The sequence below is a fragment of the Pseudomonas sp. ZL2 genome (assembly GCF_054788455.1).
The window spans coordinates 1-57,073 of record NZ_JBGOGX010000050.1; the positions used below are offsets into that span (position 1 = coordinate 1).

The following is a 57,073-nucleotide window of genomic DNA, read 5'->3' on the forward strand; positions in this document are numbered from 1 at the left end:
ACTCGGCTACGAACCGAGCGGTCGGAGGTTCGAATCCTCCTGAGTGCACCATACATCAAAGCAGTTTTCAGTTTGAAAGTTGCTTTAGCTGTAACCAGAGGTGATCTGGTCCATCAAGCGCCAACTTGCACTCATAGCTCAGCTGGATAGAGTACTCGGCTACGAACCGAGCGGTCGGAGGTTCGAATCCTCCTGAGTGCACCATACAACAGAAAGCCCGCCTACCAAGGCGGGCTTTTTGCTTTCCGGCATTCATCTTCCGGTAAGGCGTGATGACTACACTGTCATCGTTGCCGTGCCTGCCCCGCGCTATTTTTTGCCGACCCCGATGTGTTTTTTTTCGCGCTGCCGCCGTCGCACTGTTGCCTGCATACGTTGTCACAAGTATGTCTCGCAAACGATTGTTATAGCCGCGATTTTTTCAGCACCCAGACAGCTCAAGCGGTGTATGATTGCGCCCGTCAGCCCCGCCGGGGCTTGTGGAATACCACCATGGACTTACCCAGTAGTTACTCAATAGCAAGTTTTGCCAATCAAGAATTGACTGATTGATCCTCCCGGCGTGCTCCGCTGCTGGGAGTGGAGTTCGCCTATGACTGAAATCGAAGTAAAAAAGACGCAAGAGAGCCTGCAGGATCGCCTGGCCCAGGTGGTCGAACTGTTGCAGCGTCAACGCGTGGTCGAAGACCTGACCCACCGTCAGGAAGGTCATCACCATGACCTGGTAGAAAACCTCGTTCACCGCCAGAACCTGGTCGAGCTGCAACGCAAGCTCGACGACCTGCACTCCGCTGACGTTGCCTACATCCTCGAAGCCCTGCCGCTGGACGATCGTCTGACCGTCTGGCAACTGGTCAAGGCCGAGCGCGACGGTGACATCCTCCTGGAAGTGTCCGACTCGGTCCGTGAGACCCTGATCGCCGACATGGACGATCACGAGCTGCTCGCCGCCGCCAAGGAAATGGACGCCGACGAACTGGCCGACCTGGCGCCAGAGCTGCCCCGTGACGTTGTCCACGAGCTGATGGAAAGCCTCGATGCCCAGCAGCGCGAACGTGTCCGTTCGGCCCTGAGCTACGACGAGGATCAGGTCGGTGCGCTGATGGACTTCGAGATGGTCACCATCCGCGAAGACGTCAGCCTCGAAGTGGTCTTGCGCTACCTGCGCCGGCTCAAGGAGCTGCCAGGCCACACCGACAAACTCTTCGTGGTCGATTACGACGGCATCCTCAAGGGCGTGCTGCCGATCAAGCGTTTACTGGTCAACGACCCGGAGAAGAAAGTCGCCGAGGTCATGGCCAGCGACCCGGTGAGCTTCCATCCGGACGAAGACGCCTACGATGCCGCTCAGGCCTTCGAGCGTTACGACCTGATTTCCGCCCCGGTGGTGGACAAGAGCGATCGTCTGATCGGCCGTCTGACCATCGACGAGATGGTCGACCTGATCCGTGAAGAGAGCGAAAGCGAAGTGCTGAGCATGGCCGGTCTGCGCGAAGAAGAAGACATCTTCGCCTCGGTCTGGCGCTCGCTGCGTAACCGCTGGGCGTGGCTGGCGATCAACCTGATCACCGCCTTCGTCGCCTCGCGAGTGATCGGCCTGTTCGAAGGCTCGATTGAAAAGCTGGTGGCACTGGCGGCGCTGATGCCGATCGTTGCCGGTATCGGCGGCAACTCCGGTAACCAGACCATCACCATGATCGTGCGCGCCATGGCCCTGGACCAGGTCAGCCCCGGCAACACCTCGCGGTTGATGCGCAAGGAGCTGGCGGTGTCGTTGATCAACGGCCTGATCTGGGGTGGGGTGATCGGTGTGGTTGCCTTCCTGCTGTATGACAGCTGGTCGCTCGGCGTGGTGATGACCGGCGCCATGACCCTCAACCTGTTGCTGGCGGCGCTGATGGGGGTCTTGATCCCCATGACCCTGGTACGCCTGGGCCGCGATCCGGCGATGGGCTCCAGCGTGATGATCACGGCCGTGACCGACAGTGGGGGCTTTTTCATCTTCCTGGGCCTTGCCACTATCTTCCTACTCTGAGCGGCCATCGGACAAAAAAACACCCCTCGCGAGGGGTGTTTTTTTTTGCCTGGCGTTTATTGCTCTGTGAGGTGTTCGATAAAGGTCGAGCCGCTATAGCCCTCGCGGAACAACCCGGCCTGCACCAGGCGCGGCATCACCTGCTCAAGAAACAGATGCACCGACTCCACCGAGCCACCGGGCGCTGCGATAAAGCCATCGATTGCCCCGGCCGCAGCCCACTCGACGATACTCTCGAGCGCATCGTCCACCGTACCGATCACTTGCCAGTGCGCAGCGGAGATCACCTCCGGACGCAGCAACAACTCACTGACCCGCAGCGATTCACGTTCGACCAGGCGCCGCAGCAGATTGGTGTGGGTGCGGCTGTTGGGATTGCTTGCGGGTGGCGGCAGGTCATCGCGGGTGATCGGCCGGTCCTCTGGCCATTCACTGAGGTCGATCCCGATCATCTCCTTGATCGAGGCAAACTTGCGCGGCTTGTCGATGCGCGCGTGGGTTTGCATGAACAGCTCGCGGGCCTGCTCGCGGGTGTCGGCCAGGTACAGGCTCAGGCCGGGCAGCAGACGAATGTCGGCGGGGCAGCGGCCGTGTTTTTCCGCGCGACGGGACAGATCGCGGCGCAGCTCGAGCGCGGCTTCGATATCCGGTGTCGGTGCAAACACCAGGTCGGCAACCGCAGCGGCAAAGTCACGACCCGAGTCCGAGGCGCCGGCTTGCACCAACGGGATTCGCGTGTTGGCGTACATCGGCAGGTTGAGCGGACCCTTGACCTTCAGGTGAGTGCCGGCGTGGTCGATGGGGCGAACCTGTGAGGCGTCGGCATAGCGGCCAGTGCTGCGATCCAGTTTCAGCGCATTGCTGGGGAAGCTTTCCCACAGTTGGTGCACTACCCGGGTGAACTCCGCAGCCCGCTCATAACGTTCATCGGCACTGGGCATCGCCGTCAGGCCGAAGTTCTCATGGCCTTGCAGCGCGGTGACGATGTTCCAGCCAACCCGGCCCTTGCTGATCCAGTTCAATGACTGCAACTGACGGGCGACCACATAAGGCGGCAAAAAGGTGGTCGATACGGTCGAGACCAGGCCGATCCTGGATGTGTGCTGGGCAACCGCGGCCAACAGAATGCTTGGGTCCAGGCTGGCGAACCCGGAGCCGCTTTCCAGCATCTCCGGCACCAGGGCATGTACATCGGGGCGAAAGACAAAGTCCAGGTGCGCAGCTTCGGCGCGCTTGGCCAGATCGATCGCAAACTCGGCGGTGAAGATGCCTTCGATGTTGCTGTTGTCACGACGCCAGCCATCGCCGCTCAGCCAGGTAGGCGCCAGTGACAGGCCAATGTGCAGGCGCTTGGGGGTACTCATCCTTGCGGTTCTCCTCGTTATCTATAGACCGGCTCAGAACGCGCCCTTGACGCCGACGCCAACCATGCGTGGCAGGGTCATGCTCGCCTCGGTGCCGCCAATGCCACGGTTCTGCTGCATGTAGGTGGGGGAGCGGTCGTCGAATACGTTCTTGACGTAGCCGTACAGCTGCACCTGCTTGTTGAACTGATAACTCATCCGCGCATCGGTGAGGGTGTAGGGCTTGACCGAGTAGGACGAGGTGTTGGCGGTGTCGGAGTAATAGCCATCCAGGTGACGGACCTGGACGTTGAAGTTGAGCTTGTCGGTGATGTCCCAGCTTGGGCCGAAGCTCAAGGTGTAACCGGGCGACCGGGCAAACTCGTTGGCCTGGTAGTCGGCGTTGCTGGAGATCTTGTCGATGCGTGTACGCAAGGTACCGGCACTGGCCTTGAGGGTCAGGTTATCGAGGACGCGGTAGTCGGCGCTCAGCTCCAGGCCATAGGCATGGGCCTTTTCCGCGTTGATGGTGTAGGACTGGGCGACGCCCGGGGAGATCACCACCGGGATGTTGTACTGGGCGTCCTTGAAGTCCATGTAGAACAGGTTGCTACTGAGGATCAGGCGGTCGTCGAGCAGGTTGGCGCGGCTGAACAGCTCATAGTTCCAGATCGACTCTTCCTTGAAGTATGCCCACTGCCGGGTGGTCAGGTTGAGTGACACACCGCCGGGGTTGTAACCGCGGCTGACCAGGGCGCCGACGGTCCAGTCCGGCGTCGCGGCGAAGGCCAGCGAGACCTTGGGCAGCAGGGCGGAGAAGGTTTTCCCGTAGTCCAGTGCCGTGGGCGCAAGCACTGAATTGCCCTGGCGCTCGATGTGATCCTGCTGATAGCGCAGGCCGGTGCTCAGGGTCCAGCGGTCACTCAGGCGGTAGTTCAGCTCGCCGAAGATACCGAGGTTTTCCTTGGTGTCATCGAAGGCCGACAGTCCGCGCAGGTTCAGGGTTTCGTCGGTCTTGGTGTGGGCATAGTAGATGCCGCCCATGCCGCTGACGGTATCAAGCGCGTCGCCAAAGGTAATACGCGATTCGTTGGAGGCGTTCTTCTGCTTGATATCGGCATCGCCTTCACCGGCAACGCCGGTTACCCGCTGCACGTTGGACAGCGAATACTGCGCCTGGTTGAACAGCTTGATGCCGTTGTCGAAGTCATAGCTGACATCCAGCACGCTGGTGTTGGTGTCTTGCTCCCAGCTGGGCATGGTGGTGGTGTCGTGGTCGAGCTTGTGAAAGGGCGCCGAGGCCGCTTCCTGGGTCGGGCGATTGCTATCGTTGTGCGAGAAGGTGTATTTGGCCTCAAGCCCCGGCAGTGACTCAGGCACCCACAGCAGCTTGGCCCGGGCATTGACGGCACGGAAATTCTGGTCAGTCTTGCCGGGTTGGAATTTCGGATTGTCGTAGTCGATGAAAGTGTCGTGCGCCGAGTAGTCCACCGCCAGGCGTCCGGCCAGTTCATTGCCCATCAGAGGGCCGGAAATGGCAACCGAGCTGCGCTTGGCATCGTAGCTGCCGATCTCGGTCTGGTAGGCCGCCTGCGGAGTGAAGGTCGGATCCTTGGTGTTGACGATGATCGCACCGGCAATGGCGTTGGCCCCTTGCGAGGTGGTCTGTGGACCACGGAACACTTCGATGCTGTCCACGTCCCAGACCGAGGTGGCACCGAAGAACATCTCGTTGTAGTTCAGGTAATGGCCGTCGAGGTTGATCGTCGCCCGCGGCACGGTGCCACCCCAGAACACGTTCTGGCCATTGTTCGGGCCCTGGGTGTCCTGGCCGCGAATGATCGGCGCTCCCACCGAGTCGGTGTAGATCACATTGGGTACATCATTGAGCACTTCCGACACCGACGCGCTGCCGCTCTTTTCCTTGTCGATCTCCTTGGCGGTCTTGATCGATACGGAAGAGGCCGTGTCTTTCAGGTCGCGTTCGAGCTTTTCGCCGGTGACGATGATCGGCTCGAAAACAACGCTCTGCTTGTGGGTAGTGACGACGGATTGTCCAAAGGCGTAAGGCGATGCCAGCAATGTCGAGAGTGTCAACACACTAAAGCCTTGGCGCAGTGTGCGGTGTGGATGTGCCTTCAAGATGCCCCCAAATGAGAATGATCCTCTTTCCCGTTCGAGGGTAGCATGGTGCCATTGCGTTCCTCAATAAAGAATTCATTCCGCAAAATGGGAATAGGTACAGGTTCATGGAATCGGTATCATGGCCGCCAACAAGCGCGACCGTGCGCGCCGGCGAGGAGAGCGAACAATTGAACAATGAGATGACCGCCCTGGACGAAGAAGCGCAAGCAGCCCCGGAAAAGCGCTCCGGCACTATTCAGTCGGTGTCGATCGCGGTGCGTTTTCTCCAGGTCCTGGCCAATGCCGAGAGTGAGTTGGCGCTGGGGGAGGTCGCTCGGCGCACCGCTACCGGCGGCTCGACCGCCCACCGCTATCTGCAGAGCCTGGTCAAGGAAGGCCTGGCCAAGCAGGACCCGGCCAGCGGCCTGTACGACCTGGGGCCGGCCGCCTTGAACATTGGCATCAGCGCCTTGAAGCGTGTCGACGCGGTAGACATCGCCGCCCAGCACATGAAGTCCCTGGCCCAGCAGCATGCCGCCAGCGGCGGGGTGGCGATCTGGACCGACCGCGGGCCGACACTGGTGCGTTGGTACCGCAGTGCCTATTTCTCGATCAACCCGCTGGCATTGGGCGATATCCTGCCGATTGACAATACCGCCTGCGGCCTGGTGTTCCAGGCCTTCCTGCCCAAGGCGGTGATCGATGCCGCGCGCAAGCAGCAGCCGGCGCATTTTCGCGGCACGCCGCCGAGCAAGGCGCTGCTCGATGAGGTGCGTAGCGGCCGCTGGGCCGAGCTGACCAGCCATTTGCTGTCGAATGTTACCGGCCAGGCGGCGCCGGTGTTCGACGCCCAGCAGGAAATTGTCTGCGTGATGACCACGGTCACTGACCTTGGCCAGCTCAAATCAGCAGACGATCGCGACGCCTTGCACCGTGAAGCCGGCCTGGTCAACCAGGCCACGGGTGGGCGGATTTTCGATCAGCGCGGTTGAATCTGCATCTGGCGTCCCTTGGGTACCACCAGCGGGGTGCCGGTGACCGGGTCGGCAATGATCACCGAGGCCAGGCCGAATACCTCCTCTACCAGCGCTTCGGTGAATATTGCGCCAGGCTCGCCCTGGGCCAGCACCGCGCCGCCGCGCATGGCAATCAGGTGTGAAGCGTAGCGGCAGGCCTGGTTGAGGTCGTGCAGTACCGCAACGATGGTCCGACCCTGGCGGTTGAGATCGCTGAGCAGTTCGAGCAGTTCGATCTGGTGGGCGATGTCGAGGAAGGTGGTGGGCTCATCGAGCAGCAGGATCGGTGTGTCCTGCGCCAGCACCATGGCAATCCATACCCGCTGACGCTGGCCGCCAGAGAGTTCATCCAGCACCCGCTCCGCCAGCTCGCTGACCTGGGTTGCGGCCATGGCAGAGTTGACCGCCTGTTCATCGGCCGCGGACCATTGGCGCAAGAATGATTGGTGAGGGAATCGCCCGCGTGCCACCAGGTCGGCAACCGTGATGCCTTCCGGTGCCGTGGCGCTTTGCGGCAGCAGGCCGAGGCGTCGGGCGACCTCCTTGGCGGGAAGCTCGGTGATGGTTTTGCCGTCAAGCACCACTCGGCCTTGGGCAGGAACAAGCAGCCGCGACAAGGCGCGCAGCAGGGTGGATTTACCACAGGCATTGGGCCCGACAATCACGCTGAAGGAGCCATCGGGGATGGCGATGGACAGGTCGCTGGAGATGGTGCGCTGGTCGTAACACAGCGTCACGGTGTCAGCATGCAGGCGATGCGTCATGGGTGGCCTTTCCTGGCTGGCAGCTCGGCGGCGAGTATTGCATGTGCAGAATTAATTCTGCAATATGGAATGAGATTGCATCGCATCCACGTTTAGGCGGGCAAGCACCCGCTGTCGAACCCTTCCTGCCTCACTTGTAGCCGAAGAAAGATCGCCGATGAAAAAGCTCACATTTGCGCCAACGCTTGCTGTTGCGGCGCTGATCCTGCTTGCCTGTACCGCCGTTGGGCTGCGTCCGGCAACCGCTGTCGCGGCCGGGCAGTCCAAGCCGCTGCGGATTGCCTCGACCTCGCCGAGTGTCACCGGCATCCTGCTGGCCATGAAGGCACCGCTGGTGGCCACTGCTGCCACCACCCCGAGCCGGATGACCGACAGCAAGGGCTTTTTCAGCCAGTGGGCGAGCGTCGCCGATGCGCGCCAGGTCGAGGTGCTGTACCCCAACCTGGTGTTCGATATCGAGGCGGTGCTCGGCGTCAATCCGGACCTGCTGGTGCTCGCCGCCACCGGTGCCGACAGCGTGGTCCAGCACCAGGCCGAGCTGGAGGCCCAGGGCATACCGACCCTGGTGGTCAATTACTCGAACCAGAGCTGGCAAGAGATTGCCACCACTCTGGGAAAGGCCGCAGGCCTGGAGGCGCAAGCACTGGCAGCGATCAAGGACTTTGACGATTACGCCGCACTCACTGCGGCCTCGATCAATCCGCCCAAAGGCGGTGTAAGCATCGTCGGTTACAACATCGGTGGCAGCTATTCCGTCGGCCGCGCTTCCAGCCCGCAGGCCCGGTTGTTCACTGCGCTGGGGGTCAAGGTCGCGAGCCTGCCACCGGCCCTGAGTGGCGAGGTCACCCGCGCCGTGGACTTCGAGTTCATCTCCCGCGAAAACCTTTCGGCGGCGATCACCGGTGAAAGCGTGTTTCTGCTCGGCGCCACCGACGCTGATGTACAGGCGTTTCTTGCCGACCCGTTGCTGGCCAACCTGCCCGCGGTGACGCAGAACAAAGTCTACGCCCTGGGGCCGACCTCGTTCCGTGTCGACTACTACTCTGGCCGGCAGATGATCGATACCGTCGCCCGGCATCTGCGCTGAGCCATGGCGATTGCAGCGTTGCGCACCGTGGCTTTCAACCGGCACCGGCGCATGCGCTCCTCGGGGCTGCTGACTGGCCTGGGCGTGCTTGGGCTGGTTGCCGTCTGCAGCCTGCTGATCGGTTCACGCGCCATCGGTCTTGGCGAAATCGCCGATGCCTTCTGGTCGTATGACCCACAGAACAATCAGCATCTGGTGATTCGAGAACTGCGTGTTCCCCGCACCCTGGTAGCCATTCTGGCGGGCCTGGCCCTGGGCGTGGCCGGGGCGCTGATGCAGGCGGTGACACGTAATCCGCTGGCCGAACCCGGGCTGCTTGGCATCAACGCAGGTGCTGCGCTGGCGGTCATCATCGGCGTGACCCTGTTCAAGCTGGTGAGCATTGTCGAGTATGTCGGCTTCGCCTTTGCGGGTGCCGGGCTGGCCGCGCTTGCCGTGTTCATTCTTGGCCAGGCTCACGAAACCGGTACCAACCCGGTGCGCCTGGTGCTGGCCGGGGCGGGGTTGTCGGTGATGCTGGCGTCGATCACCGGCATCCTCCTGCTCAACGCCCCGCTTGAGGTGTTCGACAGCTTTCGCAGATGGTCGGCCGGCTCGGTTGAAGGCAGCAGCTTCCAGACCCTTGGCGTGCTCGCGTTGGTCGCCGCTGTCGGGCTGGCGCTGGCCATCGCTATCGTCGGCAACCTCAATGCCATGGCCCTGGGCACGGATCTTGGCCAGGCCCTGGGCGTCAATCTTCGCGCTACCTGGTTGCTGGCTTGCCTGGCAGTGATGCTGCTGGCCGGGGCGGCAACCGCGGCTGCCGGGCCGATCGGCTTCGTCGGCCTGGTCGCACCGCATCTAGCCCGGCGGGTGGTGGGGCCGGACTACCGCTGGATAGTGCCCTATGCCGGGCTGATTGCCGCGATCCTGCTGCTGGGCGCCGATGTAATCGGCCGTGTTGTCGCTGCGCCAGCGGAGGTCGCCGCCGGGATCATTGCCTTGTTGATCGGTGGGCCGTTCTTCATTGTCATCGTGCGCAAGTTCCGGATGAGCCGGTCATGACGGGGGCGGTGCTGCGCCTGGGTAACTATTCACTGCGCTGGCGGCCACGGGTTGCCGTGGTCTGTGCAGTGCTGGCGCTGATAGCCGTGGGCCTGGCGATCCTCTTGCTGGGCGTGGGATCGTTGCCGTTGACATCTGGCCAGGTGTTCGAGAGTTTGCTCGGGGGAGGCGACAATCCGACCGCCGACCGGGTGATTCAGCGGGTTCGCTTGCCGCGGGTGCTGACTGCGCTGCTGGTGGGCGGCGCGCTGGGCATGGCCGGTTCGATCTTCCAGTCGATCTCGCGCAACGCCCTCGGTTCTCCGGATGTCATCGGCTTTACCACCGGGGCTGCCAGCGGCGCCATTGTGCAGATCATCCTGTTCGATGCTGGCCCCCTGGGAACCTCGCTGGCGGCGGTGCTCGCAGGAGTGGGCACGGCCTTGCTGGTGTTCGTGCTGTCGATGCGCGGGCGTAGCACCGGTGGCTATCGGCTGGTGCTGGTGGGGATTGGTGTCGGCGCCATGCTCTCGGGCCTGAATACAGTGCTGCTGGTCATGGGCGACCTCGACCGGGCCATGTCGGCGCAAATCTGGCTGGCCGGTTCGCTCAATACCCGCACCTGGTCCCACGTACTGCCGGCAGCGTCAGGTTTCATTGCCATTGTGCCGGTGGTTATTGGTCATGCGCGACACATCGACCTGCTGGAAATGGGCGATGACACGGCCAGTCAGCTCGGTATCGCGCCGGAGCGCACAAGGCTGATCATGGTGTTGGCTGCCGTGGCGTTGACCGCGATTGCCACTGCAGCTGCCGGGCCTATCGCCTTTATCGCCCTGGCTGCTCCACAGCTGGCCAGGCGTTTGACCGGTGCGCCTGAAGTGCCGTTGGTGCCGGCAGCGTTGATGGGCGCGGTGCTGTTGCTGGTGGCCGACCTGCTCAGCCAGCGCCTGGCGTTGAATCTCAATCTGCCCATCGGCCTGAGTACGGGTTTGCTCGGCGGTTTCTATCTGCTCTGGCTACTGTCGCGCAGCAAACGGGTTTGATCGAGGTAATAAAAAAGGCCAATGCGTGAGCATTGGCCTTGAGTGATTGTGCCACGAAATCAGGAAGCGTCAGCTGCCATCTCGGCGTCATGGGCAATCAACGACACCAGCGCATTCTGCTGGCGATGGGAAAGCTGGCGGAAACGTTGCAACAGTTCGCGTTCGTGCAGGGACAGTTCCGGGCTGTCCAGACGCATGCTCAGTTCTTCACCCAGTGCACCTTCCTGAATAAGGCTCTGCTCCAGGCGAGCGATGATTTCCGAGTTCATGCTGCGGTGGTGGTTGCGCGCTACCTCGGCAATGCGCTCACGCATTCCGTCGGGGAGGCGGACGACGAATTTGTCAGCGGTGCGGCTTGAGTAAATAGCCTGTTTCATTGGGCGCATATAATTGACCGGTTTTTGGTTCAGGGGGAAGCGGTTCTCGAAATTGGCCGCACGATGTCACTACGACCATCCCGGCGTCAAAATGTTCAACCTGAATTGTGAATGAGGCGTGAATCATGCCTCATTATCGCCGGTTCCTTGGCGTCAATTCTGTGACAAATATTGAACCGGATAAAGGCGTTTTGCCAGTACCAATTATCAGAAATGAGCACTGGTTTGAAAAGTTTTCATTTTCTCTTTTTCCGCTGCTGCAGACCTTCGTCGGCAACGGCATGCAACAGGCAGAAAAGGCCTTGGAAAGCGTCTAGAATGCGCGTGCTTTCTTACCATTGAGCATAGTGGCTATGCAGCATGACGCAAGCGCGACGCGGCGTACAGTGAACCCGGGTCGTCTGGTGTACCTGATGGGACCCTCAGGTGCCGGAAAAGATTCCCTCATCGATGCGGCGCGCCCTGAACTGCAGCGCCTGAACGTGCACATCGCCCGGCGCGTGATCACCCGTTCGGCTGAGGCCAAGGGCGAAGATGCCATCGGTGTATCCCCTGAACAGTTCGAACGCCTGTGCGCCGAGGGCGCCTTTGCCCTGCAGTGGCAGGCCAATGGCCTGGCCTATGGCATACCGGTGCAAATCGATGCCTGGCTGGCTGAAGGGCAGGCGGTGCTGGTCAATGGCTCGCGCGCGCATTTGCAGCAGGCACGTGAACGCTACCCGGATCTGTTACCGGTGCTGCTGCGGGTTGATCATCAGGTATTGCGCCAGCGCTTGCTGGATCGTAACCGGGAAACCGCTCAAGACATCGAGCAGCGTCTGGCGCGGGCACAGCAGGTGAGGGTAGAGGAGGGTGGCAAGTGCTGGACAACTCCACGTCCTTGACCGATGCGGTCCAGCGCTTGCTTGGGCTGCTGCGCGAGCAAGGCCTGCTTGGCGCGAGCTGAAGCCTAGAACACCAGCCGTTCGTTGCTGACTTGGGGTGCGCTTTGTACTTGCGCGGCCTGGGTGCCAAACACCGCCAGTTGCGCCTTCATCGCCGGCACGGCATGGGCCTGCGCAGGCACGGCAATGCCGTCGGGTTGCACGACCAGGCCAACCAGAACGGCCAGAGCCAGGGCGTTGAGCAGAAGCAGGGTGCTGTTCATGGGCATACTCCGCAAAGGTGAGGGCTGAGCCCTAGCCACTTTTCATGAAATAGATAAAGCACACTGCATGCCAGGCTTTTTATCGGTTTTTACCCTTTAAAATCAGTCGCTTACGTTGGTTTTTCGCGTGATTTTCCGTGCAATCTGCAATGATGGCTGACTGCCTCATTGCAGATTGCACGATCCGCTAAAAAGCCCACAGGCAAAAAGCCCCACGGATGACATGACAAATGCCGGCCTGCTGGTTAACATGCACGCCGTCCCTGCCGCGCGACGCTCGTTGCCGGCTCTGCGTCTCAGTAGCTCAATTGGATAGAGCATCCCCCTCCTAAGGGGAAGGTTGGCAGTTCGAACCTGCCCTGGGACACCAATGAATTCGGCCTTTCTGGCCATCTGTCTGACTGCGTTTCTCTGTGACGGCAGCGTGGCAGCGGAAGGAATAAATAAAGCCCCTTTCAGAATCATCTGGAGGGGTTTTTTTCATTAAGGCTGCATGAGAAATGAAAAAATTATTCATTGCTTCCCTAGGGGCTTTATCGCTAATTCAACCATCACTGTCCTTTGCGGATAACGGGAAAAATCTCTATTTACAGAGGTGCGTCATGTGTCACGGCGCAGATCTCAAGGGTACAGGGCCGTTGGCTAACAAAAGCAACCCTCCTACCCCGGACCTTACAACCGCCGCTTTCAAAAAACGATTGGCTGATTATCCGGGCGTTATTGTCTCATCGGTAATACTTCGCCCCAATGGCGACCTGATTCCGAGAACATTGCGAGAGAATGGCGTAAAGCTATCGCCGTACGCCTGGAGGGTTCAGGATTTTCGCGATTTGAATCAATACATGAGTGCAGTGATTTCAAGAAGTCGATGATTTGTGGTGCCAGGCCGCTGCTGCGTGAACAGCGGCCTGGGGCCTACCAGTCTTGCCGCAACGGCAACGGCCCTTCATGGGACGCAAACAGCGGTAGCACTTCTTCTGCCAGCTCCTGAATCACTTCGTCTGCCGGCCGCTGGCAAAACTGTATGCCCAGCGCCGCATGATTGACCCCGGCATCCTGCCATTCCCCCAGCAGATCAATCAGCCCCTTGCGCCCGGTCCTCAGCACGTAGCCGCCTTGCATGGCCGTGCGTGGAAAGTCGGGGTTGGCGTCCAGGTCGATCCACTCGTTGGTCACGTGCGGACGAAAGCCGCCACCGGGAATGTGGTCGCGCCAGGCGCGGATTTTTTCGGCCAGGCGCCGAGGGCCGAGAATGTTCTCGGTCGCCTCAGGAAAGGTCAGCCAGCCATCGGCCTGCTCGCCCAGCCACTGCAGGGACTGGCGCGAGCTGCCGGTCACCAGCAGGGGGATGGCTCCGCTGACGGGCTTGGGCAGCAGTTGCGCGCCATTAAGGTGGCCCAGTGCTGATTGAGTCGGATGGTCGCCAACCTGCAGCAGTTGGCGAAAATAACGCACTGCCTCGGCAAAGCGCTCGCCACGCTCGCTGTGTTCCAGGCCATAGGCGGGAAACTCAATCGGGCGGTCCCCGGAGGCGATACCCATGACCAGGCGCCCGCCTGACAACTGGTCGATGGTAGTGGCGGCCTTGGCCAGGTCGATCGGATGACGCAAGGCGAAGATCGCGCTGCCCGTGGCCAGGGCGATGCGTCGGGTGTGCGCGGCCAGGTAGCTGAGGTAGGCGAAAGGATCGAACAGCTGGCCGGCATCGCCAAAGTGCGGATCGTACAACGGCACATCACGCACCCAGACGGCGGCAAAGCCCAGGCGGTCGATCTCGCTGACCAGCGCGGCCTGACCATTGAGCTCCGCCATGTCGCCGCGGTAGAAGCGCAGCGGCAGGAAGATACCCAGAGTCAGGTGGTCGGCGGCGAACATGCGTCGATAGCCGGGGTGATGGGCGAAGGCATGGGCGCTGGCGCCCGTTAATGTCGGGTTCATCGGCAAATTCCTTGTTGCGCTTCAGGGGCCAGTGGCAGGTGCTGGCAGGCGGATGCCGCGCTGGACGGCAGGGCGCTGACTGACGCGCTCATGCCAGGCGCTCAGATGCCGGTACTGGCTGAAATCGAAGTCGATAACCCGGGCGATATGGGTCCAGCCGAAGGTGGCGATGTCAGCGATCGAATAGCTGCTGCCCGCCAGCCAGGGCCGGTCGGCCAGGCGTTGGTCGAGGGTGCTGAACAGTTCTTCGCTCAGGCGCCGGTAGCGGGCGATGGCCTCGGGGCAGGGCTGCTGGGCGAACAGTTCGAAATGCACGCGCTGACCCAGAATCGGCCCCATGCTCGCTGCGTGAAACTGCAACCAGGTAATGGCCGCCCAGCGTTCGCTGGGGGTATCCGGCAGCAGGCGTGCGCTCTTTTCGGCCAGGTACAGCAGGATCGCCGCAGACTCGAAGAGGGTGATATCGGACTCGGGATCGACCAGTACCGGGATGCGTCCATGGGGGTTGAGCTTGAGAAAGTCAGCCTGGCGATGCTCGCCACGGTCGATCTGCACGTGCTTGAGGGTGTAGGGCAGCCCTAGTTCTTCCAGGGCGATGGTGATCTTGAAGCCATTAGGTGAGCTATCGCTATAAAGAATCAACGGCATGGGCCTTCTCTTCAGGAGTGTTCAGAGAAGGGCTATGCTAGGCAGGCCTTGGCTGATTGAAAAACGATCAATTCTGCGTTTAGGCGATAGATTTTCTAAACCATGGAGAGGGTAGAAATGGGCGCGGTTCTACCGTTGTTGGCATTGCGGGCCTTCACTGAAGCGGCACGTCTGGGCAGCCTCAAGGCGGCCGCCGAGCGCATGGGGGTAACGCCGGGGGCGGTCAGCCAGCAGGTGCGCCTGCTCGAGGCGCGCATGGGCGTGGTGTTGTTCGTGCGTGGCCGCCATGGCGTGCACCTGAGCGAAGCCGGCGCGCGGGTGTATCCGGGGCTGCTCAAGGGCTTCGATCAGATCGAGGCATCGCTGGCATTGCTGGAGCAACTGGCGCCGGGCAAGACCCTGACCATCAGCACCGTGCCGTCTTTCGCAGCCTCCTGGCTGGTACCGCGCCTGGGCCGTTTCAATGCCTTGCACCCGCAGATCGAAGTGCGCGTCGAGGCCTCGGCCAAGCTGGTGGATTTTCAACGTGAGCGTATCGACGTCGCCCTGCGCCATGGGCTCGGCCAGTACCCGGGGCTGGCGTCGATTCGTTTACTGGCACCGGTCCTGTTGCCGGTGGCCAGCCCGCAGTTGCTGGCGCAAGGGCCGGCCTTGAAGCGCCCCGCCGATTGTCTCAAGTATCCGTTGCTGCACGATGCCGATCGCGCCGACTGGATGCTTTGGCTACAGGCTCATGGCGTGGCCGATGAGCCGCGGGCAGCACGCGGTGCGAGTTTCGAGGATGACCTGCTGCTGTTGCGTGCAGCGGCTGCAGGCCAGGGCATAGCGCTGGTACAGGACACCCACGCTGCGGAAGACCTGGCCAGCGGCAAGCTGCAACTGGCCCTCGACAAACCCTGGCCTGCGCGTTTCGCCTACTACCTGGTGTGCCGACAAGAAGCCTTGCAGCGCCCCGAGGTTCAGGCATTCGCCGATTGGGTCAGAGCAGAGGCGGATGCCAGGTCTTGATCCTTATTGTCATCGCTGCCACCTTGGGTCGCAGTCAGATTAGCCACCAGCTTGGCTGACATTGCCGGCCCTTGCAGCTGGGAGTTGAGGCTGGCCAGCGACTCCAGCTCGGTCTGCTTTTTCATCTGCTCGGCGATCTTGCGTTCGATCTTGTCCTTCTCGGCAGGTGGCAAGGCCTCGAACTCTTCCTGGCTGATGCCCAGTTCGTTGAGCAGCTTGAGCTTGATCTTCTCCGCCGGGCTCAGGGCCATGTACTCGCGAAACGCCTGAGTGGCGCTCTTGCCGGATTCGCTGGTGCCGATGCTGGCCTGCTCACGCATGTCCACATCCGGGTTCTGCAGCTGTACCTTGAGCTTGGCGAAAGCTTCCTCGCGGGCGTCTTCGGCACTTTGCTGCGAGCTATTGCCATGGCTGTGCTGCTGCCGATTGGCACTGCTGGTGGGCACCGGCGGGCGGAACTGGGCCTGTTCGGCGGCGGCCGCCTCGGCCACGCCACGGGTCGGGTTGATGGTCAGCGGCTGGGCGCCGACGGCATTGATGCTACTCACCTGATCACTCTCCTTGATGGATGCAAGTTGACCATCGATCAATGGCAAGTCTTGTGCCAGCTCTGCTGACAGGTCCACGAGCTAGTATATTCAGGGGGTGGCGCTGTACGGCGGGTAGGAAATCGGAGCATGCTTTGCCCCGAAGAGGAAAACCCTTGCCGTCAGCGGCAAATCAATTCAAACCGGCAGCACCAACATCCGGCTGGGGCGTAGTTGCCTGGACAAGGGAGATCGTCCATGACTCAAACGTCAGATACACCACCATTGAAGGCCCCGCTGGCCGATTTCAGGGAAGAGCAGTTACAAACCCTGCTGGAGTTGATCAGCGACGGGATCTGGGACTGGAATGCCAACACCGGTTACGTCTACCGCAATCCCGGGTGGTACAGGATGCTCGGCTACCCGAGCCATTCCCTGGACAATACGGTGCTGACCTGGGAAGGGGTGATCCACCCCGAGGACTATCCGCGGGTGATGGCGCATTTCGAGGATTACCTCACTGATCGCGCCGGGCGGTACCGCATCCAGTACCGCTGTCGTTGCCGGGATGGCAGCTACCTGTGGATCGAGGACAGCGGCCACATAATTGCGCGCAACGAGGATGGTTCGGTGGCGCGGATGCTCGGTGCCCACCGCAATATCGATGACGCCAGGCGCCTGGTTGATCGGCTGGAGGAAAAGAACCTGAGCCTGGAAGCGCAGATCGCCGAGCGCACCCGCGAGCTGTCCTGGGTCAACCAGCAACTGCAGCGCCAGCTCGATGAGAACCGCGACCTGGCCGAGCGCGATGCCCTGACACTGGTGGCCAACCGTTACCGCCTGGAAAAGGTCCTGCAGCAGGAGTGCGAGCGGGCGCGGCGCTTTCGCCAGCCGCTGGCGCTGATCATCATGGATATCGACGACTTCAAGCCGATCAACGACCAGTACGGCCATGCCCAGGGTGATCAGGCGCTGATCGCCTCGGTGGAGCGGATCAAGGTCTGCCTGCGCAGCGATGACCTGCTGGCGCGGTGGGGCGGTGATGAGTTCGTTGCGGTGCTGCCGGGCACGCAGCGGCAAGAGGCGCTGCAGCTGGCGCGGCAGATTCGCCAGGCGCTGGAGCAGGCGCCGCCGGTGGGCGAGCGGTTGCTGACCATGAGCTATGGCGTGGTCGAGTGGCTGGAAGGTGAAGGGCAGGCGCAACTGCTGTGCCGGGCGGACCAGGCGCTGTACCGGGCCAAGGCGGCCGGCAAGGATGAAATCGGTGAATGAAAAAGGACCCGCTGCACGGGGCAGCGGGTCAAATCGGCCTCAGCCGCTTCAGTGTCTACAGATGCAGGGCGTGACCCAGGGCGCGCAGTGCCGCTTCCTGTACCGCCTCACCCAGGGTTGGGTGAGCGTGGATGGTTCCCGCCACATCTTCCAGGCACGCGCCCATTTCCAGTGACTGGGCAAAGGCGGTGGACAGCTCCGAGACGCCAACGCCGACCGCCTGCCAGCCGAGGATCAGGTGATTGTCGCGACGGGCGACCACGCGCACGAAACCGCTTTTCGATTCCAGGGTCATGGCTCGGCCGTTGGCGGCGAACGGGAACTGCGCAACGATACAGTCCAGGCCATCCTGCTCGACCTGTTCCGGGGTCTTGCCAACCACCACCAGTTCCGGGTCGGTGAAACACACCGCGGCAATGGCGGCCGGCTCGAAGCGCCGCGACTTGCCGGCAACAAGTTCGGCAACCATTTCACCCTGGGCCATGGCCCGGTGGGCGAGCATCGGTTCTCCGCTGATATCGCCGATGGCCCAGACGTTGAGCATGCTGGTCTTGCATTGGTCGTCGATGGCAATCGCCGAACCGTTCATCTTCAGCGCCAGGCTTTCCAGGTTGAAGCCCTGGGTGCGCGGCTTGCGCCCGACCGCGACCAGTACCTGGTCAGTGCTCAGTTGCAGCAGTTCACCCTCAGGATCACGTACCTGCAACGCCTGCTTGTCGGCATCGAAACCTTCGACGCTGTGCTTGAGGTAGAGCTTGATCCCCAGCTTCTTGATCGACTCGGCCACCGGTGCAGTCAGTTCACTGTCGTAGGTTGGCAGGATGCGCTCGCGGGCTTCGACCACGCTGACCTCGACGCCAAGCTTGCGGTAGGCGATGCCCAGCTCCAGGCCGATGTAGCCGCCGCCAACCACGGTCAGGTGCTTGGGCAGGGTTTTCGGCGCCAGGGCCTCGGTGGAGGAAATGATCGGGCCACCCAGCGGCAGCATCGGCAGTTCGACGCTGCTTGAGCCGGTGGCCAGCAGCAGGTGCTCGCACTGGATGCGCTGGCCGTCGACTTCGACGTGCTTGCCATCGAGAATCTTCGCCCAGCCGTGGATCACCTTGACCCCGTGTTTTTTCAGCAGGGCCGCGACGCCGCTGGTCAGGCGATCGACGATGCCGTCTTTCCAGGCCACGCTCTGGATGATGTCCAGGCTCGGTGGCGAGACCTTGATGCCCAGGCTCGACTGCTGGCTGTGCAGCTGGGTCTGGTGGAACTGCTCGGCGACGTGGATCAGCGCCTTGGACGGAATGCAGCCGATGTTCAGGCAAGTGCCACCCAGGGCCTGGCCTTCGACCAGCACTGTGGGAATGCCCAGTTGGCCGGCGCGAATGGCCGCGACATAACCGCCGGGGCCGCCGCCGATGATCAGCAGGGTAGTGTTGAGCGTCTGTTGCATGGTCACTCCACAAACAGGCTGGCAGGTTGTTCGAGCAGGCCGCGGATGGCCTGGATGAAGAGTGCCGCGTCCATGCCATCGACCACGCGGTGATCGAACGAGCTGGAGAGGTTCATCATCTTGCGAATGACGATCTGGCCATTGATGACCATCGGCCGTTCAACCATGCGGTTGACCCCGACAATCGCCACTTCCGGGGTGTTGACTACCGGGGTGGAGACGATGCCGCCGAGGGCGCCGAGGCTGGTCAGGGTGATGGTCGAGCCCGACAGTTCTTCACGGCTGGCCTTGTTGCCGCGGGCGGCGTTGGCCAGGCGCACGATCTCGCCGGCGTTGCTCCACAGGCTGCCGGCTTCGGCGTGGCGCAGTACCGGTACCATCAGGCCATTGTCGCCCTGGGTGGCGATGCCGACATGCACCGCGCCGTGGCGGGTGATGACCTGGGCTTCGTCGTCGTAGGTGGCGTTGATCTGCGGGAACTCGCGCAGGGCGACGACCATGGCGCGCACCAGGAATGGCAACAGGGTCAGCTTGCCACGGCTGTCGCCCCACTTCTTGTTCAGGTGCTGGCGCAGCTCTTCCACGGCGGTGACGTCGATTTCCTCGACGTAGCTGAAGTGGGCGACGCGGCGCTTGGCATCCTGCATGCGCTGGGCAATCTTGCGGCGCAGGCCGATCACCGGGATCTGCTCGCTGTCGTTGCGCTTGGCGTAACCGCCAGGGGCACTTTGGCTGCTGGTGGTTGGCTGGGCCAGGAAGGCGTCGAGGTCGTCGTGCAGGATGCGTCCGGCCGGGCCGCTGCCATGTACGTAACGCAGCTCGATGCCGGCATCCAGGGCACGCTTGCGCACGGCAGGCGAGGCCAGTGGGCGTTCGTGGGCTTCGCGCGGAACGATGGCGGCGGGCTGGTGGGTGGAGGCTGCGGGTGCAGCAACGGGTGCTGGTGCAGCAGGTTTTGCTGCTGGTTCAGGGGCAGGTGCAGCGACTGCACTGGCCTCTTCGCGGGGCAAGCCCGCTCCTACGTTGCCGGCGCCTTCGACTTCGATGCGGATCAGTTCGCTGCCCACCGCCATGACTTCACCGGGCTGGCCGCCCAGGGCCAGGACCTTGCCGCTGACCGGCGAAGGGATTTCGACGGTGGCCTTGTCGGTCATGACATCGGCCACGACCTGGTCTTCAGTGACGGTATCGCCGACCTTGACGAACCATTCCACCAGTTCAACTTGTGCGATGCCTTCACCGATATCCGGCATCTTGATGACGTGCGTGCCCATTCAGACCTCCATGACCCGTTTCAATGCCGCGCCCACTCGCGAAGGGCCGGGGAAATACGCCCACTCCTGTGCGTGCGGGTAGGGGGTGTCCCAACCGGTGACGCGTTCGATCGGAGCTTCGAGGTGATGGAAGCAGTGTTCCTGGACCAGCGCGATCAGCTCGGCACCGAAGCCGCAGGTGCGCGTGGCTTCATGGACCACCACGCAACGGCCGGTCTTTTTCACCGACTCGACGATGGTTTCCAGGTCCAGCGGCCAGAGGCTGCGCAGGTCGATGACCTCGGCGTCGACGCCGGTTTCTTCAGCGGCCACCTGCGAGACATAGACGGTGGTGCCATAGGTCAGCACGGTGACGTCCTTGCCCGGGCGGGTAATCGCCGCCTTGTCCAGCGGCACGGTGTAGTAGCCGTCCGGTACGGCGCTGGCCGGGTGTTTCGACCACGGGGTTACCGGGCGGTCGTGGTGGCCGTCGAACGGGCCGTTGTACAGGCGCTTGGGCTCAAGGAAGATCACCGGGTCGTCGTTTTCGATCGAGGCGATCAGCAGGCCTTTGGCGTCGTAAGGGTTGGAAGGCATCACGGTACGCAGGCCACAGACCTGGGTGAACATCGCTTCAGGGCTCTGGCTGTGGGTCTGGCCGCCGTAGATACCGCCACCGCAGGGCATGCGCAGGGTCAGCGGGGCGACGAACTCGCCGGCCGAGCGATAACGCAGGCGGGCCATTTCCGAGACGATCTGGTCGGAGGCCGGGTAGAAGTAGTCGGCGAACTGGATTTCCACCACCGGGCGCAGGCCATAGGCACCCATGCCCACGGCGGTTCCGACGATGCCACTTTCGGAGATTGGCGCATCGAATACCCGCGACTTGCCGTACTTGGTCTGCAGGCCTTCGGTGCAACGGAACACGCCACCGAAGTAGCCGACGTCCTGGCCATACACCACGACGTTGTCATCGCGCTCTAGCATGATGTCCATGGCCGAGCGCAGGGCCTGGATCATGGTCATGGTGGTGGTCGCCATAGCGGTTTCCAACTGGATTGAAGTGTTGTGATCGTTCATGTCAGATCCCCAGTTCCTGGCGCTGCCGGCGCAGGTGCTCCGGCATCTCCTTGTAGACATCCTCGAACATCGAGGCCGGGCTCGGCATCTGGCCGCCAGCCAGGGTGCCGTACTGCTCGGCTTCTTTCTGCGCCTTGATGATCTCGGCCTCGAGCTCGGCGCTGACCGCCTGGTGCTCTTCTTCGGACCAGTGACCGATGGCGATCAGGTGCTGTTTGAGGCGGGCGATCGGGTCGCCCAGGGGGAAGTGACTCCAGTCGTCGGCCGGACGGTACTTGGACGGATCGTCCGAAGTCGAGTGCGGGCCGGCACGGTAGGTGACCCATTCGATCAGGGTCGGGCCGAGGCCCAGGCGGGCGCGTTCGGCGGCCCAGCGGGAGGCCGCGTACACGGCGATGAAGTCGTTGCCGTCGACGCGCAGGGAGGCGATGCCGCAACCCACGCCACGACCGGCGAAGGTGGTCGATTCACCACCGGCGATGGCCTGGAAGGTGGAGATCGCCCACTGGTTGTTGACCACGTTGAGGATTACCGGCGCACGGTAGACGTGGGCGAAGGTCAACGCGGTGTGGAAGTCCGATTCGGCAGTGGCACCGTCACCGATCCAGGCCGAGGCGATCTTGGTATCGCCCTTGATGGCCGAGGCCATGGCCCAGCCGACCGCCTGGACGAACTGGGTCGCCAGGTTGCCGCTGATGGTGAAGAAGCCGGCTTCGCGCACCGAATACATGATTGGCAGCTGGCGGCCCTTGAGCGGATCGCGCTCGTTGGACAGCAGCTGGCAGATCATCTCCACCAGCGACACGTCGCGGGCCATGAGGATGCTTTGCTGGCGATAGGTGGGGAAGCACATGTCGCTGCGGTTCAGGGCCATGGCCTGGCCGCTGCCGATGGCTTCTTCACCCAGGCTCTGCATGTAGAACGACATCTTCTTCTGCCGCTGGGCAACCACCATGCGGCTGTCGAACAACCGGGTCTTGAGCATGGTGCGCATGCCCTGGCGCAGGATCTCGGGGCTGACGTCCTCGGCCCAGGGGCCCAGGGCATTACCCTTGTCATCCAGCACCCGGATCAGGCTATAGGAGATGTCCGCGGTATCGGCGGCTTCTACATCGACGGGAGGTTTACGGACCTGACCGGCATCGTTCAGACGCAGGTAGGAAAAATCGGTCTGGCAGCCTGGCCGGCCTGTAGGCTCGGGCACATGCAAACGCAGGGGGGCGTACTCGTTCATGCTTTTTTACGCTCGCTCTGTCTTGTGTTTTTGTTGAGCTTTGAAGCGGTCGCTACTGACACCCGGCTTGTGACCATGGAGTCAGTCTTGTCCTACATGATATTCCGGCGCCTGAAGAATATTTTTCTCAAGTTCGTTGCCTTTGCTTCGGCTTGCGGATAAACATTCCTTATAAAGACAAAAAACAGGTGATTTTCTCTCATGCGTAAACTGGATCGTACGGATATCGGCATTCTCAACAGCCTCCAGGAAAATGCCCGGATCACCAACGCCGAGCTGGCGCGCTCGGTGAACCTCTCGCCGACACCCTGCTTCAACCGGGTCAAGGCCATGGAAGAACTCGGGGTGATTCGCCAGCAGGTGACCTTGCTGGCGCCGGAGGTGCTGGGCCTGGATGTGAATGTGTTCATCCATGTCAGCCTGGAGAAGCAGGTCGAGCAATCCCTGCATCGTTTCGAGGAGGAAATTGCCGAGCGCCCGGAGGTCATGGAGTGCTACCTGATGACCGGCGACCCTGATTACCTGTTGCGCGTATTGCTGCCGAGCATCCAGGCCCTGGAGCGCTTTCTCGACTACCTGACGCGCTTGCCGGGGGTGGCCAATATCCGTTCGAGTTTTGCCCTGAAACAGGTGCGCTATAAAACCGCGCTGCCGCTGCCGGCCAATGGCCTGACCCTGCCAGGCTAGGCTGTGTAGAAAATTACGTTCATATCGTCCGTTTGGCGCTTGAAATTTCGAACGCCCGGTGCCTATGTTGTAACCGTCGCCGTTCCCGGCATGCGAAAACAACAAGGATAGAGTCATGACGACCAATGGCCAAAACTCACTCGCCGAGCGATTGACGGGCATTGATGAGATCGAGTGCATTACCCCGGACCTCAATGGAGTGCCGCGGGGCAAGGTGATGACCGCTGAAGGCTTTCTCGAAGGCCGCCGCCTCCAGATGGCCCGCGGCGTCCTGCTGCAATGCATCATGGGCGGTTACCCGGCGGCGCGCTTCTATGGCAGCGACGATGGCGACCTGGCGCTGGTGGCCGACCCGCAGCACATCTATCGCCTGCCCTGGAGTGATGAGCCGCGGGCCCTGGCGATTTGCGATGCGGTCGAGCTCAACGGCGAAAGCTCTGGACTGTCCAGTCGCGGCCTGCTCAAGGCGGTAATCGCTCGTTACGCCGCCCGTGGCTTGGCGCCGGTGGTGGCGACCGAGCTTGAGTTCTTTGTCTTCGCCCCCAACAGCGATCCCAACCAGCCGTTCCTGCCGCCGCTGGGCAAGGACGGTCGTCGTGAAGAGGGCCATTCGGCGTTCAGCGTCAGCTCCAACAATGGCCTGCGTCCGTTCTTCGCTGAGGTCTATCGCTGCATGGCCGCCCTGGGTCTGCCGCGCGATACTTTCATGCACGAGATGGGCGTCAGCCAGTTCGAGATCAACCTGCTGCACGGCGACCCGCTGCTGCTGGCCGACCAGACCCTGCTGTTCAAGCACCTGCTCAAGGAAGTTGCGCTCAAGCATGGCCTGACCGTGGTGTGCATGGCCAAGCCGTTGGCGCACACGCCGGGTAGCTCCATGCACATTCATCAGAGCGTGGTGGAGGTGGATGGCGGGCGTAATGTCTTCAGCGATGCCGAGGGCAAGCCGACGCCGACCTTCTATCACTTCATCGGCGGCCAGCAGGCCTGCATGGCGGATTTCACTGCCCTGTTCGCGCCGAACGTGAACTCCTACCAGCGCCTCTGCCACCCCTACGCCTCGCCCAACAATGCCTGCTGGTCCGAAGACAACCGCGCGGCCGGCTTGCGTATTCCGGCCAGTTCACCCGTGGCGCGACGGGTCGAGAACCGTCTGCCAGGCGCTGATACCAACCCGTACCTGGCGATTGCCGCAAGCCTGGCGGCCGGCCTGTACGGTATCGAACAGCAGCTTGAACCGGCGCCAGCAATCCAGGGCGAATTCGCGGTGCCGGATCATTTGAGCCTGCCATGTACCTTGCATGCGGCATTGGAGCGTCTGAAGCGTAGCGAGCTGGCGCGGGAACTGTTCGGCAAGGAGTTCATCGAAGGTTACATCGCCACCAAGACCCTGGAGTTGACCAGTTTCTTCGATGAGATCACCCCGTGGGAGCGTCGCGTACTGGCAGCTCAGGCGTAACCCGCGAGGCGTTTTTGACGCAGTGCTCGGACAATTCAAAAGCAGGTGGCAGACATTCTTCGATAAGCGTCTGCCACCTGTTTTTTTATGCCAGCCGCCTGCAACACGGTTTTTTTCACTTATGCTTTCAAGCAGTTTTTCCACCAGCTCAAGGAGCCGTTCGGGACGCTGATGCGACAGATCTGGAAGTCTTTTCGCGCGCTGTATTTCGCTGCGCTGATGATGTTGATCGGCTCCGGCTTGTTGAGTACCTACCTGGCCTTGCGCCTGGCGGCCGACCACGTCGACAGCCTCTGGGTCGGTGCGCTGATGGCCGCCAACTATTTCGGCCTGGCCCTGGGCGGCAAGATCGGCCACCGGCTGATTGCCCGGGTCGGGCATATCCGTGCCTATGCCACCTGCGCCGGGATCGTCGGCGCGGCGGTGCTCGGCCATGGCCTGGTCAGCTGGCTGCCGGCCTGGGTGGTGCTGCGGATCATCGTTGGTCTCGGCATGATGTGCCAATACATGGTCATTGAAAGCTGGCTCAACGAGCAGGCCGATGCCAAGCAGCGGGGCGCGGTGTTCAGCGGCTACATGATCGCTTCGTACCTGGGCCTGGTGCTCGGTCAGTTGATCCTGGTGGTGCATCCGCAACTGGGTCTTGAATTGCTGATGCTGGTGGCCATGTGCTTTGCCCTGTGCCTGGTGCCGGTGGCGCTCACTCGCCGGATTCACCCGGCGCCGCTCAGACCTGCGCCGATGGAGCCGCGCTTCTTTATCAAGCGTGTGCCGCAGTCGCTGAGTACGGTGCTCGGTGCCGGGCTCATTGTCGGTTCCTTCTATGGCCTGGCGCCTTTGTATGCGGCCAAGCAGGGGCTGAGTACCGAGCAGGTGGGTCTGTTCATGGGGTGCTGCATTTTCGCCGGGCTGCTGGTGCAGTGGCCGCTGGGTTGGTTGTCGGACCGCTACGACCGCGCGGTGCTGATTCGCAGCGTTGCGGTGGGCCTGGCGATTGTCGCCTTGCCGCTGGCGATCATGCCGGCCGTGCCGTTGGAGGTGCTGTTTGTCGCGGGCTTTGCGGTGTCGCTGCTGCAGTTCTGTTTGTACCCGCTGGCGGTGGCGTTTTCCAACGACCACGTCGAGGGCGAGCGACGGGTTTCGCTGACGGCAATGCTGCTGGTGACCTATGGCGTGGGGGCGAGTATCGGGCCATTGGTGGCCGGGGTGATGATGAAGCTGCTGGGCAACCAGATGCTCTATGCCTTCTTCGTATTCTTTGCTCTGGTGCTGGTCTGGCGGATCCGGCCGAAAGCGGTTACCGGTTTGCACCAGGTCGACGATGCGCCGCTGCATCACGTGGCAATGCCGGCGGCAGGTTCACCCTTGTCGGCAGCGCTGGACCCACGGGTTGACGAGCAGGTGGTGCAGGATCAGATGCAGACGCCGGTGGCAGCCGAGGATACCGAGGCGGAGGAGGGGGCTGAAGCTGAAGTTGTGGCTGAAGAGGTCAAACCGACGCAGGTGTGATGGAGTGGTCGGGGCCGCGTTGCGGCCCGTCGCCGGCAAGGCCGGCTCCCACGTATGCAGCGCACCTGTGGGAGCTGGCGTTGCCAGCGATGGGTTGCGACTCAGTAATCGTCTTTATCGAACCGCCGCGCTTCACGCTGCAGCTGATACACAAAGGTTTCCACCTTGCGCTGCATCTGCCCGTTGAGGTTGTGAAAGCGTACGCCGGCAAAAGTGGCATTGATACGCTCTTCGAAATGCAGATGGCGCAGCTCGACCTCGACCTGGGACAACCCCAGTGGTGCGCCGGTGGCGAACTTTTCGTAGACCTGGCCCAGTTGCAGGCGCTCTTCGACATTGCCTTCAAAGCGCAACTTGCAGCCAGTGGCGGAAATATCCAGCAGCTTGCCGCGCAAGGTGCCATTGCCCTTGAGCTTGTCGCCGTCGAGTGCCACATCCACCAGTTGGGTAAGCTTCAGCGCCGCGCGAAACGCATTGCGGCGCTGATGGTAGGCGACCTCGGTCGGCAGGGTGCCGCGGTAGCAGCGATGGCCGTCGGCTTCGACGATGCTCAGCGGGGTGTTGCACTCCCAGGCAATGCGCACGCCATCATGAAAGCCTTCAACGCGAAACGGTTCGCCATTTTGCAGGTAGCGTTCGCCGTCGCGAGGGATCATTTCATCAAGGGCCAGGCGGTTGCCTTCGCGGTCGACTTCAACGACATAGCTTTGAAAGCGCTGGCTGCGTTCGTGGAAGGTGATGATCAGCGGGTCATGGCTCTCTAGCAGCGACCGCAAGTTGGCGGCAATTTCCAAAGGGGTGGTGAGCACCTTCGGAGGCTGCGGAGCTTCTGCTTCATTGAACACGGTTAATCATTCTCCAGGCAAAATCGTCACACGCAAGTTACGGCATTTTGCCAGTATGTTCCGTGCCTTGATACAGGGGAATCAAGCCTGGCTCAGCGCCCGTGGCTTGGCGAGGGGAGAGGTGGCCCCACGGCTGTCGTAGAGCGACGGCGCTTCGCCGCCCATGAGGATTCTGATCTGGTTGGCGGTGGTGCTTTGCTGGAGCTGGATCGAGCGGCCATTGCGCTCGTTGACTGCCTGGCAGTCAGCCAGCAGTTGGCCCAGTACATCCAGTTGCTGCAACAGCAACTCGCCGAAGGATGACTCGCTGGCCAGTTGGGCGACGCCCTCGCGGTCCTGGGACAGGCCCAGGCCTGCAAGCAGCTCACTACGCTGGCGGCCATGCTGATCGAGGAGGATCACCAGCGACTGCTTGCGCGCCAGAATGTTTTCCAGCAGCGGCATGTCGCGGCCGTGCAGGGCTACATTCTCGGTCTGCAGTAATTCGAGCAGTTCTTGCGCTGGAGCAATATCGTTTTCGATCAGTTGCAGCAGAGTAGTGTCGTGCATGGCTGGCTCTTTGGTTCAAGCGTCCTGAAGTCAGCGCGCCGGGGGCTAGCGCTGGGCTTCGAAATTAAGCAGTTTGCTGGCGACGCGGTTGCTGTCGACCTGGTAGCTGCCGTCGGCGATAGCCTGTTTCAACTCGGCCACCCGGGCGCTGTTGACAATCGGCTGGTCGCGCAGCTTGTCGCTGACCTTTTGCAACTGCTGGGCCTCGTGGCTGAGGTGTACGGTTTCCCCGCTGGCGCTGTTCTCAACGACGCTGCCAGCCTTGGCCGAAGCGGTGCTGGCGGTGCTTTCCTGGCTGCTGCCGGTACGCACGCCGCCCGCAACGGACGGGGAGTTATTCAAACGACTGAAGTCGATGACCATGATCAGAAAACCTCTGGGTATTTGGACGCTTGCCTTGTTTTCGGCCAACCCGAAAGAAACTTTAGGCGCAAATGCTCAATGGCGTGCGCGGCCGGTTCGGGGCATCCAATGGGACACAGTTTAGGAAAAGCAGTTCCTGATCGCCAGCATTGTTGTTGATTCAAGTACCTACATGGCCACTTCCACCTGGCCCGGCCCGGTGACCCTGGCCTTGACCACCCGCTTGGAGTTGAGGTTGCGTACCCGGATCTGTTCGCTCAGGCCGCCCTTGCTCAACGCTTCGCCGGGCATGCGCACGGCCAGGCTGCCGCTGCGGGCGGTTATCACCACCTGGTCACCCTTGCGCACCACCTCGGCCTGTTCCAGATGCTGGGGGGTAAGGACCTGATCCATGACCGTTGGTCGGATAACCTTGAGCCCTACCGCCTGGTCGAGGCTGCCGAGAAAACCCTGGTTGAGCATGCCCACGTCGCGTTCACGCAGGGCCACGTCCTGTTCGCCGACGATGCTGTCGCGCTTGAGCGGGCGAACCACGGTCACCACATTGCGAAACAGACGTACCTGGGCGGGCACGAACACCGTCCACGGTGAACTGCCGTCGCAACGAACCCGCACGGTGACGCGGCCCATCGGCTGCGCCGGGCTCTCCAGCGCGGCGCCCAACTGCTGGTCGCACAGCGGCATGCGCAGGCGCGGATCGAGGTTGTTGACCTGGATCTCGTAGCGGCCTTCGGTCTGGCTGGTGGCCAGGTAATCTTCTACGGTGAATTCAAGAAACCCCTGGGTGACACCGATAAGCTGTTCAGGCAAGGTGAAAGCGTCAGCCAGAGTTCGAGCGCCAGGGGCCAGCAGGCACAGCGCAGCAAGGAAGCCGGGCAGGTGGCGGGTCAGGCGTCGGAAAAATGTCGTTTTCATGTTCATACGATTAAAAAAAGCAAAGCGCGTGCCGACTGGGTACGAAGCTCGAAGCGTTTGGTGAAGGAGTCTGGCATGGCTGGTGTAATGGATTCGGTGAACCAGCGCACGCAACTGGTAGGGCAGAACCGCCTGGAGCTGCTGTTGTTCCGTCTCAATGGCGAGCAGCTCTATGGCATCAACGTGTTCAAGGTGCGGGAAGTGCTGCAATGCCCGAACCTGACCGTAATGCCCAAGTCCAGCCCCGTCGTGCGCGGTGTCGCGAATATTCGTGGGGCAACCATCCCGATCCTCGATCTGGCGATGGCGACCGGAATGCCCGGTCTGAGTGAAGAAACCAGCAAGAGTTTCGTCATCATCACCGAGTACAACACCAAGACCCAGGGGTTTTTGGTGCATTCGGTGGAGCGCATCGTCAACATGAACTGGGAGGAGATCCATCCGCCACCCAAGGGCACCGGGCGCGATCACTACCTGACGGCGGTGACCCGGGTCGACAACAAGATGGTCGAGATCATCGACGTGGAGAAAATCCTCGCCGAAGTGGCACCGACCTCCGAGGCGATTTCCGCCGGTGTGGTGGATGCCGAGGTACAGGACAAGGCGGTGATGCTGCGGGTGCTGACAGTCGATGACTCGTCGGTGGCGCGCAAGCAGGTCAGCCGTTGCCTGCAGACCGTCGGCGTCGAGGTGGTGGCGCTCAACGACGGCCGTCAGGCGCTCGACTACCTGCGCAAGCTGGTCGACGAGGGCAAACGGCCGGAAGAAGAATTCCTGATGATGATCTCCGACATCGAGATGCCGGAGATGGACGGCTACACCCTGACGGCCGAGATCCGCAGCGACCCGCGCATGCAAAAGTTGCACATCATCCTGCATACTTCGCTTTCCGGGGTGTTCAACCAGGCGATGGTCAAGAAGGTCGGTGCCGATGACTTCCTGGCCAAGTTCCGCCCGGACGACCTCGCCCAGCGCGTTGTTGATCGGATCAAGGCCACGCACTAACGGCCAGGAGCGTTCGCTCCTGGCGGTACATACGATTTAAGAGGCGGCATCATTGTCTACGGGTAATTTGGATTTCGAACAGTTCCGGGTCTTCCTGGAAAAAGCCTGTGGCATCCTGCTGGGCGAAAATAAGCAATACCTGGTCTCCAGCCGTCTCAACAAGCTGATGGAGCAGCAGGGCATCAAGTCCCTGGGCGAACTGGTGCAGCGTATCCAGAGCCAGCCGCGCAGTGGTTTGCGCGAGCAGGTGGTCGATGCCATGACCACCAACGAGACCCTCTGGTTTCGCGACACCTATCCATTCGAGGTGCTGAAGAACAAGGTGTTGCCCGAGCAGATCAAGGCCAACCCCGGACAGCGCCTGCGCATCTGGTCGGCGGCCTGCTCGTCGGGGCAGGAGCCGTACTCGATCTCCATGGCTATCGACGAGTTCGAGCGCAGCAACATTGGCCAGTTGAAGATGGGTGCGCAGATCGTTGCCACCGACCTGTCCGGCTCGATGCTGAACAACTGCAAGACCGGCGAATACGACAGCCTGGCGATTGCCCGCGGCCTGTCCCAGGAGCGCCTGCAACGTTACTTCGACGTCAAGGCGCCGGGGCGCTGGGCGGTCAAGGCGCCGATTCGCAGCCGTGTCGAGTTCCGCTCGTTCAACCTGCTCGACAGCTATGCGAGCCTGGGCAAGTTCGACATCGTGTTCTGCCGCAACGTGCTGATCTACTTCTCGGCCCAGGTCAAGAAGGACATCCTGCTGCGCATTCACGGCACGCTCAAGCCGGGCGGATACCTGTTCCTGGGCGCGTCCGAAGCGCTCAACGGTTTGCCGGATCATTACCAGATGGTCCAGTGCAGCCCGGGGATCATTTACCAGGCCAAGTAAGCGACGGTTCATGCATGCAGCAAGGCCGGCATCGCCATCAGTGGGTGCCGGCCTTGTTTGTGTCTGCAGGTCAGAATTGATAGCGCAGGGTGGCTGATAGCAAATTGGCGTCGAAGCCGGACTTGCCGTAGTAGTCGTAATCGAGTCCCAGGCTGGCTGCGCCAAGGTGGTAGTCAACGCCGATGCCAGCTTCGTAGCTGTCCCGGGCGACAGCTGCGCCATGACTGGCAAAGGTGCTGCTGCCCAGTGCGAAGCTGGATGTGGTGCGTGCCTGGTCAGCGGCGAAATCATGGTAGGCCATCAGGCGGGCGTGGGGTTCGAGTGTTCCGCTGCCGACTGCGTGGCGGCTGGCGGCGCGCAGGCCGGCACCCAGTTCGATGGCTTCGTATCGTTGGTCGTCGACCTTCAGTGCCGCGGCGGACCCTTTCTCGCGATAGCTGTCGAGTGTGACCAGGCTGTAACGGGCCGTCAGGCGCGGCTCGACCAGCACGTGCGGAGTAATGCGGTAGGTGTAGCCAGCTGTCAGGTTCAAGCCCAGCAGGTCGCTGTCGTAATCGGATTTGGCGCGGCTGCCGGCGATGTCTCGCTTGCTCTGGTTGCTGTTCAGGCCATAGGTCAGGCTGGCGTCGACAAAGTAGTTGTCCTGGGTGAAGCCGCCGTACAGGGTGAAAGCTTGGCTGTCGACTTCGCTGGCGTTGCGATTGCTGCCGTTCAAGGTGGTGGTGATGTAGCTGTAGGTCAGGCCGGCTGTCAGTTGCTCGTTGATCCTGGTGTCGGCACCAATGGCAATGCCTCGGCTGTAGGCGTTGTAACCCTGGATGCTGTCACGGCGGCTTTGTGCGGCATCGTTGTACAGGCCTTGTATCCATAGCCCGGATGGCTGTGAGTCCTGCTCGCGCAGTTGAGCGCTGCGCCGGTTGGCTGCCTCGCTGTTCAGGCGCTGGCTGGTCATTGCTGCCTGGGTGGCGCCGCCATTGATCTCTGGGGTCAGTTGGCTGGCCAGTTGGGCCAGTTCGCGCTCGTCGCTGTTGGCGAATGCCTGCAGTAACGGGTTGCTGGCCTCGAGAGTTGCCAGCACTCGGTCGCTGGTAAAAGCGTTGAGTGCTGCGCGTGTGTTGCTGGTGGCGCCTTGGCGCAGCAACATCTGGTCTATCGCGTCCTGGCCTTTGCCGGTGACCGTTGCCTGGATGCTGTGCTCGTCGAAACTGTAACTGTCGACGCTCAGCAGGGCGGAACTGCTGACAACGTCCAGGGTGTTGTTGGCAATGCTCAACTGGTCGGCGCGCAGCAGAATATAGCGGCTGCCCTGGGCGCTGAAGTCGCTGCCGGTGGCCGTGAGGCTGATCTGGCTGTTGGCGCCGAAGGCGGCGGTTTCACTGACGTCCAGTATCGGGGTGTCCGGCCGGGTAGTGCTGCTCAGGGTCAAACTGAGTGATGAGCCCTGGTTGATGCCCAGGTTGCCGTCAAGGGTGGTATGGGCTGATTGCAGTTGCAGGTTGCCGGTGCGCTCGAGAAAGCCCGAGCCGACAGATAGCCAACCCTTTGCTCCGAAGAGTCCTGGTTTGTTGACCTCGATGAGGCTGCCATCAACGCGCACATCACCCAGTACCTGGATGTTGCTCAGGCCTTTGAGGTTGCCGCGCACGCTGCTTTGATCATTCAGCGTGACATTGACCTGTCGATCCGTTGCGCTCGCATCGATGGCATTGCCGGTCGCAAACAGGCTGCCGGTGTTGATGAGGGTCAAGGGTTGCCGGTCCCGGTCGGGGCCCCAGACCGGGTCGTCCGTTGCTACGTTGACGCTTGCATCGACTATTGCAATGGCGGTCTGGGTGGCGCGGATGGTGCCATTGTTGATGATCTGATTGTCTTGATGAAACGCTACGCCATCGATCAGTAGGCCGGTTGCACCCTCGCCGCTGGCGTCCAGGGTGCCCTGGTTGATGAATCTGTCGAGTTGCAGGGGCGCGTTGCCATCGCCTGCCAGGCGCATGGCTACTGTGTCAGGGCCGATAACCTGGATGCTGCTCTGGTTTATCAGGTTGCCCTGGAGATTGCCGCCGCTCAGGTTCACGCCTGTCATGCCGGGCCCTGTCGTATGGACTGCACCGGTCAGCTCGAGGTTTTCAGTGCTGGTCAGGCGGGTCGCGGTAAAGCCTTGTTCCGCCAGTGCTAGGGTCTGTGCCTGGGCGGGCAGGGCGCTGGTGACAGCCAGCGCCAGGACGGATCGGTTGAGCAGTGAGCGTGGCACGCGTTTCTTCCTTGAGAGGCGTTTGCAGTGCTGCCGATATTAAACAAGTGGTTCGTGCTTGGGTAAGGTTCGCTAGTGTCGCAGTGCCAGCGATTGCCGCTTTGCTGACACCCGGCGGAAATCCTTTGCCGCTTTTCTGGCATTGCCGCCACCGGCAAACTCCTCAAAGCCCCGTATTTACGGGGTTTTGTTTTTTGGCATGGCTCTTGCTCTAGCTCAGTCAACGAAAAACCTTCGAAGGTTTCCCCGACATGAGCATCAGCTTCGACAAAGCGCTCGGCATCCACGAAAAGGCATTGGGCTTTCGCGCCCAGCGTGCCGAGGTGCTGGCCAACAACATCGCCAACGCCGATACGCCCAACTACAAGGCGCGCGACATGGACTTCGCTTCGGTTCTGGCGGCCCAGGCCGAGCAGACCAGCAAGGGTCATTTCGCGCTGGATCGTACCAACGCCCGGCACATCGAGGCCGAAGGCCTGAGCATGGGCGACGAGTCCTTGCAGTACCGCACGCCGATGCAGCCGTCGATCGATCAGAACACCGTCGATGCCCAGCTCGAACAGTCGAGCTACGCGGAAAACGCCGTGGGCTTCCAGGCCAGCTTCACGCTGCTCAACAGTAAATTCAAAGGGCTGATATCGGCCCTGCGCGGAGAGTAAGTCATGTCCCTCGCCAGTGTCTTCAACATTGCCGGTAGCGGCATGAGCGCCCAGACCACGCGTCTGAACACCGTCGCTTCGAACATCGCCAACGCCGAGACCGTCTCGTCGAGCATCGACCAGACCTACCGTGCCCGTCACCCGGTATTTGCCACCACCTTCCAGCAGGCCCAGGCCGGTGTCAGCCAGTCGCTGTTCCAGGACCAGGATGCTGCCGGCCAAGGCGTGCAGGTGCTCGGCGTGGTCGAGGACCAGAGCAATCTCGAGGCGCGCTACGAGCCGAACCATCCGGCAGCGAACAAGGACGGCTACGTCTACTACCCGAACGTCAACGTGGTGGAAGAGATGGCTGACATGATCTCCGCCAGCCGCTCGTTCCAGACCAATGCCGAGCTGATGAACACGGCCAAAACCATGATGCAGAAGGTCCTGACCCTGGGTCAGTGATAAGGGACGAAGCCAATGGCAAGCGTTAACGATCCAACAGCCGGCGTAAGCCTGAACGACGTCATCAAGGCGTCGGGCAAGAAGAACAGCGAAACCAGTGCCAACAGTGCCGCCGGTATCGCCTCGGCCACCAACAGCAAGACCGGCGCCAACAAGCAGGCGCTTGGCAAGGACGCGTTCCTGCAGTTGCTGGTGACCCAGATGCAGCACCAGAACCCGCTCGATCCGCAGGACAACAGCGAGTTCGTGGCCCAGTTGGCGCAGTTCAGCAGCCTGGAAGGCATCACCTCGCTGAACGAGTCGGTGACCGCGATTTCCGGCAACTACAAGTCTTCGCAGGCACTGCAGGCCTCGTCGCTGGTCGGTCGCTCGGTGGTTGCCCAGACCGACAAGGCCGTGGTCGATACCACCAAGAGCCTCAATGGTTCGGTGGTGGTTCCGCAGGCGGTCAGCAATGCCACCGTCACCATTACCGACAAGGATGGCAAGTTGGTCAAGACCATCGACATGGGGGCGCAGAAGGCCGGCAATGCCTCTTTCGTCTGGGACGGTACCAACGACAAGGGCGAGAAGGTCGATCCGGGTACCTACACCTTTGCCGCCAAGACCACCGTCGATGGCAAGCAGCTGGACATGTACACCATGCTGCCGGCCACCGTCAGCAGCGTCACCATCAGTCAGACTGGCGGCGAGATGATGCTCAATCTTGCCGGCCTGGGCAGCATCGCCCTGTCCAAAGTCCAAACCATCGGTATATAGAGCCGGCTAACGCGGCACAAGGAGTGAAAGATGTCATTCAATATCGGCCTTAGCGGTCTCTATGCAGCCAACAAGCAACTGGACGTGACCGGCAACAACATCGCCAACGTCGCCACCACCGGTTTCAAATCGTCGCGCGCGGAATTCGCCGACGTCTACTCGGCCAACAAGCTGGGCGTTGGCACCAGCAACATCGGTAACGGTGTGCGCCTGGCAGCGGTATCGCAGCAGTTCAAGAACGGTGAAATCAACAACACCGGCAACGTGCTGGACATGGGCATCCAGGGTCAGGGCTTCTTCGTGCTGAGCGACAACGGCTCGCTCAGCTACACCCGCGCCGGTGCCTTCCAGACCAACAAGGACAACTACGTCGTCACTGCTGACGGCCTGCGCCTGCGCGGCTACGGTGTCGATGAAAACGGCAAGATCATCAACGGCGTGCTGACCGACCTGAAGATCGATACCTCGGCGCTGGCGCCCAAGAGCACCACTTCGATCGACCAGGGGTTGAACCTGAACTCGTCGGACAAGATCATCCCGGCGGCCACCACTTTCAGCCCGACTGACGAAAACAGCTGGAACAAGACCTTCGCCACCAAGATCTACGACAGCCAGGGTAATGAGCACGTCATGGATCAGTACTACGTCAAGACCGGGACCAACACCTGGAAGTCGTACACCCTGATCGATGGCCGCAACCCGCTGAACCCGGCCGAAGAGCCGCCAAAGGCGCTGGAAGGCACCATCGAGTTCAACTCCGACGGTAGCGTCAAGACCATGACTGCCGGTGCCGCGGGCTCGGGTTACGAGGTGGTCAACAAGGTCTTCAAGTTGACCGGCTGGATCCCTGCCGAAGTGACCAATCCGAATGCCAAGCCTCCGGTCTGGGGTACCAACGGTTCGGCCGCCAACGCTGGCGGCATCGCCATCGACATGACCGACACCACCTCGTACAACACCCCGACCACGCGCCTGTCGCAAAGCCAGGACGGTTACGCTACCGGGATTCTGTCGAGCCTGAGCATCGACTCCAGCGGCGTGATGTTCGCAAGCTTCAGCAACCAGCAGTCGCGCGCCATCGGCCAGGTCGCCATCGCCAGCTTCGCCAACGAGCAGGGCCTGCAACCTATGGGTGGCACCCGCTGGACCGAAACCTACGCGTCGGGTATTCCGGGTATCGATGCGCCGAAGACCGGCACCCTGGGCGCTATCGCTTCCAACTCGCTGGAAGACTCCAACGTAAACCTGACCAACGAGCTGGTCGAGCTGATCAAGGCGCAGAGCAACTACCAGGCCAACGCCAAGACCATCTCGACCCAGAGCACCATCATGCAGACCATCATTCAGATGACCTGATGCGGGTGTGAGGTAATCGGTGTGAGTGGACCCCTTTCTCGGAAGGGGTCTTGCATTTCAGGGGTATCGATCATGTTGCAACGATTGCTGATGGCGCTGTTCGCCGTGCTGTTGATGAGCCAGGCCTGGGCTGATGCCGCGCCCTGGTATCGCTGGGAAAGCCAGGTCACCGGGCGCCTGGTGTGCGCACAGTTTGCGCCGGGCGAGGGCTGGAAGCGTTTTGCCGGTCCGTTCAATAACGCGGCTTGCCGCGACTACTGAGCTTGCCGCTAGCGGCAAACCGGCGCCGTATTTTCGACGGCGCATCTTCTGCGTGAGATCTATCGCGCGCTTGAACCCCTTGTCTTTCGGGCGTTTTCCGCCTTTTTCAAAAGTTGGTTTGAAACTTGCTTCAGGCTCTGCAAAGCAGCGGCGGACGGCAAGTGTTCGCCAGCGCAGCGGAGGATGACTGTGGACAAGATGCTATACGTGGCCATGACCGGCGCCAGCCAGAACGCGCTGGCGCAGAAGGCCCATGCCAACAACCTGGCGAACATTTCCACCAGCGGTTTTCAGCGTGACCTGGAGCAGGCGCGCTCGATGCCGGTATTCGGTGACAGCTTTCCGGCGCGGGCCTATGCCATGACCGAGCGCCCGGCCACTGATTTCAGCCCGGGCTCGATGCAGGAAACCGGCCGTGACCTGGACATCGCCATCGGCGGCGACGGCTTCATCGCCGTGCAGGCCCCGGATGGCAGTGAAGCCTATGTGCGCACCGCCAGCCTGAACATTGACGGTCTGGGTGTGCTGCGGGCCGGCAACGGTATGCCGGTGATGGGCAATGGCGGGCCGATTGCCGTGCCGCCAGAGCAGAAGGTCGAGGTTGGCCAGGACGGCACCATCAGCATCCGCGCCATGGGCGAGGGCCCGCGGGTCATGGCCGAGGTCGACCGGATCAAACTGGTCAACCCGGACCTGAAGAACATGACCAAGGGCCTGGACGGCTTGATCCACACCAAGAACGGCCAGCCTGCCGTCGCCGATGCCAACGTCCAGGTGGTCTCCGGTTTCCTGGAGTCGAGCAACGTCAATGCGGTCGAGGAAATGACCTCGGTGCTGGCGCTGTCCCGTCAATTCGAATTGCACATCAAGATGATGACCACGGCCAAGGAAGGCGACGAAGCCATGGCTCGTGTTTTGCAAATCGGCTAATAACACAGACGTAGCGCCGTAAAACAGGCGCGCGAGGAGAACAGCATGCTTCCGGCTCTTTGGGTCAGTAAAACCGGGTTGTCCGCCCAGGACACCAACTTGACCACCATTTCCAACAACCTGGCCAACGTTTCGACCACCGGCTTCAAACGTGATCGCGCCGAGTTCCAGGACTTGCTCTATCAGATCAAGCGTCAGCCAGGTGCCCAGTCGACCCAGGACAGCGAACTGCCGTCGGGCCTGCAAGTGGGTACCGGTGTGCGCATCGTCGGCACCCAGAAGAACTTCAGTACCGGTAGCCTGCAGACCACCGAGAACCCGTTGGACATGGCGGTCAACGGTCGTGGTTTCTTCCAGATCCTGCAGCCTGATGGCACTGTTTCGTACAGCCGTGACGGTACCTTCCACCTGAACTCCGATGGCCAGATCGTCACCGCCAACGGTTTTGCCCTGGAGCCCGCGATCGTCGTGCCGCCAGAGGCGCAGACGTTCACCGTCGGCCAGGACGGCACCGTGTCGATCACCACTGCCGGCAACCCGGCGGCGCAGATCATCGGCAACATCCAGACCGCCGACTTCATCAACCCGGCCGGCCTGCAGGCCATGGGCAGCAACCTGTTCCTGGAAACCGCCGCCAGCGGCGCGCCGCAAATCGGTACCCCGGGCCTCAACGGTTTTGGCGTGGTACAGCAGCAGACCCTGGAGAACTCCAACGTCAGCACCGTGGAAGAGCTGGTCAACATGATCACCACCCAGCGTGCCTACGAAATGAACTCCAAGGTCATTTCCACCGCTGACCAGATGCTCTCGTACGTTACCCAGAACCTGTAAGTGAAGTCTTCGAGGTCGCTTGAACGGCGCCTGTTACACCGTGAGGTCAGAGTCATGAGTCGTTTGTTTTGCATACTAGCCCTGAGTGGGATCGCCTTGCTGGCCGGTTGCGTCGCGCCGACGCCCAAGCCCAACGATCCCTACTACGCGCCGGTATTGCCGCGCACGCCATTGCCGGCGGCGGCCAACAACGGCTCGATCTACCAGGCCGGTTTCGACCAGAACCTGTACAGCGATCGCAAGGCTTTCAGGGTCGGTGACATCATCACCATCACCCTCAACGAGCGCACCCAGGCGAGCAAGAACGCCAACTCGCAGATCGCCAAGAACAGCAAGGCCGAACTCGGCCTGACCTCGTTGTTCGGCAGCAGCGTGACCACCAACAACCCGTTCGGTGATGGCGACCTCAGCCTCAGCGCCGGCTACAGCGGCGACCGCTCAACCAAGGGTGACAGCAAGGCGGCCCAGGGCAACACCCTGACCGGCTCGATCACCGTCACCGTTGCCGACGTGCTGCCCAACGGCATCATTGCCGTGCGCGGCGAGAAGTGGCTGACCCTCAACACCGGCGATGAGCTGGTGCGTATCGCCGGGATGATCCGTGCCGATGACATCGCCACCGACAACACCGTGCCTTCAACCCGTGTCGCCGATGCACGCATCACCTACTCGGGTACCGGCTCGTTCGCCGATGCCAGCCAGCCGGGTTGGCTCGACCGGTTCTTCATCAGCCCGCTTTGGCCTTTCTAGGTTCGGATGACCATGTTCAACTTCAAGCAGCTGATTGCCGCTACGATTCTGCTGTCCACTGCGTTCGCCGTGCAGGCCGAGCGTCTGAAGGACATCGCCAGCATTTCCGGCGTGCGCACCAACCAGCTGATCGGCTACGGCCTGGTGGTGGGGCTCAACGGTACGGGTGACCAGACCACCCAGACGCCGTTCACCCTGCAGACCTTCAACAACATGCTCTCGCAGTTCGGCATCAAGGTGCCGCCGGGGTCGGGCAACGTGCAACTGAAAAACGTTGCCGCGGTGTCGGTGCATGCCGACCTGCCGGCGTTCGCCAAGCCGGGTCAGGTGGTGGACATCACCGTCTCGTCGATCGGTAACTCCAAGAGCCTGCGCGGCGGCAGCCTGCTGATGACACCGCTCAAGGGTATCGATGGCAACGTTTATGCCATCGCCCAGGGCAACCTGGTAGTGGGCGGTTTCGATGCCGAGGGCCGCGACGGTTCGAAGATCACCGTCAACGTGCCATCGGCCGGTCGTATCCCGGGCGGCGCCTCGGTCGAGCGCGCCGTACCCAGCGGATTCAACCAGGGCAACAGCCTGACCCTGAACCTCAATCGCCCGGACTTCACCACTGCCAAGCGCATCGTCGACAAGGTCAACGAACTGCTCGGTCCGGGTGTAGCCCAGGCCCTGGATGGGGGGTCGGTGCGGGTCACTGCGCCGCTCGATCCAAGCCAGCGGGTCGACTACCTGTCGATCCTCGAGAACCTCGAGATCGATCCGGGCCAGGCCGTGGCCAAGGTCATCATCAACTCGCGTACCGGCACTATCGTCATCGGCCAGAACGTCAAGGTGTCGCCAGCGGCGGTCACTCACGGCAGCCTGACCGTGACCATCACCGAAGACCCGATCGTCAGCCAGCCGGGGCCGTTCTCCAATGGTGAAACCGCCGTGGTGCCGCGCTCGCGGGTCAATGCCGAGCAGGAAGCCAAGCCGATGTTCAAGTTCGGCCCGGGTACCACCCTGGATGAAATCGTCCGTGCGGTAAACCAGGTGGGTGCTGCACCCGGTGACCTGATGGCGATCCTTGAAGCCCTGAAACAGGCCGGCGCCTTGCAAGCCGACCTGATCGTGATCTGAGGGGGCTGGCCATGGATATGCCGAAAAGCGCATTCAATGCCGCCGATACCGGGGCTTACACCGACCTCAATCGTCTGAACTCGCTGAAGGTCGGCGATCGCGACAGCGACGCCAACCTGCGCAAGGTGGCCCAGGAATTCGAGTCGTTGTTCCTCAACGAGATGCTCAAGTCGATGCGCTCGGCCAGCGACGTGTTGGCCAAGGACAACCCGCTCAATACCGAGACCACCAAGCAGTACCAGCAGATGTACGACCAGCAGCTGGCGGTGAGCATGTCCCGCGAGGGCGGCGGTATCGGTCTGCAGGAAGTGCTGATGCGCCAGTTGTCCAAGCAGAAGGCCAGCGCCGCGACCAACAACAGCCCGTTCCCGCGGGTGGACACCCAGCAGCGTCCATTGTGGGCGGCCAAGGTGGCCGAGCCTGTGCGCAGCGAAGAAACCGCCGTCACCCGCAACGATATGGCAGCGCTCAACTCGCGTCGCCTGGCCCTGCCGGGCAAGCTGACCGATCGCCTGCTGGCCGGCATCGTACCGTCGGCCGGCGCCGCTGCGGCCACCACCAACACCGCAGCCTTGCCGCAGCGCACCACGGCCATGACCGATGCCGTGGTCAAAGGCGACTGGCAGTCGGCGCAGAGCTTTGCCGCGCCGGGCTCGATGCGCATCTATGGTCGCGCCGTGGCCCAGCCGCCGCTGGCACCGGCCAAGCGTGCGTTCGGTTCTTCCGATGAATTCGTCGCCACCATGTTGCCGATGGCCGAGCAGGCCGCCAAGCGCATCGGTATCGATCCGCGCTACCTGGTGGCCCAGGCGGCGCTGGAAACCGGCTGGGGCAAGTCGGTCATGCGTCAGGCCGATGGCAGCAGCAGCCACAACCTGTTCGGCATCAAGGCCACCGGCAACTGGCAGGGCGGCCAGGCGCGGGCGATCACCAGCGAGTTCCGTGACGGTCAGTTCGTCAAGGAGACCGCGGCGTTCCGCTCCTACGATTCCTACCAGGACAGCTTCCATGACCTGGTCAGCCTGCTACAGAACAACGCGCGCTATAAAGAAGCGGTCAAGGCTGCCGATAAACCGGAACAGTTTGTACGCGAGCTGCAGAAAGCCGGTTACGCAACCGACCCGGATTACGCGAGCAAGATTTCGCAGATCGCCAAACAGATGAAATCGTACGAAAGCTACGCAGCGATTGGCACTACAACGAAACTATAAGGTTTGAACCATGGCGAGTTTGATCAACATCGGGATGTCGGGGCTCAACGCCAACCAGGCGGGCCTGCACACCACGGGTAACAACATTGCCAATGCCGATGTTGCCGGTTATTCGCGCCAGCAGAACGTGCAGCGGGCCAATGGCGCGCAGCAGGTCGGCCACGTCTTCATCGGTACCGGCACCACCCTCTCCGATGTGCGCCGGGTGTACAACGCCTACCTTGAAAGCCAGCTGCGTACCACCACCTCGCTGAGCAGCGATGCCGCCTCGTACCTGAAGCAGGTCGGGCCGATCGACCAGATGCTGTCGGGCGCCGATACCGGCATCACCGGCGCCTTGAAGAGCTTCTTCAGTGCCTTGCAGAGTTCTGCTGCCAAGCCTAATGAAGATGCGTCGCGCCAGTTGCTGCTGACCAGTGCGCAATCGCTGAGCAAGCGCTTCAACACCATCGCCAACCAGCTCAACGAGCAGAATCACAACATCAATGGCAACCTCGCTTCGATGGCCGACCAGGTCAACAAGCTGACGGCAACCATTGCCCAGTACAACGATCAGATCTCCAGGGTAGCGGTGGTGCAGGGCACTCCGAACGACCTGTTCGATCAACGCAACGAAGCAGTGCGTCAGCTCTCCGAGCTGGTCGGTACCCAGGTGGTCGAGCGCGAAGGCAACCTCGACATCTACCTGGAAAACGGTCAGCCGCTGGTGTTGGGTAAAACCACCAACAACCTGGAGACTGCACCGAGCAAGACCGACCCGACCCGTTTCGTCGTGCAGCTCAATCGTGGCAGCACCACCATGGACGTCACTTCCAGCCTCAAGGGCGGCGAGATCGGCGGCCTGCTGCGTTATCGCAGCGAAGTCCTGGACCCGTCGCTGAACGAGCTGGGGCGCGTGGCCCTGGTCATGGCCGATCGCATCAACAGCCAGCTGGCCCAGGGCATCGACAAGAACGGCGAGTTCGGTGCGGCCCTGTTCAACAACATCAACAGCCCCGAGCTGATCAGCCAGCGCAGCATCGCCCAGGCGGGCAACAGCGCAGGCTCCGGCAACCTCGATGTGACCATCAAGGACACCGGCAAGCTGAGCACCAGCAACTACCAGGTGACCTTCACCAGTGCCACCGGCTACAGCGTCAAGAAGCTGCCGGAAGGCAGCATGGTCGGTTCCTATGATCTCAACGACGATCCGGCGCCGGTCATCGACGGTTTCAGCCTCAACCTCAATGGCGGTGCGGTGAAGGCCGGTGACACCTTCAAGATCACCCCGACACGCAATGCCGCGACCAACCTGGACACCGTCCTTACCGATCCCAAGCGCCTGGCGCTGGCATCGCCGCTGACTTCCACCAGCGGTGCCGGCAACAAGGGCACCGGGATCATCGGCCAGCCAAACCTGACGTCGACCCTGGACATCTACGATCCGGCCCAGCGCCTGGACCTGCAGAATGGCCTGAAGTATTCGACCCCGGTCAAGCTGGTGTTCGGTGACGAAAAGGTCAACCCGCAAACCTACAAGCTGCTCGATGCCAAGGGTGGCACGCTGGGTACCGGCACCATTATTCCGGGCCAGGAAAACAAACTGCAGTTCTCGGTGCCGATGGTCGACTCCACCGGCGCAGCGATCAATGATGCCAACGGCAACCAGAAATCCTTCACCTTCGACATGAGCGTGTCGGGCGCGCCCAAGGAAGGTGACAGCTACACCGTCGGCATGACCGGCTCGGGTTCGGACAATAATCGCAACGGCCAGGCGGTGATCGACCTGCAGACCAAGGGTACCGTCGAAGTTGGCGCCAATGGCAAAGGCATCAGCCTGACCGACGCTTACGGCAAGCTGGTGGAAAACGTCGGCGGCAAGACCGCCCAGGCGCAGATGGATGTCGACTCTACCGGCGCCCTGCATGAGTCGGCCAGGGCCTCGCGCGATTCGCTGTCGGGCGTGCAGCTCGATGAAGAGGCCGGCAACCTGATCAAGTTCCAGCAGTACTACACGGCCTCGTCGCAAATCATCAAAGCGGCGCAGGAAATCTTCTCCACGCTGATCAACGCCCTTTAAGGAGTGGTAGACCGTGCGTATTTCTACTTCCCAGTTCTACGAAACCAGCTCCGCGAACTATCAGCGCAACTTCTCCAATGTGGTGAAGACCGGTCAGCAGGCCAGTGATAACATTCGCGTACGTACTGCCGCCGATGATCCGGTGGGCGCTGCGCGCCTGTTGCAACTGCAGCAGCAGAGCAACCTGATCGACCAGTACGATGGCAACATCACCAACGTGCGCAACAGTCTGGGTACCTCCGAATCGACCCTCAACGGCATCACCAATATTCTGGCGCGGGTCAAGGAACTGACCATCAGTGCCGGCAGCGGTGGCTACACCGACGCCGACCGCAAGGCCGATGCCCAGGAGCTGACCCAGCTCGAAGAGCAGCTCTACAGCCTGATGAACAGCCGTGACGAGAACGGCAAGTACCTGTTCTCCGGCTCGCGTGGCGACACCCCGCCATACGTGCGTAACGCCGATGGGACCTACACCTACCAGGGCGACCAGAGTACCCTGAGCCTTCAGGTGGGTGACATGCTCACCATGGCCTCCAACGAGAGTGGCTACAGTGTGTTCGAACAGGCGCTGAACACCAGCCGCAGCCAGACCAAGCTAACTTCGCCGTTAGTGGATGACGGCCGGGTCAGCCTGTCCAATGGCCAGGTCTCCGGCAGCACCCAGTACAACGATCGCTTCCGTGGCGGTGAGCCGTACACCATCACCTTCACCAGCAGCACGCAGTTCAAGATCACCGATGCGGCCAACAACGACGTGACTCTGGAAGCTACCGGCGAGGGCAAGTTCGATCCGAGCAAACCGGGTGGCGTGACCTTCCGTGGTGTCGAGATGGCCCTCGATATCAACCTGAGCGACGCCGACAAGCCAAACGCTGATGCGCTGATCGCCGGCCATACCTTTTCACTCGGCTCCAAGCCAGATGAAGTCAGCGGTTCGCGTAGCCCTGGCAATACCTCGTCGTCGCAAATCACGGGCGCCAGTATCAGCGACTCGACGGCCTACAACAACGCCTTCCCCGGTGGTGGCGCAGTCATCAAGTTCACCAGTGCTTCCGCCTATGAAGTCTATGCCCAGCCCATGGGGCCAGACGCGCGCCCGGTTGCCACTGGCACGCTGACCGGTACCCCGGCAACCAAGGCCAAGATTGCCGGTGTCGATTTCGATTTCTCGGCACCGCCAGCTGCTGGCGATCAGTTTTCGGTCAAGGTCGATAACCATCAGACCCAGAACATCCTCGATACCATCTCCGAGTTCCGCAAGGCACTGGAGCTGCCGGTGGACAAGGATCTGGCATCACGGCAGAAGTATCAGGGTGCCTTGCAATCGGCAATCGGTAACCTGGAAAGCGGTGCCAACAAGGTCGCCGAGGCGATCAGCTCGATCGGTGCCCGCGGTGCCGCCCTGGATGTCCAGGCCGACACCAACGAAAGCCTGAAGATGGCCAACACCAAGACCCAGAGTTCGATTCGCGACGCTGACCCGGCCGAGGTGCTGACTCGCCTCAGCCTGCAACAGACCATGCTGCAAGCATCACAATTGGCGTTCACCAAAATCTCCTCGCTGAGCCTATTCAATCGGCTCTGATACATCTTCGCATTCTACCTTCGGGTGATGCCCAGTGCCGGCATCACCCGAAGGCTTCTCCAGGTTTGCCTCCATGATCGAACAGCCACTTGTCAGCATTGCCATTCCCGCCTTTAACCCAGAGTTCTTCAGCCGTGCTTTGCTGAGTGCCATTTTCCAGCGCTACGCGAACCTGGAAGTCATCGTTTGCGACGACAGCCAGGGAGGGGAGATCAAGGCCATTGTCGATGAGTGGGCTGGGCAGGCGAAGTGCGAACTGCGTTATGTACACAACCCTGTGACGCTGGGTTTCGCTGGTAATTTGCTGCAGTGCCTTGAGCATTCCCGAGGAACCTTCATCAAGTTCCTCTGTGATGACGACTGGTTGATCGATGGTTGTATCGAGCGGCAGGCGCAAGTCATGGCGGATTGCCCGCAAGTCAACCTGGTAGTCAACCATCGGCTTCTATGCGCGGCGGACGAGACAGTCTTGCCATCGCGCCCGGACAACTGTCTGATCTCCCCCTGCAGCGCGATCCTCAACGGCGGCGATTTGCTCGATGCGGTCGCCAGCAAGGTGCCCAACCTGTTTGGTGGCATCAGCCATATGCTCATGCGCCGGGGCCCGGTAGAGGAATACCTTCCCCAGTTGGCGCAGCAGGGCGCAGGATTCGTTGCGCGCCTGGATATGGCGCTGTACATCTGCCTGTTGCGTCGCGGGCACCTGGCCTGCCTGTCCGACATGCTCAGTCTTGAGCGCGTCCACGCCGGTCGCCTGAGCCACCAGGCGGGTATGACCCTCGCTCACAAGAGCGAGAGCGAATGGCTGCAGCAGATGCTCGAAGCGCGCACCAGTGAGCCGCCGCCAGCCATTGGCTGGATTCGCTATGTACCGCTTGAGGACTTTCGTCCAGGTCAGGCTCTGGAGTGGGACGAGTACGAACTGACCCGCCTGTATGCTGGGCAGTTGGGCGGCTATCAGCAACAGGTCGGTACCCACAGCCTGAGTTTTGCCGAGCTCTACGCCGAGTGGCTTGATTGTCGCACCTTGTCAGCAGCGCAAGTCCGGCTGTTGCCCAAACGCCTCGAGCAATGGCCACGTCAGCCACGCATAGTGACTGTGGTGTTCGATCCGCAAGCAGAGGCGAATGCCCTGAAATCGACACTCGACAGCCTGGCCTGCCAGTCTTATCCGGCGCATCAGGTCTGGGTACTCGGTGCCCAGGAGCAGCTGCCGGATGAGGCTGGCGTCGAACGTATCCAGCTGCGCGGCAGTGGTTTCGAGCAACTGAATGCGCGTATCGCGAAAGCTGAGACGGCGGACTGGGTCTTCCTCCTGCAGGCCGGCGATCGCCTGCATCCCCATGCCCTGGTGATCATGGCCGAGCGCATGGCCCTGCATCCGGACAGATTATGCCTGTACACCGACGAGGGCAGCGACGACAACCTGCAGGTCGGGCAACCGATCTTCAAGCCCGACTTCAACCTCGACCTGATGCGCAGCGTTCCCTTTGTCGGCCGTATGTTGGCTTTCCAGCGTACTCAGCTACTGGCGTCGGGAGGGTTCAAGGCCGACTATGATGTGCTCGCGCCTCAGGATCTGCTCTGGAGGCTGGTTGAAGCTCATGGTCTGCAGGTGGTCGAGCATGTGGCCGAGTTGCTGGTGCAGTGTCAGTACAACTATACCGCTTGGCAGTCGGCGCCAGCCTGCATAGCCCAGGCGCCGCGTATCCTGCAGGCGCACCTGCAACGGCTGGGTATCGAAGCTGAACTGGTATCGGCGCAGAACAGCATGCTGACCCGAGTCCTCTACCGGCACAGTGATACACCGGCGGTCTCCATCATTATTGCCGCCGGCCAGCACCTGCAGTCGTTGCGGCGCTGTGTCGAGTCGATTTTCGAACACACCGCTTATCGCAACTATGAGGTCCTGATTGCTGTCAACGGCGGTGAGCCTGAAGACATGCAGGGCTGGCTCAGTGCTATGAGTGAGCTCGGCAGTGACCAGCTGCGCATCATCCGGATCAGTGCCGCTGGCGGGCCACAACAGTTCAATCAGGCCAGTGAACAGGCACGGGGCAACTACCTGCTACTGCTCGATGCAGGCTGCATGATGTTTGACGCTCAGTGGCTGACCGAGATGATGAGCCAGGCTCAGCGCCCGGAAGTCGGCATAGTCGGGCCGAAGATGTGCAACAGCTCCGGCATGATCGTCAGCGCCGGGTTGTTGCTCGGCTTGCACGGGCCGGCGGGGAGCCCCTTTTTCGCCCAGATGGTCGACAGCAGCGGATACATGAATCGCCTGGTGGCGGTGCAGAACCTCAGTGCGGTCAGCGCTGACTGCCTGCTGGTAAGGCGTGAACTGTTCGAGGAACTGGGTGGCCTGGAGTCCGAGGCATTCAAATCCCAGCTCTTCGATGCCGATCTGTGCCTGCGCGTGCGGGACCAGGGTTACCTGGTAGTGTGGACGCCCTTTTCGCTGGTGGCGCGCGAGTCTACCGAAAGTTCCGCCGACCCCTCGCTCAAAAAGAGGGATCAGCACGCGTTCTATCAGCGCTGGCTGCCGCGGGTGGCCAATGATCCGGCCTATAACCGCAATCTCAGCCTGAAGCTATCAAGCTACAATCTGGAGCCGGGCTTGCGTACCGGTTGGGATCCGTTCATCAGTCGCCCATTGCCCTTTGTGCTGGCATTACCGATCAACACCACGGCGGTCGGGCACTATCGGGTAGCGCAGCCTTTTACCGAGCTGGAGCGCGCAGGGTGGATCCAGGGGCAACTGGATTACGCCACCCCCAACACGATCGAGCTGGAGCGCTGCAAGCCGGATTCCATCATCCTGCAATGCCGCTACATGGCCACTTCGTCCCGGCAGATCGAACACATCAAAGAATTCTCCAATGCCCGGCGTATTTACGAGATCGACGACTACATCATCGATGTCCCACAAAAGAACGCACACAGACGAAACATGCCGGAGAACATCCGCGAGCTGGTGAGCTTTGGCATTGCCCTTTGTGATCGCGTGGTGGTTTCTACCCAGCCGCTGGCCGACGCGCTGTCGAGCCTGCACCACGATATCCGGGTAGTGCCGAACATGCTTGCCACACAAATGTGGAGCGGCTTGCAGAGCCATCGCCAGACCTCCCTCAAGCCGCGCGTTGGATGGGCGGGGGGCACCAGCCATCGTGGCGATCTGGAGCTGCTCGCCGACGTGGTGAAGGAACTGGCGAATGAAGTGGACTGGGTGTTCTTCGGTATGTGTCCGGATGTCCTCAGGCCCTACGTCAAGGAGTTCCATACCGGCATCGCGATGTCGCTGTACCCGCAGAAGCTGGCAAGCCTGAACCTGGATCTGGCGCTGGCGCCGCTCGAGAGCAACCTGTTCAACGACTGCAAGAGCAACCTGCGCTTGCTCGAGTATGGCGCTTGCGGCTTCCCGGTGGTCTGTGCCGACACCAAGGCTTACCAGGGGTATCTGCCTTGTACGCGAGTGATCGGCAATACGACGCAGGCATGGCTGGAAGCGATTCGTATGCACCTGGCCGATCCTCAGGCCAGTTATCGCCAGGGTGATGCTTTGCGTGAAGTGGTGCTGCGCGACTTCATGCTGACGCCGGACAAACTTCAGCCCTGGGCCAACGCATGGTTGGCCGATTAACGACAATGGCCGGCAATTCTGCCAGTCGTTGACAGAACAACATGAGAATTAGGTGCGCTATGGGCGAACAAGCAATCGGTTGTGCGGCACAGCTGGATGACGTCACCGTCGTCTTACTCGGCCAGGAAGACCCTGGCTACACAGGGCGTGCCGCCCATTATTATCAGGCGCGCTTCGCGCACCTGCAAACACTCGCAGCGCCTTCGGCGGCAGTATCGGGAAGCGCTTGGTCCGAGCAATTGTTGCAGGCCCTGAACCAGGTCGAGACCCCGTTTGCGGTATTGACCCTCGAGTGCGATTTTCTCCTGGCCGAAGGCATTGCCGCAGCAGTGCGGGCCTTGCATGCGGACGTTGATTGCCTGATGGCTCAGGGGTACTCCCTGGGTTATCAGCCGGGCAACAACGAAGTGACCTACTATAAGCTCGGCACCGCGCCCAAGTCCCGGCAACAGGCCAATAGCGCCCTGGGGCGTATCGCCTTGCATGCTGAGTACGGCTTGCAGGCATGGCGGTCGGTAGTCAGGGTCGAGGCTTTGAAAACGGTGGTGGCCAGTGTACCTGCAGGCTTGTCGTTCGAAGGCTGGTGCGCGGCGGTTTCCTACGGCTTGCTGGCCAAAGGCGCTGGCAGCCTGCTGGCGCAAACCAGCGTGGTGGTCGAATACCGTCCCTGGGAAATATCTTCAGCCGGTCGCGAAGAGCATTTGACGCACATCGTTCGCCAGATCAAGCAATGGGATGGCGGACAGGCCGCGGTGTTTGCCGATGCCAAGGGCTTCGAAGTGCTCAATGCGTTCGTACGCAACACGCACGAGCGCAGTGAAGCGCCGTTGCTGCTGACTTCGCGCTGGAACAGCGTGTCGGCCGAGCCGCAGCTGACGTTCGAGCCGAAACAATTCGTCGAGATGCCTTACTACAACGCCACTGTGTTCGGTCAGTTGCGTTCGATCGAGTTTCTGGTTCACGCCTGGCCGGCCGGCCAGGTGCAAAGCCGCGCGCTGGAAGGTACCTGGGTACGTCAGCAGGCATTGTTGACTGTGCATGCCAACGACAGTGCCGATAGTCTCAAGGCCCGCTACTGGGAGGCTTTCGAACTGGGTGTGTTCAATGTGCAGGTGTGTCAGCGCCTGGTGGGCGCCCTGGGTGTGCAAGAGCTGGCTCAGTCGCGGGACCTGACGATTTGGCGCGAACAGCTTGAGGCTGTGCAAGCGGTAACGGTTGCCTCGCTGCTGGCTGACACGCCGTCGGGCAAAGTGCTGGAGGCCATTGCCGCGGCCACCCCCGATGCTGTTGCACGCAATCGCATCCTCGACCACCTGGACAAGACGCCATTGCCACAGATGGCGTTCATCGTCCTCGATCTGGACGACAGCGATGCCGCGCTGCAGAGCACTTTCGACAGCCTGGTAGGCAGCGGTCTGCGCAACTTCAAGGTGGTGGTGCTCAAGGCCGGCAACCTGCCTGCCATTACCACGGCCAAGGATACCTTGCATTTCATCAAGGTCACCCAGGCCAACCTGGTTGCCCATCTCAACCAGGTCGTGCGCCAGCTGCCCAGTGAGTGGGTGATGTTGATGCAGGCTGGCGATGTGCTGGTTCCAGGTGGTCTGCTGCGCTTGCAGGTAGAGTTGGCCGGGGCGCAGGCGTGCCAGGCCATCTGTGCCAATGAAATTCAGCGTGACAGTGATGGTCGCCTGCTCAGTGTCGTGCGTCCTGGCTGTAACCTGGACCTGCTGCGCAGCTGCCCTGACCTGATGTCGCGGCACTGGTTGGTTCGCCGGCAGAATGTCGTTGACCTTGGTGGGTACAGCGAAACCAGTGCTCACGCACTCGAGTTTGACCTGCTGCTGCGCCTGGTTGAGCACAGCGGCATCGGCGGCATGGCTCACCTGGATGAATACCTGGTGATCGGTCAGCAAGCGTCCGAGGCACTGGCCGCTGACGCCTTGACCACGCTCAAGCGTCATTTGAACCAGCTCGGCTACCGCGGGCAGGTCAACGAAAGTGCCGGCGGTGTTTTCCAGGTCGACTTCCGTCACCCGCAGACGCCGCAGGTGAGCATTCTGCTGTCAGCCGATTCGGATCTTGAGCAACTCAAGGTCAGTCTGGCAAGCATCGTCCAGCGTACCCGTTATGCACGCTACGAAGTGATCGTGGTCTGCGAGGCGGCCAATGCCGAGCCGATCTCGGCAGGTCTGGCCACGGTACAGGGGCTTGGCTCGCGGGTCCGGTTGTTTGCCAGCGAGTCGGCGCTGCGCGCCGATATGATCAACGAAGCGGCAACCCAGGCCCAGGGCCAGTACCTGGTGCTGATGTCCAGTCGCAGTGAAGTGGCGTCGCCGGCCTGGATTGAAGCGATGCTCAATCAGGCGCAGCGCCCCGAGGTCGGTGTTGTCGGTTGCCAGATGTATGACCGTGACGGTCTGATCAGTCATGCCGGTTATGAATTGCACGGCAATGGGCAGGTGCGCAATGCCTGGCAGGGCGCTTCCCGCGAGACAGCGTCGGCGTTGGGGCTGGCGACGGTACGCAGCTGCCAGGCGGTGTCTGACGATTGCCTGATGCTGAGCAAAGAGCTGTTCGAGCAATGCGCCGGGCTCGAGACCATGGATGCCACGGGTATCGACTTGTGCTTGAAAGCGGCGCAAGCGGGCTTGTTGGTGATCTGGACGCCGCAGGCAGAGCTGCTCAACGCAGCGGTACCGCAGATTGATGACCAGGCGTTGCAGGCCCTGGTTACGCGCTGGCCGTCGGCCTTCAGTGCGCGGGCAATCGTCGATGTCGCCACCGCAGTGGACGTCTCCCGGTCACGAGGGCAAGGGGCACCGCTCGTGCTCGACTGGCTGGCTGATCTCAAGTAGCAGGCAAAACGAAAGCCGGGTGTGAAGCCCGGCTTTTTCGTTGCGATTGGGTAGTTTGAAGAGGCGATGATGCATAAGAAAGTGGCTGTGGTGCAGTCAAATTACATTCCTTGGAAAGGTTACTTTGACCTGATTCGCAGTGTTGATGCGTTTGTGCTCTACGACGACGTGCAGTTCACCCGTCGCGACTGGCGCAATCGCAACAAGATCAAGACTGCGCAAGGCGAGCACTGGCTGTCGATCCCGGTGAAAAACAAGGGGCGTTACACGCAGCTGATCAACGAGGTGGAAGTCAGTTCACCCGACTGGAGCCGCCAGCACTGGAAGTGCATCGAAATGAGTTATCGGCGCGCGGCCTGTTTCGAAAAGATGGCCCCGGAAATGCAAGGACTGTTCGAACGAGCCGAGAAATTGACATTGCTCTCGGACATCAACTTCCTGTTCATCTCCGAGATATGCCGGATGCTGCAGATCGACACGCCACTTTACCGCTCCGAAGACCTTGGCCAGGCCCAGGGCAAGAACGAGCGCCTGATCGAGTTGTGCCTGTCGCTGGAGGCCAATGAGTACCTGTCGGGGCCGGCGGCGCAGTGTTATCTCGATGAAGAGGCCTTTGCCCGTGAGGGGCTGTCGGTCTCGTACATGAACTACGACGGTTACCCTCGGTACCCGCAGCTGTTTGGCGAGTTCCAGCACGGCGTCAGTGTGGTTGACCTGCTGCTCAACACCGGTCCGCAGGCTGCCAGTTTCCTGGAGCGCCAGCCATGAGCCGTGGAGTTGAATCGATCCTGCAGGAGGTCAACAGTTACTACTCGTCCAAGGTCAGGGACTTTGGCGCCACTGCCCAAGGGGTGGACTGGAACGGTAGCGAGTCGCAGCACCTGCGTTTCGAACAGTTGCTCAAGATCGTCCCGCCAGAGGCGCGCGAGCAGGGTTTCAGCCTCAATGACATCGGTTGTGGATACGGCGCGTTACTGTCGTACATCAAGCAACAGGCATTGAGCGTTGATTACTATGGTTTCGATTTGTCGGCGGCAATGATCGAAGCGGCCGACAAAGAGCATGGCACCGCGCCTAATGCGCGGTTCGAAGTAGCTGAAACCTGTTCGCGCGTTGCCGACTACTCGCTTGCCAGTGGCATTTTCAATGTTTGCCAGGCCACAGCGCGCGAGGACTGGGAGGCCTATATCCGCACGGTTCTCGAGTCGATGAATGCCTGCAGTCGCAAGGGCTTTTCATTCAACTGCCTGACCAGTTATTCGGACCTGGAGTACATGCGTGATTACTTGTACTACGGCGATCCGTGCTTCTACTTTGACTACTGCAAAAGGGCGTACTCAGCGCAGGTGGCTCTGCTGCATGACTACGGCCTATACGAATTTACCTTGCTAGTGCGCAAGTCTACTTAGTACAGGCGGCTTGTAAGAGCCCTGTTCATCACTTTTTCCTGGAGAGACTCATGCTCAAAAGCGGTTCCACTTCTGTCACCCAATCTTCTGAAAGTCAGCTGGATGCCCGTGAGCACCTCTGGGAAGAGTTTCAGAATGCCCCGCTTGATGATGCCGAGAAGGAGCGCAACCTCGGATTGTTCATTCGTTCGCCTTTGCTGGCACGCTTGCTGGCGATCTCCGATGTATACCGTGAGATCGTGCAGATCCCTGGTTCAGTGCTCGACTTCGGGACCTGGCGTGGTCAGAACGCCGTGCTTTGTGAAAACCTGCGAGCGATTTTCGAACCCTTCAACAAACAGCGTCGGATTGCTGCATTCGACACCTTTCAGGGTTACAAATCCCATGCTGTGGATGCTCAAGTCGATAACGAGAACTTTCGTGATGGCTGCTACTCGACCGGCGAGGGCTACGCCGATTACCTAACTCGTTTGCTTGGCTTGCACGAGAGTATCAATGCCTTGCCTCATGTTCCTTCGGGTCACAAGGTGGTAGCGGGCGACATCAAGGAAACCCTGCCGCAGTTCATTGAAGACAACCGCAACCTGCTGGTAGCGCTTGCCTTTTTTGACATGAACCTGGAAGGCCCTACTCGCTTTGCCCTCGACCAGATACTCGGACGCTGCGTGCCTGGTTCTCTACTGGTGTTCTTCCAGTTGCAGCGCGATTTCCTTCCCGGAGAAGGCTACGCCTACGTGGCGGATGTGCTAGGCAAGGTGCGTCACGAACTGCGTCGCTCGGCCACCTACCCATCACTGTGCATTGTCAAAATTCTTTGAGGTAATCAGTCATGTTTTTGATTGTTGGCAACGGCATGGTGGGTCTTGCTATCGCTGCCGGGCTTTCGCGCAAAGTGTCGGCCGAACAGATTGTAGTGGTAGGCCCCGCCGGGCGTCCGAACAGCGCATCGATGGCGGCAGCGGCAATGCTCAACTCCTTCGCGGAACTGGAGCCCGATGCCCTCAAGCATCCCCGTGATCGCCTGAAGTTCGAGTTGAGCCAGGTATCCGCGCGCCTTTGGGGTGGCTTTGTCGAAGAGTTCGGTATCCCTTCCGAGTTCTATCGGTTGGGGACCATCCTGCTCAACAATAACGCTTCCAACGCGTATGAAGATGCGGCGTTCGATGCGATCAAGGGTTACCTGAAGGATTTCGACGAGCCGTTCGAGGCCGTTGAGCCGAGCATTGAAACATCCTACGCTCCCGGCTCCGAGTACCGCAGCCGCAACGCTTTGTTCCTGCCGCGTGAAGGCGTGGTCAACCCGGACGGTGTTGTCCATGCCTTGCAGGCAAGCCTTGAGGCACGCGGTGTGCGCTTTGTCGATGGCAAGGTTGCAGCGCTGCTCAAGGAAGGCGGGCGCACCCAGGGCGTCAAGCTGGAAGACGGCACAGTCCTGCAGGGCGATCGCGTGGTGCTGGCCAACGGCAGCTCCGCCACTCGCCTGTGGGAAGAGGCCTGCATCAAGGTCATCAACGGCGTCGGCGCGACCATCGTGCTGAAGAATCCGGGCATCAAGGGCCGCTACGTCGTGCGTACGCCCAACCGCGGTGGCGCTTGCGGCATCTATCACGCACCGTACCAGGACGACCTGTTCGTGGTCGGCGCCACCAACCTGATCACCACTCTGGACGAGGAGGTGCCGCGCGCTGAATCGGTGGCGGCGCTGATCAACGGTGCGATCAACCAGGTCAATCATCAACACCGTGCCAGCGGTTTCGTGCGCTACAACTTCGGTTATCGTCCGGTAAGCTTGGACGGCTACCCGGTGATCGGGCGCCTGAACGACAACACCTTCATTGCCTCGGGCACCCGTCGTGACGGCTACCATTTTGCACCGTGGCTGGCCGAACATCTCAGTGCCTTGCTGCTCGATCAACCTTTGTCTGCCCCGGCCCAGGAGTACTTCCAGTACACCTCGCCACAACGCAGTGCCTTCCTCGATGTGTCGATCGAGGCGTGCGCGCGCAAGTACGCGGCGGTCAAGTGCTCGGCATTGTCCCAGCATGGCTTTGATGCCGGGCATACCGATGCCGACCAGGCCATCGAGGCTTACTACTACCGCCGGGCGCTGGATTTCTTCGAGAAAAACAACGTGAGCCAGGCCGTGCAGGTCGATTTCATCGACGCACTGATCGGTGGGTATTTGTCGCTGGCAGATTTTGCCTGAGCCGAGCGGCTTGCAGGTTGGAGTGAGTAACGTGAGTAATCAGAAGATCCCATTCGGTAAACCGTTCGTGGTCGGCAAAGAGCTGTTCTACATTGCCCAGGCGGTCATGAATGGCTCCCTGGCCGGTGACGGGCAGTTTACCGAGCAGTGCCACAAGTGGCTTGAACACCATCTGGGGTGCCCCAAGGCTTTGCTCACCCACTCCTGTACCGCGGCCCTGGAAATGGCGGCAATCCTTGCCGATGTCGGGCCAGGGGATGAAGTGATCATGCCTTCCTTCACCTTTGTCTCCACGGCCAATGCCTTCGTCTTGCGTGGTGCTGTACCGGTGTTCGTCGACATTCGCGAGGATACCCTGAACCTCGATGAGCGCCTGGTCGAGGCCGCCATCACCGAGAAAACCAAGGCGGTGGTGGCGGTGCACTATGCTGGCCAGCCCTGCGACATGGATGCACTCAAGCGCATCTGTGATGCCCGTGGCCTGTTTCTCATCGAGGATGCCGCCCAGGCGATCCTGGCGCGTGACAAGCATCGCGCGCTGGGCACCATTGGTCACCTGGGCTGCCTGAGCTTTCATGAGACCAAGAACGTCATCAGTGGCGAGGGCGGAGCGTTGCTGATCAACGACCCACGTCTGATCGAGCGGGCGGAGATCATCTGGCAGAAGGGCACCAACCGCAAGGCGTTTGCCCGGGGGGAAGTGAGCAAGTACACCTGGGTGGATGTCGGCTCTTCATTCTTGCCCAGCGAGCTCACCGCAGCGTTCCTGTACGCCCAGCTCGAACATGGCGAGACCATCAACGCCCATCGGCGTGACCTGTATGAGCAATATTTTGCCGCGCTGCGGCCGCTGGAGATCGACGGCTGCCTGACGTTGCCGGGCACCCAGGATGGCAAGCCGGAAAACGCTCACATCTTTTATCTGCTGTGCCGCAACGAAGCACAGCGCACGGCGTTGATCGCGCATTTGCGCGAGCAGGGGGTGCACGCGGTTTTTCACTATGTGCCGCTGCATGACTCGCCGGCGGGCTTGCGCTACTCACGTGCACACGGGGATCTGCCGGTCACCTCTGACATTTCCCGCAGGTTGCTGCGACTGCCGCTGTATTCCGATATGCAGGCCGCGCAGGTGGCGGTTGTCTGCGCAATCATCAATGCATTTTTTACCGCCGACAGCACAGGTTCGGTGTACTGAACCGGGTTGTCGTCGATTCAATGAATACTGGAGTTACCATGATGTCGAATGCCCCGCAGATCGACCCTCGGCTGCTTGAGCAGGCGATGTCCCGGTTGCAACTGATGTTCGCCAAGCCTGAGCATCCTTATTACATTTTGGCACCTGACTACCGTGAGACTTCTTCGGGCGTTGCCACGCTTCACTACCTGTGCCACATCCTCAACCTGAGTGGGCGTGAGGCCTATTTGTGTGGGTGCGAAGTACTAAACCCGGACCTTAGGACGCCAATGCTCGACACGCAAACCGAGCAGCGTCACCGGTCTGCCGGCAAGATGCCGATCGCCGTGTATCCCGAGGTCACCATCGGTTCCCCGCTCAGGTGTCCGGTGAGCGCGCGCCTGCTGCTCAATTTTGAAGGCTTTCTGACCGGCAAAGGTATGCAGCCAGGGGCTGACGATCTGATGTTCTATTCGGGAGCCATCATTGCCGCGGACAGCGGCGAGCCTGGTGGGGACGTATTGAATTTGCCGATCATCGATGTCGCCTTGTTTTGTAACCCTGACCCATCGCAACCACGGCAAGGTGCTTACCTCTATCAGAACCGCCACCCGCTGGAGCAGGTGGACTATTCGCAGCTGCCCGAAGGCATTCGCCTGCTCAGCATGGCCACGCCCCTGACCCTGGCGGAGCTTGCACAGGTGCTGAAGTCGGCAGATATCCTTTACACCTATGAATGGTCAATGACCTGTGTGATGGCGCTGTTGTGCGGCTGCCCGGTGATATTCATGCCAGGCTACGGGATCGACCAGAAGTTCCTGGACACCTGCTTTGTAGGCAGTGGCACCGGCTTTGCCATGCTTGATCAACCCGATGCCGTGGACCATGCGCGCCTGGCAGTCAAGGGCGCATTTCAGCGCTACGTTGAAGTGACGGCACCATTCTGGCGGCAACTGGATGTGTTTATCGAAAAAACCCAGGCAGCCG

At 61.2% G+C, this 57,073-nt stretch carries 51 protein-coding genes, 2 tRNA genes and 1 pseudogene (1 of these 54 cut by a window edge); 37 read left to right on the forward strand and 17 right to left on the reverse strand.

The window, feature by feature from the left end; genetic code table 11:
- Positions 1-127 precede the first annotated feature (127 nt).
- Both ABM562_RS23020 and mgtE read left to right on the forward strand, forming a co-directional pair.
- Positions 128-204 (forward strand) — tRNA-Arg (locus ABM562_RS23020).
- 388 nt (positions 205-592) lie between these two features.
- The gene (gene mgtE, locus ABM562_RS23025) at positions 593-2,035 is read left to right on the forward strand and encodes a magnesium transporter (protein ID WP_115088127.1); all 1,443 of its coding nucleotides are present in this window, start codon (positions 593-595) and stop codon (positions 2,033-2,035) included.
- A gap of 56 nt (positions 2,036-2,091) precedes the next feature.
- On the opposite strand, the gene ABM562_RS23030 is transcribed toward mgtE, so the two are convergent.
- Complete coding sequence (locus ABM562_RS23030) at positions 2,092-3,399, reverse strand: NtaA/DmoA family FMN-dependent monooxygenase (protein ID WP_460423445.1); 1,308 nt, start codon at positions 3,397-3,399, stop codon at positions 2,092-2,094.
- A gap of 33 nt (positions 3,400-3,432) precedes the next feature.
- The gene (locus ABM562_RS23035; protein WP_460423447.1) at positions 3,433-5,520 is read right to left on the reverse strand and encodes a TonB-dependent receptor; all 2,088 of its coding nucleotides are present in this window, start codon (positions 5,518-5,520) and stop codon (positions 3,433-3,435) included.
- A gap of 182 nt (positions 5,521-5,702) precedes the next feature.
- Between ABM562_RS23035 and ABM562_RS23040 the strand changes: the two genes are divergently transcribed.
- Positions 5,703-6,494 (forward strand): IclR family transcriptional regulator, encoded by a 792-nt coding sequence (locus ABM562_RS23040; RefSeq protein WP_134063687.1) that lies wholly within the window; start codon positions 5,703-5,705, stop codon positions 6,492-6,494.
- On the opposite strand, the gene ABM562_RS23045 is transcribed toward ABM562_RS23040, so the two are convergent.
- Complete coding sequence (locus tag ABM562_RS23045) at positions 6,482-7,282, reverse strand: ABC transporter ATP-binding protein (protein WP_115088124.1); 801 nt, start codon at positions 7,280-7,282, stop codon at positions 6,482-6,484. The two genes, ABM562_RS23040 and ABM562_RS23045, sit on opposite strands and share 13 nt — an antisense overlap.
- Before the next feature lie 157 nt (positions 7,283-7,439).
- On the opposite strand from ABM562_RS23045, the gene fepB reads away from it, so the two are divergent.
- The 3 genes from fepB to ABM562_RS23060 are packed head-to-tail and all read left to right on the forward strand — an operon-like array spanning position 7,440 to position 10,438.
- The gene (gene fepB / locus ABM562_RS23050; RefSeq protein WP_346616670.1) at positions 7,440-8,369 is read left to right on the forward strand and encodes a Fe2+-enterobactin ABC transporter substrate-binding protein; all 930 of its coding nucleotides are present in this window, start codon (positions 7,440-7,442) and stop codon (positions 8,367-8,369) included.
- A gap of 3 nt (positions 8,370-8,372) precedes the next feature.
- A complete protein-coding gene (locus ABM562_RS23055; RefSeq protein WP_233673962.1) occupies positions 8,373-9,413 on the forward strand; it encodes a FecCD family ABC transporter permease in 1,041 nt (346 codons plus the stop codon).
- Positions 9,410-10,438, forward strand: a complete 1,029-nt coding sequence (locus tag ABM562_RS23060) for a FecCD family ABC transporter permease (protein ID WP_460423450.1) — start codon at positions 9,410-9,412, stop codon at positions 10,436-10,438. The genes ABM562_RS23055 and ABM562_RS23060 overlap by 4 nt, the downstream gene beginning before the upstream one ends.
- A 59-nt stretch (positions 10,439-10,497) precedes the next feature.
- Here ABM562_RS23060 and ABM562_RS23065 read toward each other — a convergent pair whose 3' ends face one another.
- Complete coding sequence (locus ABM562_RS23065) at positions 10,498-10,824, reverse strand: Arc family DNA-binding protein (RefSeq protein ID WP_010226671.1); 327 nt, start codon at positions 10,822-10,824, stop codon at positions 10,498-10,500.
- A gap of 116 nt (positions 10,825-10,940) precedes the next feature.
- Between ABM562_RS23065 and ABM562_RS23070 the strand changes: the two genes are divergently transcribed.
- Both ABM562_RS23070 and phnN read left to right on the forward strand, forming a co-directional pair.
- Positions 10,941-11,132 (forward strand): hypothetical protein, encoded by a 192-nt coding sequence (locus ABM562_RS23070; RefSeq protein ID WP_115088121.1) that lies wholly within the window; start codon positions 10,941-10,943, stop codon positions 11,130-11,132.
- Positions 11,133-11,168: 36 nt separating this feature from the next.
- Positions 11,169-11,761: pseudogene (gene phnN, locus ABM562_RS23075) on the forward strand (phosphonate metabolism protein/1,5-bisphosphokinase (PRPP-forming) PhnN).
- Between the two features lie 3 nt (positions 11,762-11,764).
- Here phnN and ABM562_RS23080 read toward each other — a convergent pair.
- On the reverse strand, positions 11,765-11,962 hold the full coding sequence (locus ABM562_RS23080; protein ID WP_115088119.1) for a hypothetical protein: 198 nt from the start codon (positions 11,960-11,962) through the stop codon (positions 11,765-11,767).
- A gap of 293 nt (positions 11,963-12,255) precedes the next feature.
- On the opposite strand from ABM562_RS23080, the gene ABM562_RS23085 reads away from it, so the two are divergent.
- Positions 12,256-12,332: transfer RNA gene (locus ABM562_RS23085), tRNA-Arg, on the forward strand.
- A 130-nt stretch (positions 12,333-12,462) separates the two neighbouring features.
- A complete protein-coding gene (locus ABM562_RS23090; protein WP_258578907.1) occupies positions 12,463-12,834 on the forward strand; it encodes a c-type cytochrome in 372 nt (123 codons plus the stop codon).
- A 43-nt stretch (positions 12,835-12,877) separates the two neighbouring features.
- Here ABM562_RS23090 and ABM562_RS23095 read toward each other — a convergent pair whose 3' ends face one another.
- Positions 12,878-13,900, reverse strand: coding sequence for an LLM class oxidoreductase (locus ABM562_RS23095; protein WP_460423453.1), 1,023 nt, complete (start codon positions 13,898-13,900; stop codon positions 12,878-12,880).
- A 21-nt stretch (positions 13,901-13,921) separates the two neighbouring features.
- Positions 13,922-14,548, reverse strand: a complete 627-nt coding sequence (locus tag ABM562_RS23100; protein ID WP_233673965.1) for a glutathione S-transferase family protein — start codon at positions 14,546-14,548, stop codon at positions 13,922-13,924.
- A gap of 117 nt (positions 14,549-14,665) precedes the next feature.
- On the opposite strand from ABM562_RS23100, the gene ABM562_RS23105 reads away from it, so the two are divergent.
- Positions 14,666-15,556 (forward strand): LysR substrate-binding domain-containing protein, encoded by an 891-nt coding sequence (locus tag ABM562_RS23105; RefSeq protein ID WP_134063636.1) that lies wholly within the window; start codon positions 14,666-14,668, stop codon positions 15,554-15,556.
- Here the strand turns inward: ABM562_RS23105 and ABM562_RS23110 are convergent.
- Positions 15,508-16,104, reverse strand: coding sequence for a hypothetical protein (locus tag ABM562_RS23110; protein ID WP_134063634.1), 597 nt, complete (start codon positions 16,102-16,104; stop codon positions 15,508-15,510). The genes ABM562_RS23105 and ABM562_RS23110 overlap by 49 nt on opposite strands.
- 237 nt (positions 16,105-16,341) lie before the next feature.
- On the opposite strand from ABM562_RS23110, the gene ABM562_RS23115 reads away from it, so the two are divergent.
- Positions 16,342-17,355 (forward strand): sensor domain-containing diguanylate cyclase, encoded by a 1,014-nt coding sequence (locus ABM562_RS23115; protein WP_115088113.1) that lies wholly within the window; start codon positions 16,342-16,344, stop codon positions 17,353-17,355.
- A gap of 55 nt (positions 17,356-17,410) precedes the next feature.
- Here ABM562_RS23115 and lpdA read toward each other — a convergent pair whose 3' ends face one another.
- From lpdA to ABM562_RS23135, 4 genes are read right to left on the reverse strand one after another with little or no spacing between them, the layout of a single operon-like run.
- The gene (gene lpdA / locus ABM562_RS23120; protein WP_460423456.1) at positions 17,411-18,796 is read right to left on the reverse strand and encodes a dihydrolipoyl dehydrogenase; all 1,386 of its coding nucleotides are present in this window, start codon (positions 18,794-18,796) and stop codon (positions 17,411-17,413) included.
- Positions 18,797-18,798: 2 nt separating this feature from the next.
- Complete coding sequence (locus tag ABM562_RS23125) at positions 18,799-20,070, reverse strand: dihydrolipoamide acetyltransferase family protein (protein WP_115088111.1); 1,272 nt, start codon at positions 20,068-20,070, stop codon at positions 18,799-18,801.
- Complete coding sequence (locus tag ABM562_RS23130; RefSeq protein WP_038996423.1) at positions 20,071-21,129, reverse strand: alpha-ketoacid dehydrogenase subunit beta; 1,059 nt, start codon at positions 21,127-21,129, stop codon at positions 20,071-20,073.
- A gap of 1 nt (position 21,130) precedes the next feature.
- A complete protein-coding gene (locus ABM562_RS23135) occupies positions 21,131-22,363 on the reverse strand; it encodes a 3-methyl-2-oxobutanoate dehydrogenase (2-methylpropanoyl-transferring) subunit alpha (RefSeq protein ID WP_115088110.1) in 1,233 nt (410 codons plus the stop codon).
- Positions 22,364-22,564: 201 nt separating this feature from the next.
- Between ABM562_RS23135 and bkdR the strand changes: the two genes are divergently transcribed.
- The 3 genes from bkdR (at position 22,565) to ABM562_RS23150 (ending at position 26,018) form a co-directional block, all read left to right on the forward strand.
- Positions 22,565-23,050 (forward strand): Bkd operon transcriptional regulator BkdR, encoded by a 486-nt coding sequence (gene bkdR / locus ABM562_RS23140; protein ID WP_045189126.1) that lies wholly within the window; start codon positions 22,565-22,567, stop codon positions 23,048-23,050.
- A gap of 217 nt (positions 23,051-23,267) precedes the next feature.
- A complete protein-coding gene (locus ABM562_RS23145; protein ID WP_177414891.1) occupies positions 23,268-24,509 on the forward strand; it encodes a glutamine synthetase family protein in 1,242 nt (413 codons plus the stop codon).
- 171 nt (positions 24,510-24,680) lie between these two features.
- Complete coding sequence (locus ABM562_RS23150) at positions 24,681-26,018, forward strand: MFS transporter (protein WP_115088504.1); 1,338 nt, start codon at positions 24,681-24,683, stop codon at positions 26,016-26,018.
- A 101-nt stretch (positions 26,019-26,119) separates the two neighbouring features.
- Here ABM562_RS23150 and ABM562_RS23155 read toward each other — a convergent pair whose 3' ends face one another.
- The 4 genes from ABM562_RS23155 to flgA form a co-directional block, all read right to left on the reverse strand.
- Positions 26,120-26,863 carry a flagellar brake protein gene (locus tag ABM562_RS23155; RefSeq protein WP_115088108.1) on the reverse strand — a complete coding sequence of 248 codons (744 nt, stop codon included), beginning with the start codon at positions 26,861-26,863 and terminating at the stop codon, positions 26,120-26,122.
- A gap of 81 nt (positions 26,864-26,944) precedes the next feature.
- Positions 26,945-27,412 (reverse strand): flagella synthesis protein FlgN, encoded by a 468-nt coding sequence (locus ABM562_RS23160; protein WP_134063626.1) that lies wholly within the window; start codon positions 27,410-27,412, stop codon positions 26,945-26,947.
- A 45-nt stretch (positions 27,413-27,457) separates the two neighbouring features.
- Positions 27,458-27,775: a flagellar biosynthesis anti-sigma factor FlgM gene (flgM, locus tag ABM562_RS23165; protein ID WP_115088106.1), complete on the reverse strand. Its 318-nt coding sequence runs from the start codon at positions 27,773-27,775 to the stop codon at positions 27,458-27,460.
- A gap of 168 nt (positions 27,776-27,943) precedes the next feature.
- The gene (gene flgA / locus ABM562_RS23170) at positions 27,944-28,696 is read right to left on the reverse strand and encodes a flagellar basal body P-ring formation chaperone FlgA (RefSeq protein ID WP_115088105.1); all 753 of its coding nucleotides are present in this window, start codon (positions 28,694-28,696) and stop codon (positions 27,944-27,946) included.
- A 69-nt stretch (positions 28,697-28,765) separates the two neighbouring features.
- Between flgA and ABM562_RS23175 the strand changes: the two genes are divergently transcribed.
- Entirely contained in the window at positions 28,766-29,695 is a 930-nt protein-coding gene (locus tag ABM562_RS23175; protein WP_010224956.1) for a chemotaxis protein CheV, read from the forward strand.
- Between the two features lie 52 nt (positions 29,696-29,747).
- A complete protein-coding gene (cheR, locus tag ABM562_RS23180; protein ID WP_115088103.1) occupies positions 29,748-30,575 on the forward strand; it encodes a protein-glutamate O-methyltransferase CheR in 828 nt (275 codons plus the stop codon).
- A gap of 70 nt (positions 30,576-30,645) precedes the next feature.
- On the opposite strand, the gene ABM562_RS23185 is transcribed toward cheR, so the two are convergent.
- The gene (locus ABM562_RS23185) at positions 30,646-32,826 is read right to left on the reverse strand and encodes an autotransporter family protein (protein WP_460423462.1); all 2,181 of its coding nucleotides are present in this window, start codon (positions 32,824-32,826) and stop codon (positions 30,646-30,648) included.
- Between the two features lie 251 nt (positions 32,827-33,077).
- Between ABM562_RS23185 and flgB the strand changes: the two genes are divergently transcribed.
- The 20 genes from flgB to ABM562_RS23285 form a co-directional block, all read left to right on the forward strand.
- Entirely contained in the window at positions 33,078-33,485 is a 408-nt protein-coding gene (flgB, locus tag ABM562_RS23190) for a flagellar basal body rod protein FlgB (protein WP_115088101.1), read from the forward strand.
- 3 nt (positions 33,486-33,488) lie between these two features.
- Positions 33,489-33,932, forward strand: coding sequence for a flagellar basal body rod protein FlgC (gene flgC / locus ABM562_RS23195; RefSeq protein ID WP_010224960.1), 444 nt, complete (start codon positions 33,489-33,491; stop codon positions 33,930-33,932).
- A gap of 15 nt (positions 33,933-33,947) precedes the next feature.
- Complete coding sequence (gene flgD / locus ABM562_RS23200; protein ID WP_115088100.1) at positions 33,948-34,691, forward strand: flagellar hook assembly protein FlgD; 744 nt, start codon at positions 33,948-33,950, stop codon at positions 34,689-34,691.
- A 30-nt stretch (positions 34,692-34,721) separates the two neighbouring features.
- The gene (gene flgE, locus ABM562_RS23205) at positions 34,722-36,047 is read left to right on the forward strand and encodes a flagellar hook protein FlgE (protein ID WP_134063622.1); all 1,326 of its coding nucleotides are present in this window, start codon (positions 34,722-34,724) and stop codon (positions 36,045-36,047) included.
- Positions 36,048-36,119: 72 nt separating this feature from the next.
- A complete protein-coding gene (locus ABM562_RS23210) occupies positions 36,120-36,308 on the forward strand; it encodes a hypothetical protein (RefSeq protein ID WP_428985017.1) in 189 nt (62 codons plus the stop codon).
- A 189-nt stretch (positions 36,309-36,497) separates the two neighbouring features.
- Positions 36,498-37,238, forward strand: coding sequence for a flagellar basal body rod protein FlgF (locus ABM562_RS23215; RefSeq protein ID WP_115088098.1), 741 nt, complete (start codon positions 36,498-36,500; stop codon positions 37,236-37,238).
- A gap of 45 nt (positions 37,239-37,283) precedes the next feature.
- Complete coding sequence (gene flgG / locus ABM562_RS23220) at positions 37,284-38,069, forward strand: flagellar basal-body rod protein FlgG (protein ID WP_460423466.1); 786 nt, start codon at positions 37,284-37,286, stop codon at positions 38,067-38,069.
- 54 nt (positions 38,070-38,123) lie between these two features.
- Positions 38,124-38,819: a flagellar basal body L-ring protein FlgH gene (gene flgH, locus ABM562_RS23225; RefSeq protein ID WP_115088096.1), complete on the forward strand. Its 696-nt coding sequence runs from the start codon at positions 38,124-38,126 to the stop codon at positions 38,817-38,819.
- Positions 38,820-38,831: 12 nt separating this feature from the next.
- Positions 38,832-39,941: a flagellar basal body P-ring protein FlgI gene (locus tag ABM562_RS23230; protein WP_010224970.1), complete on the forward strand. Its 1,110-nt coding sequence runs from the start codon at positions 38,832-38,834 to the stop codon at positions 39,939-39,941.
- Positions 39,942-39,952: 11 nt separating this feature from the next.
- Positions 39,953-41,152 (forward strand): flagellar assembly peptidoglycan hydrolase FlgJ, encoded by a 1,200-nt coding sequence (flgJ, locus tag ABM562_RS23235; RefSeq protein WP_115088095.1) that lies wholly within the window; start codon positions 39,953-39,955, stop codon positions 41,150-41,152.
- 10 nt (positions 41,153-41,162) lie between these two features.
- Positions 41,163-43,211 (forward strand): flagellar hook-associated protein FlgK, encoded by a 2,049-nt coding sequence (gene flgK / locus ABM562_RS23240; protein ID WP_460423468.1) that lies wholly within the window; start codon positions 41,163-41,165, stop codon positions 43,209-43,211.
- A 13-nt stretch (positions 43,212-43,224) separates the two neighbouring features.
- Positions 43,225-44,799 (forward strand): flagellar hook-associated protein 3, encoded by a 1,575-nt coding sequence (locus ABM562_RS23245; protein ID WP_115088093.1) that lies wholly within the window; start codon positions 43,225-43,227, stop codon positions 44,797-44,799.
- 73 nt (positions 44,800-44,872) lie between these two features.
- Positions 44,873-48,439, forward strand: a complete 3,567-nt coding sequence (locus ABM562_RS23250; RefSeq protein ID WP_346616662.1) for a glycosyltransferase — start codon at positions 44,873-44,875, stop codon at positions 48,437-48,439.
- Between the two features lie 59 nt (positions 48,440-48,498).
- Positions 48,499-51,297: a glycosyltransferase gene (locus ABM562_RS23255; RefSeq protein ID WP_460423470.1), complete on the forward strand. Its 2,799-nt coding sequence runs from the start codon at positions 48,499-48,501 to the stop codon at positions 51,295-51,297.
- A gap of 69 nt (positions 51,298-51,366) precedes the next feature.
- Positions 51,367-52,065 carry a WbqC family protein gene (locus tag ABM562_RS23260; RefSeq protein WP_258578916.1) on the forward strand — a complete coding sequence of 233 codons (699 nt, stop codon included), beginning with the start codon at positions 51,367-51,369 and terminating at the stop codon, positions 52,063-52,065.
- A complete protein-coding gene (locus tag ABM562_RS23265; protein WP_460423472.1) occupies positions 52,062-52,706 on the forward strand; it encodes a class I SAM-dependent methyltransferase in 645 nt (214 codons plus the stop codon). Before ABM562_RS23260 ends, ABM562_RS23265 begins: the two co-directional genes overlap by 4 nt.
- A 50-nt stretch (positions 52,707-52,756) precedes the next feature.
- Positions 52,757-53,524: a dTDP-6-deoxy-L-hexose 3-O-methyltransferase gene (locus ABM562_RS23270; RefSeq protein WP_460423474.1), complete on the forward strand. Its 768-nt coding sequence runs from the start codon at positions 52,757-52,759 to the stop codon at positions 53,522-53,524.
- An 11-nt stretch (positions 53,525-53,535) separates the two neighbouring features.
- Complete coding sequence (locus tag ABM562_RS23275) at positions 53,536-54,912, forward strand: NAD(P)/FAD-dependent oxidoreductase (protein ID WP_460423475.1); 1,377 nt, start codon at positions 53,536-53,538, stop codon at positions 54,910-54,912.
- A gap of 31 nt (positions 54,913-54,943) precedes the next feature.
- Positions 54,944-56,107 carry a dTDP-4-amino-4,6-dideoxygalactose transaminase gene (gene rffA / locus ABM562_RS23280; RefSeq protein ID WP_460423477.1) on the forward strand — a complete coding sequence of 388 codons (1,164 nt, stop codon included), beginning with the start codon at positions 54,944-54,946 and terminating at the stop codon, positions 56,105-56,107.
- A gap of 38 nt (positions 56,108-56,145) precedes the next feature.
- A protein-coding gene (locus ABM562_RS23285) for a glycosyltransferase family 2 protein (RefSeq protein WP_460423479.1) crosses the window boundary here: on the forward strand, positions 56,146-57,073 show its beginning. Its footprint extends 2,612 nt past the window's final position; 928 of the gene's 3,540 nt are visible here — the first part of the coding sequence; it begins with the start codon at positions 56,146-56,148; the stop codon falls past the right edge of the window.

What these genes read in the sequence shown, in the direction of transcription:
- ABM562_RS23045 (WP_115088124.1), bottom strand. Translation starts at nt 7,282, where the DNA reads ATGACGCATCGCCTGCATGCTGACACCGTGACGCTGTGTTACGACCAG.
- flgA (WP_115088105.1), bottom strand. Translation starts at nt 28,696, where the DNA reads ATGAACATGAAAACGACATTTTTCCGACGCCTGACCCGCCACCTGCCC.
- flgJ (WP_115088095.1), top strand. Translation starts at nt 39,953, where the DNA reads ATGGATATGCCGAAAAGCGCATTCAATGCCGCCGATACCGGGGCTTAC.
- ABM562_RS23130 (WP_038996423.1), bottom strand. Translation starts at nt 21,129, where the DNA reads ATGAACGATCACAACACTTCAATCCAGTTGGAAACCGCTATGGCGACC.
- ABM562_RS23030 (WP_460423445.1), bottom strand. Translation starts at nt 3,399, where the DNA reads ATGAGTACCCCCAAGCGCCTGCACATTGGCCTGTCACTGGCGCCTACC.
- ABM562_RS23145 (WP_177414891.1), top strand. Translation starts at nt 23,268, where the DNA reads ATGACCGCTGAAGGCTTTCTCGAAGGCCGCCGCCTCCAGATGGCCCGC.
- mgtE (WP_115088127.1), top strand. Translation starts at nt 593, where the DNA reads ATGACTGAAATCGAAGTAAAAAAGACGCAAGAGAGCCTGCAGGATCGC.
- ABM562_RS23175 (WP_010224956.1), top strand. Translation starts at nt 28,766, where the DNA reads ATGGCTGGTGTAATGGATTCGGTGAACCAGCGCACGCAACTGGTAGGG.
- flgC (WP_010224960.1), top strand. Translation starts at nt 33,489, where the DNA reads ATGTCCCTCGCCAGTGTCTTCAACATTGCCGGTAGCGGCATGAGCGCC.
- ABM562_RS23055 (WP_233673962.1), top strand. Translation starts at nt 8,373, where the DNA reads ATGGCGATTGCAGCGTTGCGCACCGTGGCTTTCAACCGGCACCGGCGC.
- ABM562_RS23100 (WP_233673965.1), bottom strand. Translation starts at nt 14,548, where the DNA reads ATGCCGTTGATTCTTTATAGCGATAGCTCACCTAATGGCTTCAAGATC.
- ABM562_RS23255 (WP_460423470.1), top strand. Translation starts at nt 48,499, where the DNA reads ATGGGCGAACAAGCAATCGGTTGTGCGGCACAGCTGGATGACGTCACC.
- ABM562_RS23090 (WP_258578907.1), top strand. Translation starts at nt 12,463, where the DNA reads ATGAAAAAATTATTCATTGCTTCCCTAGGGGCTTTATCGCTAATTCAA.
- ABM562_RS23070 (WP_115088121.1), top strand. Translation starts at nt 10,941, where the DNA reads ATGCCTCATTATCGCCGGTTCCTTGGCGTCAATTCTGTGACAAATATT.
- ABM562_RS23265 (WP_460423472.1), top strand. Translation starts at nt 52,062, where the DNA reads ATGAGCCGTGGAGTTGAATCGATCCTGCAGGAGGTCAACAGTTACTAC.
- ABM562_RS23080 (WP_115088119.1), bottom strand. Translation starts at nt 11,962, where the DNA reads ATGAACAGCACCCTGCTTCTGCTCAACGCCCTGGCTCTGGCCGTTCTG.
- fepB (WP_346616670.1), top strand. Translation starts at nt 7,440, where the DNA reads ATGAAAAAGCTCACATTTGCGCCAACGCTTGCTGTTGCGGCGCTGATC.
- ABM562_RS23115 (WP_115088113.1), top strand. Translation starts at nt 16,342, where the DNA reads ATGACTCAAACGTCAGATACACCACCATTGAAGGCCCCGCTGGCCGAT.
- ABM562_RS23125 (WP_115088111.1), bottom strand. Translation starts at nt 20,070, where the DNA reads ATGGGCACGCACGTCATCAAGATGCCGGATATCGGTGAAGGCATCGCA.
- flgG (WP_460423466.1), top strand. Translation starts at nt 37,284, where the DNA reads ATGCTTCCGGCTCTTTGGGTCAGTAAAACCGGGTTGTCCGCCCAGGAC.
- ABM562_RS23095 (WP_460423453.1), bottom strand. Translation starts at nt 13,900, where the DNA reads ATGAACCCGACATTAACGGGCGCCAGCGCCCATGCCTTCGCCCATCAC.
- ABM562_RS23270 (WP_460423474.1), top strand. Translation starts at nt 52,757, where the DNA reads ATGCTCAAAAGCGGTTCCACTTCTGTCACCCAATCTTCTGAAAGTCAG.
- flgK (WP_460423468.1), top strand. Translation starts at nt 41,163, where the DNA reads ATGGCGAGTTTGATCAACATCGGGATGTCGGGGCTCAACGCCAACCAG.
- ABM562_RS23210 (WP_428985017.1), top strand. Translation starts at nt 36,120, where the DNA reads ATGTTGCAACGATTGCTGATGGCGCTGTTCGCCGTGCTGTTGATGAGC.
- flgE (WP_134063622.1), top strand. Translation starts at nt 34,722, where the DNA reads ATGTCATTCAATATCGGCCTTAGCGGTCTCTATGCAGCCAACAAGCAA.
- lpdA (WP_460423456.1), bottom strand. Translation starts at nt 18,796, where the DNA reads ATGCAACAGACGCTCAACACTACCCTGCTGATCATCGGCGGCGGCCCC.
- flgH (WP_115088096.1), top strand. Translation starts at nt 38,124, where the DNA reads ATGAGTCGTTTGTTTTGCATACTAGCCCTGAGTGGGATCGCCTTGCTG.
- ABM562_RS23250 (WP_346616662.1), top strand. Translation starts at nt 44,873, where the DNA reads ATGATCGAACAGCCACTTGTCAGCATTGCCATTCCCGCCTTTAACCCA.
- ABM562_RS23275 (WP_460423475.1), top strand. Translation starts at nt 53,536, where the DNA reads ATGTTTTTGATTGTTGGCAACGGCATGGTGGGTCTTGCTATCGCTGCC.
- ABM562_RS23135 (WP_115088110.1), bottom strand. Translation starts at nt 22,363, where the DNA reads ATGAACGAGTACGCCCCCCTGCGTTTGCATGTGCCCGAGCCTACAGGC.
- ABM562_RS23040 (WP_134063687.1), top strand. Translation starts at nt 5,703, where the DNA reads ATGACCGCCCTGGACGAAGAAGCGCAAGCAGCCCCGGAAAAGCGCTCC.
- ABM562_RS23105 (WP_134063636.1), top strand. Translation starts at nt 14,666, where the DNA reads ATGGGCGCGGTTCTACCGTTGTTGGCATTGCGGGCCTTCACTGAAGCG.
- bkdR (WP_045189126.1), top strand. Translation starts at nt 22,565, where the DNA reads ATGCGTAAACTGGATCGTACGGATATCGGCATTCTCAACAGCCTCCAG.
- ABM562_RS23160 (WP_134063626.1), bottom strand. Translation starts at nt 27,412, where the DNA reads ATGCACGACACTACTCTGCTGCAACTGATCGAAAACGATATTGCTCCA.
- ABM562_RS23230 (WP_010224970.1), top strand. Translation starts at nt 38,832, where the DNA reads ATGTTCAACTTCAAGCAGCTGATTGCCGCTACGATTCTGCTGTCCACT.
- ABM562_RS23260 (WP_258578916.1), top strand. Translation starts at nt 51,367, where the DNA reads ATGCATAAGAAAGTGGCTGTGGTGCAGTCAAATTACATTCCTTGGAAA.
- ABM562_RS23150 (WP_115088504.1), top strand. Translation starts at nt 24,681, where the DNA reads ATGCGACAGATCTGGAAGTCTTTTCGCGCGCTGTATTTCGCTGCGCTG.
- ABM562_RS23065 (WP_010226671.1), bottom strand. Translation starts at nt 10,824, where the DNA reads ATGCGCCCAATGAAACAGGCTATTTACTCAAGCCGCACCGCTGACAAA.
- flgD (WP_115088100.1), top strand. Translation starts at nt 33,948, where the DNA reads ATGGCAAGCGTTAACGATCCAACAGCCGGCGTAAGCCTGAACGACGTC.
- flgB (WP_115088101.1), top strand. Translation starts at nt 33,078, where the DNA reads ATGAGCATCAGCTTCGACAAAGCGCTCGGCATCCACGAAAAGGCATTG.
- flgM (WP_115088106.1), bottom strand. Translation starts at nt 27,775, where the DNA reads ATGGTCATCGACTTCAGTCGTTTGAATAACTCCCCGTCCGTTGCGGGC.
- ABM562_RS23060 (WP_460423450.1), top strand. Translation starts at nt 9,410, where the DNA reads ATGACGGGGGCGGTGCTGCGCCTGGGTAACTATTCACTGCGCTGGCGG.